This is a genomic window from Curtobacterium sp. RIT-PI-V, from assembly GCF_025642935.1.
Classification (GTDB): Bacteria; Actinomycetota; Actinomycetes; order Actinomycetales; family Microbacteriaceae; genus Curtobacterium.
Map to the genome: position 1 here is coordinate 1 of NZ_JANZKM010000022.1, position 56,973 is coordinate 56,973.

Genomic DNA, 56,973 nt, shown 5'->3' on the forward strand with positions numbered 1-56,973 from the left:
TGCTCGGCTCGGCCTCGGGGGCCTCTGCCTCGGCAGCGGCTTCGTTCGAGGACTCGTCGGACGAACCGGAGTCGGCGTCGGAGGAACCGGATTCGGACGAGCCGTCGCCGATCTTCACCAGCGCGGTGCCGACCTCCACGGTCTCGTCCTCCTGCACGAGGATCTCCTCGATGACGCCGGCGACGGGCGACGGGATCTCGGTGTCGACCTTGTCGGTCGAGACCTCGAGCAGCGGCTCGTCGACCTCGACCCGGTCACCGACGTTCTTCAGCCATCGGGTCACCGTGCCCTCGGTGACGCTCTCGCCGAGCGCCGGGAGGCTGACGGATTCGCTCATCGGGTGGACTCCTCTTCGCGGGGGGTTGCAGTTGTTGTTGATGTCATTGTCACAGGGCGCGGACTCGTGCGGGTCACAGCGCGTGCAGCGGCTTGCCCGCGAGGTGCAGGAACGCCTCGCCCAGGGCCTCGTTCTGCGTCGGGTGCGCGTGCACGAGCGGAGCGATGTCCTCCGGGTACGCCTCCCAGTTCACGGCGAGCTGCGCTTCACCGATGAGCTCACCGACGCGGGCGCCGATCATGCTCACGCCGACCACGGGGCCGTCGACGACGCGGACGACCTTGACCGAACCGGACGTGCCGATGATGTGGCTCTTGCCGTTGCCGGCCAGGTTGTACTCGTACGAGTCCACCTTGTCGGCGCCGTACTCGGCCTCGGCCTTGGCCTGCGACAGGCCGACGGACGCGACCTCGGGGTCGGAGTACGTGATCTTGGGGATGTTCTTGTCCTCGATGATCACCGGGTTCAGGCCGGCGATCTCCTCGGCGACGAAGATGCCCTGCTGGAAGCCGCGGTGTGCGAGCTGCAGCCCGGGGACGATGTCGCCGACCGCGTAGACGTTCGGCAGGTTGGTGGCGAGGCGCTCGTTCGTGGTGACGAAGCCGCGGTCCATGGCGACGCCGACCTCGTCGAAGCCGACGTTCTGCGTCACCGGGCCACGACCGACGGCGACCAGCAGGACGTCGCCGTCGAAGGTCTTGCCGTCCTCGAGCGTCACGACGACGCCGTTCTCGTGCTGCTCGACGCCCTGGAACCGGACACCGAGCGAGAACTCGATGCCGCGCTTGCGGAAGGCGCGCTCGAGCTGCTTCGACATGGACTCGTCCTCGGCCGGGACGAGGTGGGGGAGCGCCTCGACGATCGTGACCTCGGCACCGAAGGACTTCCAGACGCTGGCGAACTCGACGCCGATGACGCCGCCGCCCAGGATGACGACCTTGTTCGGCACGTAGTCCATGCGCAGTGCGGTCTCGGAGGTGATGACGCGGCCGCCGATCTCGAGCCCGGGGAGGGACTTCGAGTAGGAGCCGGTCGCGAGCACGACGTTCTTGCCGACGATGTTCTGGTCGCCGACCTGCACGGTGTTCTGCGAGGTGAGTCGACCCCAGCCCTCGACGACGGTGATGCCGCGGGCCTTGATGAGGCCCTGCAGGCCCTTGTACTTCGAGGTGATGACGCCCTGCTGGTACTCGATGACCTTCGGGACCTCGACACCGGCGAACTCCGCGATCACACCGTACTTCTCGGCGTCGCGCGTCGCGTCGGCGACCTCGGCCGCGTGCAGCAGCGCCTTGGTGGGGATGCAGCCACGGTGCAGGCACGTCCCTCCGAGCTTGTCGCCCTCGATGAGCGCGACGCTCATGCCGAGTTCGGCGGCCCGGAGCGCAGCGGCGTAGCCACCGCTCCCGCCACCGAGGACCACGACGTCGTAAGTCTGTTCCGTCACCTGGTGCAACTCCCTCGTGCGTGTCGGGCCGATCGGGCCCTACGTGGACACCGCGGAGGGCGGCGTCCGACGGTCGGACCGCGTGGTTCCGGTCCCGTCCCGTGCAGTACCGGTGGGAGGCGCGTCGATGCCCCGTCCCACCGGTACCAAACCTACTACTCGGACTGGAGGTCTTCTGCGAGCGCGATGAGCGTGCGGACCATCACACCCGTCGCGCCCTTGCCGAGCCACCCGTAGCCGCCGCCCTTGTGCTCGGACGGACCGGCGATGTCGAGGTGCGCCCACGGGATGCCCTCGCCGACGAAGCGCTCCAGGAACTTGCCCGCGAGCAGCATGCCGCCGGCCGGGTTGCCGACCGTGGCGTTGACCATGTCGGCGACGTCGCTGGCGAGCCGGGCGTCGAGTTCCTCGGGCAGGGGCATCGGCCAGATCGGCTCCGACACGCCCTCGGCCACGGTGCGGACCTTCGCGACGAGGTCGTCGCTGCCCATCAGGCCGGTGGTGCGGTCGCCGAGCGCGACGACCTGCGCGCCGGTCAGGGTGGCGACGTCGACGATCGCGTCGGGCTGCTCGAGCGAGGCGGCGGCCATGCCGTCGCCGAGCACCAGCCGGCCCTCGGCGTCGGTGTTCGTGACCTCGACGGTCTTGCCGTTCTTGAGCGTGAGGACGTCACCCGGGCGGGTCGCCGTGCCCGACGGCATGTTCTCAGCGAGCGCCAGCCAGGCGGTGACGCGCACGTCGAGGCCCAGGCGTGCGGCGGCGACGGTCGCGGCGAGCACCGTGGCGGCGCCGGTCATGTCGGTCTTCATGCCGAGCATCGACGCCGCCGGCTTGAGCGAGAGCCCGCCCGAGTCGAACGTGATGCCCTTGCCGACGAGGGCGAGGTGCTTCGTGGCGGACTCCGGTGCGTAGCGGACGACGACCAGGCGCGGGGGGCGTGCCGAACCACGGCCGACCCCGAGGATGCCGCCGAAGCCCTGCTCCTCGAGTGCCTGCTCGTCGAGGACCTCGACGGTGAGCGGGAGGTCCGAGGCAAGCCCGGTCGCCACGTCGGCGACGTCCTGTGGTCCCAGGTCGCCGGCCGCGGTGTTCACGAGGTCGCGGACGAGCGAGGCGGCGTCGGCCACGATCGCAGGCCGGACAGCGGCGTCCGTCGCGGCGGACGGCGCGAGGACCGTCACGCGCTGGTCGCCACGCGTCGGCCCGGTCGTGCCGGCCCCCTTGTGCCGCGTGAAGGCGTAGGCGCCGAGTGCAGCACCTTCGAGTGCGGCCTCGACGAGCGCGTCGGTGTCGGTCGGCAGCGCGAGGGCGATCGACGCGGCGTGCGGCAGCTGGCGGACGGCGCTGCCGGCAGCCGAGCGGTAGGCGGCGGCGTCGGTGCCGGAGCCGAGCCCGATGAGCGCGATGCTCGCGGCGTCGACGCCGACGGCCGGGATGCGAACGAGCTGGTCCTTGGCGCCCGTCGCGCCGATCGCCGCGAGGTCGAGGTCGTCGAGCGCGGAGAACGGTGTCGTGGCCGGCTGGGCGATCGTCGCGGGGGCACCGTCGGCACCGGGTCGGACGCCGACCACGAGGACGTCGGCGGAGATCGAGGAGGGGGCGGAGGAGTCGGTGGAGAGCGTCGGTCGGACCATGCTCCAACCCTATCCACGCACTGTTCGCTGTCGGCGTGGCCGTCCCGCGCGGGGGCGTCGGTGGCCCCGCCTAGCATGGGGACGGTGAACCACCCCGAGGAGCTCTACACGTTCGACGAGGCCGCCCCGACCGTCCCGGCCGGGCTGCACCTGGTCGCCGGGCTCACCGGCTTCGCGGACGCCGGTTCGGCCGTTGCCCAGGTCACGACGTCGGTGCTCGACGACCTCGACACCCAGCTCGTCGCCGAGTTCGACCCCGACGTGCTGCTCGACTGGCGTGCTCGCCGGCCCGTCATCACCTTCGAGCACGACCACATCGCCGCCGTCGAGCCGCCCCGGCTGGCGTTGCACCTGGTGCGCGACGAGATCGGCCAGCCGTTCCTGTTCCTGTCCGGGTACGAGCCGGACTTCCAGTGGAACCGGTTCGTGGACGCCGTCACCGGCCTCGCCGCCCGGCTCCAGGTCGCGGACACCACCTGGGTGCAGTCGATCCCGATGCCGGTCCCGCACACCCGCCCGATCAGCCTGACCGTCTCCGGCACCCGCGCCGACCTCGTGGAGCAGATGAGCGTCTGGAAGCCCGAGACCCAGGCGCCGGCGAACGTCCTGCACCTCGTCGAGCACCGGCTCACATCCACCGGCGCGCAGGTCACCGGGCTCGTCCTGCTCGTCCCGCACTACCTGTCGGACACCGAGTTCCCGGACGCGGCCGTCGCTGCCCTGTCCGGCATCGCTGCGGCCACCGGCCTCATCTTCCCGACGGACGCCCTGCGCGAAGCGGGTCGCGAGTTCCTCACCCGGGTCGAGGAGCAGGTCGCCGGCAACGCCGAGCTGCAGCGGCTCGTCGGTGTGCTCGAGGAACGGCACGACACGTACATGGAGGGCAACCCGGTCGCGTCGCCGCTCACGGACGTCGACGGCGAGGTGCCGACCGCGGACGCGATCGCGGCCGAGCTCGAGCGCTTCCTGGCCGACCGGCGCACCCAGGGTGACGGCGGCGAGTAGCCGGGTCGGGCCCTGAACGGTCCGGAACGGCCGACGGGAGGCCCGGAGCGGGCCCGCCCCGCGCCTCCCGTCGGTCGTCCGGTCGCGACCAGGACGTCACCCGGGTCGGCGACACACGTCGCGTATCCGGCTCCGCCGGATCGGTAGCCTGTCCGGGTGAACTCCCGTCGCGCCTACCTGATCTGGGGCATCGCGGTGCTCGCCTACGTCCTCGCGGTCGTGCAGCGGTCCTCGCTGGGGGTGTCCGGAGTGGACGCGCAGGACCGGTTCGCCGTCTCGGCGGCGGTGCTGTCCACGCTCGCGGTCGTGCAGATCGCCGTGTACGCCGGACTCCAGATCCCGGTGGGCGTCGCGCTCGACCGGGTGGGGCCGCGCAGGCTCGTCCTGCTCGGCGCCGCGCTGCTCGTGGTCGGCCAGGCCGTCGTGGCCTTCTCGCCGACGATCGGCCCGGCGATCGCGGGCCGGGTGCTCGTGGGTGCCGGCGACGCGATGACGTTCATCTCGGTGATCCGCCTGGTGCCGATGTGGTTCAGCGGCCGGATCCTGCCGCAGATCTCGCAGTGGACGGGCAACCTCGGGCAGATCGGCCAGATCCTGTCGGCGTTCCCGTTCGCGGTGCTCCTGCACGCCGCGGGGTGGACGCCCGCGTTCGGGGTCGCCGCCGCCGCGAGTGCCGTCGGGCTCGTCCTGGCGTTCGTCTTCGTCCGCAACGGCCCGGTGGTCGTGCGGACCGGAACGATCCCGCTGCCGCACTCGTGGGGCGCCGCGTTCCGGACGTTCGGGCACGCGTTGCGTCGACCGGGCACGCAGCTCGGGTTCTGGTCCCACTACGTGACGCAGTCGTCCGGCACGGTGTTCTCGCTGCTGTGGGGTGTCCCCATGCTCCGCGGGCTCGGGTACAGCCCCGCCGAGGCCGCCGGCTTCCTGACGATCATCGTCGCCGTGGGCTTCGTGGCCGGGCCGGTGCTCGGGCTGTTGTGCGCGCGGTTCCCGATGCGCCGCTCGAACCTCGTGCTCGGCGTGGTCGTGCTGCTCGCCGTGGTGTGGACCGCGATCCTGCTCTGGCCCGGCCACCCGCCGACCTGGCTGCTCGTGCTGCTCGTCGTGGCGATGGGCATCGGCGGCCCCGGTTCGCTGATCGGGTTCGACTTCGCCCGGACGTTCAACCCCGTCGGTTCCCTGGGGTCCGCGAACGGCGTCGTCAACGTCGGCGGCTTCCTGGCGGCGTTCGTGATGATGTACCTGATCGGGCTGCTGCTCGACGTGGTGTCCCGCGTCACCGGCGAGACCGTCTTCGCCTGGGACAACTTCCGGGTGGCCCTCACGGTGCAGTACCTGGTGGTCGGGTTCGGCGTCGCGATGCTCCTGCACGCTCGGCGCCGGACTCGGCGGGTGCTCCACGCTGAGGAGGGAATACGCGTCGGACCGTTCTGGGTTGCACTCGTTGCGCGCCTGCGGAAGCGGCACGTGCAATAATGATCACGGACCCACTCAGGACCCCCATCCTGTCGGTGCACTTCGGAGCGCCGATCAACACGGGGGACTTGACATGGGTCTTAGTGCTGCCCGGAACGGTAGGACTCGACGACGCGGGGGACTGCGGCTCGGGCCCTGGGCGGCGAGGGAGGCCACGACCCCACGAACGTGGCACGACGAGAGAGGTGATCGCATGGCTGCCCGGAGCACGACGATCGATCCCACGAAGGACACTCAGCCCGAGGGTGCTGTGGCAGAGGACGCCACGGACACCGAGGGAACCGCCGCGCCGAAGAAGCGCGCCACCAAGGCCCCCGCCAAGAAGGCCCCGGCCAAGAAGGCCGCCCCGAAGGCGAAGAAGGTCGACCCCGTCGACGAGGCGAACGAAGCCGCCGACGAGCCGACCGAGGACGTCGAGGACACCGACGACAAGGCGATCAAGCCCGACGCCGCCGCTGCGGTCGCCGCCGGCGCGCTCGTCATCTCGCAGACCGACGACGACGAAGCCCCGGTCTACTCCACGACCATCACGGGTGCGACCGCCGACCCGGTGAAGGACTACCTCAAGCAGATCGGCAAGGTCGCCCTGCTCAACGCCGAGCAGGAGGTCGAGCTCGCGATGCGCATCGAGGCCGGCCTGTTCGCCGAGGACAAGCTGCAGCACTCGACCGGGCTGACCAAGCCGGCCGAGCGTGAGTTGCGCTGGGTCGCCCGCGACGGTCAGCGCGCCAAGTCGCACCTGCTCGGCGCGAACCTCCGCCTCGTGGTGTCGCTCGCCAAGCGCTACACCGGCCGTGGCATGCAGTTCCTGGACCTCATCCAGGAGGGCAACCTGGGCCTCATCCGTGCGGTCGAGAAGTTCGACTACACCAAGGGCTTCAAGTTCTCCACCTACGCGACGTGGTGGATCCGCCAGGCGATCACCCGCGCCATGGCCGACCAGGCCCGCACCATCCGCATCCCGGTGCACATGGTCGAGGTCATCAACAAGCTCGCCCGCGTCCAGCGTCAGATGCTGCAGGACCTCGGTCGCGAACCCACTCCGGAAGAGCTCGCACGCGAGCTCGACATGACGCCGGAGAAGGTCGTCGAGGTGCAGAAGTACGGTCGCGAGCCGATCTCCCTGCACACGCCCCTGGGCGAGGACGGCGACTCCGAGTTCGGCGACCTCATCGAGGACACCGAGGCGGTCGTGCCGGCCGACGCCGTGGGCTTCACGATGCTGCAGAAGCAGCTCGAGAGCCTGCTCGACTCCCTGTCCGAGCGCGAGGCGGGCGTCATCCGCATGCGCTTCGGCCTCGGTGACGGCCAGCCGAAGACCCTCGACCAGATCGGTGACACGTTCGGCGTGACGCGTGAGCGCATCCGTCAGATCGAGTCCAAGACGATGGCGAAGCTCCGCCACCCGTCGCGGTCGCAGTCGCTGCGCGACTACCTCGAGTAGGCCGATGCGGTTCTTCATCCCGATCCTGATCGGGCGGATCCTCCGTGCCCTCGCGCGAGCGCGGGGCGGGGGGTCCGCGTACCCCGGCTACATCGTGCTCAAGCTCGTGCCGGACTTCCTGCAGCACGTGACGAAGCAGTTCCCGAACGGCGTCGTCTTCGTGCTCGGGTCGAACGGCAAGTCGACGACGACGCACATGATCTCGGACATCGTCCGGGCGCACGGGCTCCGCGTCTTCACGAACCCCTCGGGCGCCAACCTGCCGCAGGGCATCGCGTCGGCGCTGCTGTCCGAGGTCTCCCTGACCGGTCGCCTGAAGGCGGACATCGGCATCCTCGAGGTCGACGAGGCCTTCGCGGTCGAGCTCGCCGGCATCCTGTCGCCGTCCACGGTGACGATGCTCAACGTGCAGGTCGACCAGCTGTACCGGTTCTTCGAGACCGAGCGCGTCGCCGACATGATGCTCGACACCGCGGCACTGTCCACGGCGAACGTCATCACGAACCGCGACGACCAGTTCCTCGACGCCTACGTGGCGCGGACCGGCCAGCGGGTGTTGCGCTTCGGTGCGAGCGCCGAGGTCGTCGCCGCGGCACCGAACGGCCTGCAGAACGCCGACGACTTCGATCGGCAGGACGCCCAGCCGAACGCGGCTGAATCCGAGGTCGTCGTGAACACCGGTGACGGTGCGACGATCCGCTTCGACGGTGCCGACATCGCGGTGCGCCTGCCCGCACGCGGCCTGCACTACGCGGTCGACGCTGCTGCTGCCACCGCCACGGCCAGCGCGGCACTCGGCACGCAGTTCCGCGCCGACGCCGTCACGAAGGCCTTCGGCACGATGAAGCCGGCGTACGGCCGCGGCGAGCGACTCCCGATCGCCGGCGAGTCCGCCGAGTTCACGATGTTCAAGAACGCCGCGAGCCTCCAGCTCAACCTCGACGCACTGCCGGACCGCCCCGAGCAGGTCCTCATGGCGATCGACGAGGGCACGCCGGACATCTCGTGGATCTACGACATCGACTTCTCGAAGCTCGACCACGTCGACGTCGTGTCCGGTGACAAGGCATGGCAGATCGCGATCGCCCTCGAGCACGCCGGTGTCCGCATCGGTCGGGTCGAACCCGACGTCGAGGCCGCGATCAAGCACATGGAGCAGCTCGGGTCGACGACCAGCGGCACGAAGAACTTCATCGTCAACTACGAGATCATGATGATCGCCCGCAAGGCCCTCGGCCACCCGGACATGGAGAAGACCGCATGACAGCCGACCGGCTGACCATCCTGCACGTCTACCCCCGGCAGATGGGCGTCTCGGGGGACCGCGGCAACGTCGCTGCCCTCGTCCGCCGTGCCGCCGCAGCCGGCCTCGACACCGAGGTGCTCGAGTACGCGCCCGGCGACGACCTGCCCGCCGCGGCCGACGTCGTCGTCATCGGCAACGGACCGCTCAGCGCGATGCGCTCGCTCGGTGCCGACGTCGCCCGCATCGCCGCTCCGCTCCGTTCCTTCGCGAGCGACGGCGTGCCGGTCGTCGCGGTCGGTGGTGGGTTCGACCTGGCGACGAACGAGGTCGTCCCCACCGAGGGTGCTCCGCTCGCCGGGTTCGGCGTGTTCGACGCCCGAGCCGTTCGCGGTGCCGAACGGCGGGTCAACTACTTCGTCCTCGAGACCCGGTACCCGCTGCTCCCCGGGGCACCCAAGCGGCTCGCCGGCTTCGAGGACCACGCCACCACGATCGAGCTCGCGGCCGGGGCCACCCCGTTCGCCGACGTGGTGTCCGGCGGCGGTAACCAGGCTGGAGCCCCGGTCGAGGGTGCGATCGTCGGTACGTCGTTCGGCACGCACACGCAGGGTCCGATCCTGCCGCTCAACCCGCAGCTGACCGACGGTGTGCTCGCCGCGGCAGCCGCTCGGCTGGGCCGTGAGTACGCGCCGGATCCCGAGCAGACAGCGACCATCGACCGCTACGCGCGCGAAGCGCGCGCGACGGTCGACCGCTACGTCGACAAGGCGTTCAAGCGCATCGCGTGACGCTCACGAAGGCCGGGTCCCGATGGGACCCGGCCTTCGTCGTCTCCGATGGGTGGCAACAATTGCCAGGTCGGTCCGTTGGTGTGCAGGATGTGACATGTTGGAAGCCGACAAAGGAGGCTTCATGCTCACCAACAAATCCGTCCTCGCCCTGGTCGGCGCACTCGTCGTGACACTGACCACTGCCGGGGCCGTCGTCCAGACGGCTCCTGCTGAGGCCGCGACGCCCCGCATCAGTTCGGCCTGCAGTTCGGTGCCGACGACCACGACCGAGTTCGACGGGGTTCCGGGGACGATCTTCTACAAGCGGCTCCAGTGCCTCGGCAGCATGGCCGGGTACTCAGGTGATATCGACGGTCGCATGACTTCCCCCGCCTGGTTTTTCGTCGCGAAGCGCCTCGCGGTCGGCGGGTACTACCAGTCGGGCGACTTCTACGGATCCGAACACCCCCAGACCATCGCAGCATTGCAGCGATGGGCGGCCGCCCATGGCGGCTACAGCGGCCCCATCGACGGTGTCTGGGGGCCGAACAGCTACCGCGGCGCCGCCTGGGCGCTGAACCGCGCGTTCTGAGACGGGCAACAGACAGACGGGAGGCCCGGTGCCAGCTGGCACAGGGCCTCCCGTCTTGCTGTGCTCGCGCCTTCGCGCGCTACTTCGACTCGTGGAGTCGGCTGCTCTCGTCGTGCCACTCGATGGCGGTCGCCGCGAGCTTGTCCTTGAACTCGGCGCCGTGGTGCGCGCAGAAGAAGAGCTCGCCGCTCGACATGGTGGCTCGGATGTAAGCCTGCGCTCCGCAGCTGTCGCAACGGTCGGCGGCGGTCAGCTGGTGGTTGCTGACTTCGTCGATGGAGGGGTCCTGCACGGTCTGGGTCATTGCTGTGCTCCTCACGGATCGCAGGTGGTGCCGGGTGGTTGCACCATTTCAACACGTGATGCCTGAGAACGATGCATTGTGCAGCGCTGTTTCGCTGAGCGCGGATCGGTTGTCCCCAGTGCGAGTGTCCACGCCGAGGGTGTCGGTAGCGCTCGGTAGCATCGAACGGTGAGCTCCGACTACTCCGCACGCCATCTCTCCGTCCTCGAAGGGCTCGAGGCGGTCCGGAAGCGTCCAGGGATGTACATCGGCTCGACCGACTCCCGTGGGCTCATGCACTGCCTGTGGGAGATCATCGACAACTCCGTCGACGAAGCCCTGGCCGGGCACGGCGACGAGATCGGTGTCGTGCTGCACGCCGACGGGTCGGTCGAGGTTCGCGACACCGCCCGCGGCATCCCGGTGGACGTCGAACCGAAGACCGGGCTGACCGGGGTCGAGGTCGTGTTCACCAAGCTGCACGCCGGTGGCAAGTTCGGCTCCGGGTCCTACGCTGCCTCCGGTGGTCTGCACGGCGTCGGCGCTTCGGTGGTCAACGCCCTGTCCGAGCGCCTCGACGTCGAGGTCGACCGTGGCGGCAAGACCTACGCCATGTCCTTCCACCGCGGCGAGCCCGGCACGTTCGACGACACGAAGGGCATCGGTCCGGACGCCCCGTTCAGCCCCTTCACCTCGGGCAGCGAGCTGCGGGTCGTCGGCAAGGTGAAGAAGGGCGTCACGGGTTCCCGGATCCGGTACTGGGCGGACCGGCAGATCTTCACCGCCGATGCGCGGTTCAGCACCGACGACCTGGTCACCCGCGCACGGCAGACGGCGTTCCTGGTGCCCGGGCTCGGCATCACGATCACCGACGAGCGCGTGACCTCGATCGAGGCCGCCGTCGCGCGTGCCGAGGCGACGGGCACCGCCGTCGAGGCCGGCCCGGTCGTCGAACGCTTCCGCTACGAGGGCGGCATCGGCGAGTTCGTCGAGCACCTCGCGGCCGACACGGCCGTCACCGATGTCTGGCGCGTGCAGGGCACCGGGACCTTCACCGAGACCGTCCCGATGCTCGACGACAAGGGCCACATGGTCTCGACCTCGGTCGAGCGCGCCTGCGAGGTGGACCTCGCGCTGCGGTGGGGCGACGGGTACGAGACGGTGTTCCGCAGCTTCGTCAACATCATCGCGACGCCGAAGGGCGGCACGCACCAGGCCGGCTTCGAGTCCGGGTTGGTCAAAGCCGTCCGCGCGCAGGTCGAGGCGAACGCCCGCAAGCTCAAGGTCGGGCAGGACAAGCTCGACAAGGACGACGTGCTCGCCGGCATGACCGCCGTGCTGACCGTCCGACTGCCCGAGCCGCAGTTCGAGGGGCAGACGAAGGAGATCCTCGGCACGCCGGCGGTCCGCAAGATCGTCGACCAGGTCGTGTCGAAGCGCATCACCGAGATCCTGACGTCGACGCAGCGCACCGAGAAGGCCCAGGCCGCGACGCTGCTCGAGAAGGTCGTCGCGGAGATGAAGACCCGCATCTCGGCCCGCGCCCACAAGGAGACGCAGCGCCGGAAGAACGCGCTCGAGAACTCCTCGTTGCCGACGAAGCTCGCGGACTGCCGGTCGCAGGAGACCGAGGGCACCGAGCTCTTCATCGTCGAGGGAGACTCGGCCCTGGGGACCGCGAAGCTCGCACGCAACAGCGAGTATCAAGCGCTGCTGCCGATCCGCGGCAAGATCCTCAACGTGCAGAAGGCGTCCGTGTCGGACATGCTGTCGAACGTCGAGTGTGCGTCGATCATCCAGGTCATCGGCGCCGGTTCCGGCCGGACGTTCGAGATCGACCAGGCGCGCTACGGCAAGGTCATCATCATGTCGGACGCCGACGTCGACGGTGCCCACATCCGCACGCTGCTGCTCACCCTGTTCTTCCGCTACATGCGACCGATGATCGAGCAGGGCCGGGTGTTCGCCGCCGTGCCGCCGCTGCACCGGGTCGTCGTCGTGAACCGCGGCAAGCCGAACGACACGCTCTACACGTACTCCGAGCAGGAACTGCAGACCGTGCTGAAGAAGCTCGAGAAGACCGGCAAGAAGTACCAGGAGCCGATCCAGCGGTACAAGGGTCTGGGTGAGATGGACGCCGACCAGCTCGCCGAGACCACGATGGACCGCGCGCACCGGACCCTGCGGCGGGTGAACATCACGCACGCCGAGAGCGCGGCGAAGGTGTTCGAACTGCTCATGGGGAACGACGTGGCCCCGCGCAAGGAGTTCATCCTGGCAGGCGAGGGTCTGGACCGCGACCGCATCGACGCGTAGCGCGCCGGTCCCGCCCGGGTCTCGGCGGCGCTGGCCCGAGTCTCGTGGTGAGCGACTCGTCTCGGGCTGCGCGCTCCGAGTTCGGTCGCTCAGGCCGAGTCTCGGTGCCGCGGCGCGCCACCGTGCGCGGTCCGTGCCGCCAACGCGACGATGTGCCGCGAACTGTTGGCGGACTTCTGTCGCTTCCGCGTCGGCGGCTCGAGCGGTCCGGGCGGGGTTGCCCCGCGCCTCCCGGCCAGCGAGTCTCGCGATGGGCGACCGGGCTCGGGTGCCGGACCGCGAACGATGTCGTTCAGGCCGAGTCTCGGTGCCGCCAGAACGACACCGTGCCGTCACCGTGAGCGGTCCGTGCCGCCGACGCGACAGTGTCCCGCGAACTGTTCGCGGGACACTGTCGCTTTCGCGAGAACAGACGCCGGAGCGGAACCTCGCCGCGCGCTACGCGTCGCCAGCGGTCCCGTCGAGCGCCGCGGCACTGCCACCGATCGAGCCGATGACGGCCTCGAGCGGTGCACCGGACCCGTCACGCTTCGACAGCCAGTCGGGCAGGGTGCGCGCGGCGCCGTCCGTGCCGACCGCGTGCGGGGGAGCGATGCCCGCCCAGCCCACGGTGAGCCCGTCCTCGCCCTTCAGGAACGCGTGCGCCCGGACACCCTGGGTCGCCCGGCCCTTGGCGGGGAACTCGGACAGCGCGGAGACCTTGGCGCGACCAGAGTCCGTGCCGGGCAGTGCCGTCGAGGTCGTGGACACCGTGGCGACCACGGCGTCGTCGGACCGGGCGACGGACCCGAACCAGATCACCGAGGACCCGGATGCCAGCGCCATGCCCGCGACACCGCCGGCCGGCAACCCCTGGGCACGGACGCCTGACGCGGGGAAGCGCAGGAGCTGAGCGTTCGAGCTGATGAACACCAGGTCGTCGGACTCGGGCGCCTGAGCGGCGCCGACCACCGCGTCGCCGGGCTTCAGGCCGATCGCGATGAACTCGGGCTTGTCGGGCCAGGCTCCGGGCACGACGCGCTTCACGACGCCCTGTGCGGTGCCGATCGCCAGCGAGTCCTCGGAGGCGCCGGACAGGTCGACGAGCGCCACGACGGTCTCGCCCTTCGTCAGGGTGAGGAAGTCGGTGACCCGCACGCCGGCGTCGAGCCGGACCGCGGCCGGCGGCACCGCCGGGACGTCGACGGGGGAGAGCCGCAGCACCCGCCCGGTCGAGGTCAGCGCGCCGACCTGGCCCCGGACGGTGCTCACCACGGCGGAGCGGACGGCGTCGTGCTTGGAGCGCTTCGGCACGCGGACGATGCTGAGCTCCGACGTCGGGATGTCGACGCGGATGAGCCGTCCGGTGGTCGAGAGCAGCACGCGGCACGGCGAGTCGGCGACCTGGAGCGACTCCGGGTCGACCGCGGCCTTGCGACCGCCCTTGACGGGGGCGTCGGCCTCCGTGAGCAGCGTGCGGCGGGGGGTGGCGAACTTGTCGGAGACCTCGGTGAGCTCGAGCGCGACCTGGGCACGGAGCCGTTCGTCGGACGCCAGGAGTTCCTCGAGCGCGGCGATGTCGGCGAGCAGCTGGTCGCGCTCGGCCTCGAGCTCCATGCGCGAGAACTTCGTCAGGCGTCGGAGCCGCAGTTCGAGGATGTACTCGGCCTGGACCTCGGACAGGTCGAAGACGTCACGGAGCCGGCTCCGTGCCGCCTCGGAGTCGTCCGAGGTGCGGATGACCTGGATGACCTCGTCGATGTCGAGGATCGCGATGAGCAGTCCCTCGACCAGGTGCAGCCGCTCGCGACGACGCGCGAGCCGGTACTCCGACCGCCGGGTCACGACCGACAGCCGGTGCTGCACGTAGACGTCGAGCAGCTCACGCAGTCCGAGCGTGCGCGGGGACCCGCCGACCAGCGCGACGTTGTTGATGCCGAAGCCGTCCTCGAGCGGGGTGTGCTTGTACAGCTGCTCGAGCACCGCGGTGGGGTTGAAGCCGCTCTTGATGCCGATCACGAGCCGGAGCCCGTGGTTGCGGTCGGTCAGGTCGTTGACGTCCGAGATGCCGACGAGCTTCTTGGACTGGACGCCGTCCTTGATCTTCTCGATGACGCGCTCGGGGCCGACGAGGTACGGCAGTTCGGTGACGACGAGTCCGACCTTGCGCGGGGTGAGGTTCTCGACGCTCACCTTCGACCGGGTGCGGAACGTGCCGCGTCCGGTGGCGTAGGCGTCGCGGACGCCGGAGAGCCCGACGATGGTGCCACCGGAGGGCAGGTCCGGCCCCGGGACGAACTCCATGAGCTCCTCGAGGGTGGCCTGCGGGTTCATCAGCAGGTGCTTCGCGGCCTCGACCACCTCGCCCAGGTTGTGCGGCGCCATGTTCGTCGCCATGCCGACCGCGATGCCGGACGCGCCGTTGACGAGCAGGTTCGGGAACGCCGCGGGCAGGACGCCGGGCTGCATGATCTGGTTGTCGTAGTTCGGGACGAAGTCCACGACGTCCTCGCCGAGGCCCTCGGTCATCGCCATCGACGGTTCGGCCAGACGGGCTTCGGTGTACCGGGCCGCAGCGGGACCGTCGTCGAGCGACCCGAAGTTGCCGTGGCCGTCGATCAGCGGTACGCGCATCGTGAACGGCTGCGCCATCCGCACCAGGGCGTCGTAGATCGCGCCGTCGCCGTGCGGGTGCAGCTTGCCCATCACCTCGCCGGTGACGCGGGCGCTCTTGACGTGCCCGCGGTCGGGCCGCAGGCCCATCTCGGCCATCTGGTACAGGATGCGCCGTTGGACGGGCTTCAGGCCGTCGCGCGCATCGGGCAGCGCCCGCGAGTAGATGACGGAGTACGCGTACTCGAGGAAGGAGCCCTGCATCTCCTCGGAGACGTCGACGTCCTCGATGCGCTCACCGTCGGGCAGGCCGACTGCGTCCGTGCGTGCCATGGCACCTTTCTGGAAGACTCGTTGGAATGGGAACAAGCGTACCGACGGCCCCCGACGCCGCCGCCAACCTCGCCGACGTCTTCCCGAGTTGCCTCGTGGCACTCGGGGCTGCGGACGGCGCGTGGTCGCGTGACCACGGCCTGGAGGCCCGGATCGCCCTCCGTCCCGCCCGTTCCGCGATCGTCGTCCTGGTCGACGGACTCGGGAGCGCCGCGCTGTCGGCTCGCGCCGGGCACGCCCGCTGGCTCACGGCCGCGAAGGGGTCCGGCACCGCGAAGAGACTGCGCAGCGGGTTCCCGACCACGACGGCCGCGGCACTGAGCACCCTGACCACCGGACGGTCGCCCGGCACGCACGGCGTCGTCGGGTACAGCGGCTGGAACCCGGACACCGCTGCCGTGATGAACCTGCTCGGCGGGTGGGACACCGAGGTGCCCGCGGACTGGTTCCTCACCGAGACGCTCTTCACCCGCGCCGCGGAGCTCGGCGTCGACCCCGTCGTCGTCGGCCCCGACCGGTACCGGGCGTCGGGCATGACCGCGAACGTGCTCGGCGGCGCGCGGTACGTGTCGGCGGACACGATCCCGGAGCGCATCGACGCCGCCCTGGCCGAGACCGCCACCGGTCGGTCGCTCGTGTACCTGTACGTGCCGGAGCTCGACTCGATCGGCCACAAGTCCGGGTGGCAGTCCGACCGGTGGACGGCGACGCTCGAGCTGCTCGACGGCGAGCTCACCCGCCTCGACGCCCGCGGTGCGCCGGACGTGGGCGTCCTCGTCACCGCGGACCACGGTGTGCTCGACGTGCCCGACCACGCGAACATCGCCATCGACCCGCTCCTGCTGAAGGACGTCGTCGGGGTGGCCGGCGATCCGCGGTGCCGCCAGTTCACGGTGGCGCCGGGCACCGACGTGCGCGGGCTGGTCGGGGCGTTCCGGGCGCGCTACGGCAAGAAGGCGTACGTCGCCAGCCGCGACGAGGCGATCGCCGCCGGGTGGTTCGGTGCGGTCTCGCCGCAGGTGGTCCCGCGCATCGGCGACGTGATCGTCGTGGCACGCGGGTCGTGGGCGTTCAACGACGACCGCGAGCTGCGTGACGGCGAGGTGCCGAAGCGCATGATCGGTCAGCACGGTGCGATGACCGACGAGGAGACGTTCGTCCCGCTGCGGCTCGCCGGGGCATTCGCGCAGTAGCGGACGGTCGGCTCAGGCCGGGTCCTCCGGGCGCGTGCCGAAGACGATCTCGTCCCAGCTCGGCATCGACCGGCGGTTGCGCTTCTTGCGCTCCGCACGGCCCTCGGCTTCGGGCGCCGATGCCGGACGGGCGTCGGCGGACGGCGGGACGGTATCGCCCTGGGACTCGTCCTCGAACCCCTGCAGCGGGATGTCGACGACGCTGATCGAGGTGCCGCGGGCCGGCTCGTCGCGCTGCTCGCCGAACGAGGCGGCCTCGCGCTCCCCACGGCGGCGGCGGAGCGCCTCGAGCAGGTCGGCGGTCTCGTTGCCGGGTGCGCGCTCCTCGACGGCCGCCTGGCCGATGCGGGGCAGCGGTGCACGGAGTGGGGCGCGGTCGGAGACGTCGGGGTTCGTGACGGCCTCGTCCTCTTCCTCGACGCGGAAGGCACCGGAGTCGAAGCGGGTGCCGTCGTCGTCCTGCTGCTCGTACTCCACGGCGCGCAGGCGGGGCGCGATGCCCTCGTCGTCGGTGTGCGAGAGCCGGTGCGCGTCGCCGTTGTCCGGCACGAGCGTCGAGGTCTTCGGGTCGAAGCGCCACTGGGCGTCGTGCTCGACCTCGGCCGCGGTGTAGTGGACCCGGACCTGCCAGCCGCTCTCCGGGTGCTTCCACGAGCCCCAGCTGATCGCGGTGGCCTCGCCGGCCTCGAGCTTCGCGGTGATCGCTGCGCCGAAGGTGTCGGGGGCCTCGTCGTCGACCGGGGTCACCGGGACGCGGTGCGAGGCGTCGAGGACGAACGCACGCTCGGCGAGCACCGGGCCCTCGAAGCGTCGGACGTACTCGACGTCGACGTCGAGCGCGGCCGCGACGTCGGCGGCGTCGGCACCACCACGGATGCGTGCCTGGACGTCCTTGGGGGAGACCCGCTTCTGCGGACCGGCGTCGGGATTGGCCTGCCGGACCTGCCCCGGCAGCGAGGACGTGACGGGCAACCGGAACTCGGTACCGCCGTCGGTCGCCAGGAGGAGTGCGCCTGCCTCGACTCCGATGACTCTCACGTCTTGCATGGTCCAGCCTTCCCAGCGTCGCGTACGGTCGTGCGTCGTACCCCGTGAGTATGCAGTGGTCGCGGACGGTTTCCACGGAGGCGCACGGGCGTGCCGCGGAGTCTGCGCACCAGCGGCGACGGGTGTCGGGAATGTCCCGATCCGGTCACGGGTTGCAGCGCCGTGACGACCCGCCGCAGATCTCGGTTTGCACTCTGGCGGGACGTAGTGCAAACTGTCGCCGCCGATCACCCGGCGACGACCTCTCGATACGAGAAATGGATGGGCATGGCCACCGATTACGACGCCCCCCGGAAGACCGATGACAACTCCGATTCGGAGTCGATCGAGGCCCTCAAGGAGCGCGTTCCCGACAAGATGTCGGGGGTCGTCGACGATGATTCGGACAACCCCGGCAGCTTCGAACTCGCCGGGCAGGACCTGAGCGACGTCGACCTCGACGTCGTGGTGCTGCCCCCGCAGGTCGATGAGTTCACCTGCGTCGAGTGCTTCCTCGTGAAGCACCGCTCCCAGCTCGACCACGAGTCGAAGCTCGGGCCGGTCTGCGCGGAATGCGCAGCGCTGTAGCGAGCACTGTCGCAGCGCTGTAGACGCACCGATCACCGAAGGCCCCGCATCCTCCAGGATGCGGGGCCTTCGTCGTGCGGTGCGAGGCGGACGCGGGCCGGGCCTCCCGGTCGCCCGCCGTGGTCCGTCAGGACCGGAGCGCCTCGACCACCTTGGTGGGCTGCCGGACGCTGACCAGCCAGTAGGGCGTCGGGTCGGCGTCGTCACGGACCTCGACCTTGACGACCCCGCGCACGTAGCCCCGGAAGAGCGTCCACGCTCGGGCGTCCAGCTTCGGGCCGCGCTGCGTGGTCGCTTCGGCACCCTCGAACGCCTCGACGCTGCCGACGAGTGCGCGGGGGAGATGCGCCTTGCCGGCGCGGAACTCGCTGTCCGTGACCTCGATGGTGGGTGCGAGAGCCCACAGGAGCACGAGGACGCCGAGCTCCATGCCGATCGCCACGAGCACACCGGCGAGCACGCTGATGGGCAGGAACACGAGCAGGGTGGCGGGGATGACGAGCGCCGTCGCCAGGTACAGGGCGGGCGGGGCCCAGAGTCGTTCGCGGTACAGGGTCACGGGTCCATTCGACCACGACTCGGGGCAGGTCACGGTCGGGTCACGTCTCTGCACTACCCTCGACACGTGATGGAACCAGTCGACGTCCTCTGGACCGGGGAGAACCGCCCCGGACACGCCCACCCCGGTGACGCCGGTGCCGACCTCGTCTCGACCGAGGCCTTCGTGCTGCAGCCGGGCGAGCGCCACCTGGCCGCGACCGGGCTGCGGATCGCGCTCCCCGAGGGGTACGCCGCGTTCGTGGTCCCGCGTAGCGGGCTCGCCGCCAAGCACGGCATCACCATCGTCAACAGCCCGGGCACGGTCGACTCCGGGTACCGCGGCGAGATCAAGGTCTCGCTGCTCAACACCGACCGGTCCGAACCGTACGAGGTGCACGCGGGTGACCGCATCGCACAGCTGATCGTCATGCCCGTGCCGCGGGTGACGTACACGCGTGTCGAGGAACTCCCCGACAGCGTCCGGGGCCAGGGCGGCTTCGGCTCGTCCGGCTACGGTGACCGGAGCGGTGCCGTGACCGGCGCCGCCGATGATGTTCAGGAAGGAACGCGCGCATGAAGTTCGGTCGACGCAAGCGTGACGAGGTCGAGGCCGCCGAGGTCGAGGTGGCCGAGGCCGTCGCCGACGAGGTCGAGATCGCGGACACGACCCCCGAGGTCGACATCGCGACGGACGCCGACGCGGACCTCGACGAGGTCGACGGGGTCGCCCCGACGGACAAGTCCGCACCCGAGGACCGCGCCGAGAACGGCCCGCACGACGAGACCGAGGCGAACCTGGTCCGTCCGTACGTCGACCTGGGCGGCGTGAAGGTCCTGCCGCGCGAGGGCCTGCACCTGCGCCTCGAGGTCGAGGAGGGCTCGCAGCGCGTCGTCGCGGTCGGGCTCGACTACGACGACTCCACGCTGCAGGTCCAGCCGTTCGCCGCACCCCGCTCGACGGGTCTGTGGCACGAGATCCGCGCACAGATCGCCGAGCAGATCGAGCGCCAGGGCGGTGTCGTGACCGAGGTCGACGGCCCGTTCGGCCCCGAGCTCCGCGCGTCCGTGCCGGTCGCGGTCGACGGGGACGGTGGCACCGCCGGCGTCCGTCCGGCCCGCTTCGTCGGCGTCGACGGCCCGCGTTGGTTCCTGCGCGGCGTGATCGCCGGCAAGGCCGCCGAGCAGCCCGACGACGCGAGCGAGATCGAGGAGCTCTTCCGCAGCGTCGTCGTCGTGCGCGGCACGACGCCGATGCCGCCGCGCGACCTCATCCCGCTGCACATGCCGAAGTCGACGCAGACCGCGATCTGACGACCTGACCCGCCCTGGAGGCACGGTGCCGGAACACGACGACACCCACCGACCCGAGACGGCCGGGTCCGAAGCCGTGCCCGCGTCCGCTGGAACACCTGACGCAGCGTCGGCTGCGCCGTCGTTCTCCGCACAGTTCCGCGACGCGGTGCAGAACGCAGGCATCGCCCGCGTCGCCCCTGGCGAGGCGCCCTCCGGGCGCGCGCTGCTCGGAGCGGTCGGCGGGATCCGCGGCCTCGCCGAGTCGGTACTGCCCGGGTTCGCGTTCCTCGTCGTCTACGCGATCACGAAGGAGCTCGTGCCGAGTGTCGTGATCCCGGTCGTCGTCGGCCTGGTGTTCGTCGTCCTCCGCCTGGTGCAGCGACAGTCGCTGACGATGTCCTTCGCGGGCATCCTCGGCGTCGCGGTGTCGGCCGGCCTCGCACTCATCACCGGACGCGCCGAGAGCAACTTCATCCCGGGGATCATCATCAACTCGGTGTGGTTGGTCGGGCTCCTGGTCTCCCTCGCCGTCCGCTGGCCGCTCATCGGTCTGGTCGTCGGGTTCCTGCTGCCGGCGAACGAGGACGGCTCGCACGTCGACTGGCGCGCCGACCCGGTCAAGCGCCGCGTGCTGACGGTCGCCACCTGGATCTGGGTCGGGCTCTTCGCGCTCCGCCTGGCCGTCGAGGTGCCGCTGTACCTCACCGCGCAGGTCGAGCTGCTCGCCGGCCTCAAGCTCATCCTCGGCGTTCCGCTCTACGCCGCCGTGCTGTGGGTCACGTGGCTGCTGGTCCGCACCGTGTTCGTGCGGAGGGACGACGCCGCCACGGTGTAGAGTTGTCTCGACATCAAGAGACTTTCTCGTCCGGCGTTCCGACGTCAGCGGGATTAGGTTTGCCTTGCTGGTGGGACGGACCACGGCCCGCGATGATGAGGGCAAACCGATCAGTAGGGAGGCGGCACGGTGGCTGCAGTCAATAGCTTCGGCTCGAAGGACACACTGTCGGTTGGGGGTGTCGACTACGCGATCCACCGGATCGACACGGTGCCCGGGCACGAGAAGCTCCCGTACAGCCTGAAGGTGCTGCTCGAGAACCTCCTCCGCACCGAGGACGGCAAGAACGTCACCGAGGCGCAGATCCGCGCGCTCGGCTCCTGGCGACCCGACGCCGACCCGGACACCGAGATCCAGTTCTCGCCGGCGCGCGTCGTCATGCAGGACTTCACGGGTGTGCCGTGCATCGTCGACCTCGCCACCATGCGCGAGGCGATGGCGGACATCGGCGGCGACCCGAACAAGATCAACCCGCTCTCCCCGGCCGAGATGGTCATCGACCACTCGGTCATCGCCGACCTCTTCGGCAGCACGGACGCACTCCAGCGCAACACCGACCTCGAGTACGAGCGGAACGGGGAGCGCTACCAGTTCCTCCGCTGGGGCCAGACCGCGTTCGAGGACTTCAAGGTCGTCCCGCCGGGCACCGGCATCGTGCACCAGGTGAACATCGAGTACCTGGCGAAGGTCACCTACACGCGTGACCTCGACGGCGAGACCTACGCCTACCCCGACACCCTCGTCGGGACCGACTCGCACACCACGATGGTGAACGGGCTCGGTGTCCTCGGCTGGGGCGTCGGCGGCATCGAGGCCGAGGCAGCGATGCTCGGCCAGCCGGTGTCGATGCTCATCCCGAAGGTCGTCGGCTTCAAGCTCTCCGGTGAGATCCCCGCCGGCGTGACCGCGACCGACGTGGTGCTCACCATCACGCAGGAACTCCGCAAGCACGGTGTCGTCGGCAAGTTCGTCGAGTTCTACGGCGAGGGTGTCGGCGCCGTCCCGCTCGCCAACCGCGCCACCATCGGCAACATGTCGCCCGAGTTCGGCTCGACCGCTGCGATCTTCCCGGTCGACGACGTCACGCTCGACTACCTGCGTCTGACCGGTCGCGACGAGGCACAGATCGCCCTGGTCGAGGCGTACTCCAAGGCCCAGGGCCTGTGGCACGACGCCTCGGTCGAGCCGGCGTACTCCGAGTACATGGAGCTCGACCTCTCCACGGTCGTGCCGTCGATCTCGGGACCGAAGCGTCCGCAGGACCGCATCGAACTGTCCAAGGCGAAGGACCAGTTCGAGGTCGACCTGAACAACTACACGACCCCGAGCGAGCAGACCGACCTCGACGACGCGGTGGAGGAGACCTTCCCGGCCTCCGACCCGATCGCCGCGGGCTCGACCAACGAGGACACCGACCTGCACGAGCACGTCCACGTGTCGAGTGCCCCGTCGACGGCCTCGGCCCCGACGAAGGTCGCGATGGACGGGGCCGACCCGTTCACGATCGACCACGGTGCCGTCGCGATCGCCGCGATCACCTCGTGCACGAACACGTCGAACCCGTCCGTCATGATGGCGGCCGGCATCCTCGCGCGGAACGCCGCCGCCAAGGGCCTGACCTCGAAGCCGTGGGTCAAGACGACGCTCGCCCCCGGGTCCAAGGTCGTCACCGACTACTACGAGAAGGCCGGTCTCACGACCTCCCTCGAGCAGCTCGGCTTCTACACGGTCGGCTACGGCTGCACCACCTGCATCGGCAACTCGGGCCCGCTGCCCGACGAGATCTCGCAGGCGGTGCAGGACAACGACCTCGCCGTCACCGCGGTGCTCTCGGGCAACCGGAACTTCGAGGGGCGCATCAACCCCGACGTCAAGATGAACTACCTGGCGTCCCCGCCCCTGGTCATCGCGTACGCCCTCGCCGGGTCGATGCACTTCGACTTCGACAAGGACGCCCTCGGCACGGACCAGGACGGCAACGACGTCTACCTGCAGGACATCTGGCCCGACGCGGCCGAGGTGCAGCAGGTCATCGACGAGTCGATCGACACCGAGATGTTCACCCACGAGTACGGCTCCGTGTTCGAGGGCGACGACCGCTGGAAGAACCTGCCGACCCCCACGGGCGACACCTTCGAGTGGGACCAGGAGTCGACCTACGTGCGGAAGCCCCCGTACTTCGAGGGCATGACCATGCAGCCCGACGCGGTGTCGGACATCTCCGGTGCCCGCGTGCTCGCGAAGCTCGGTGACTCGGTCACGACCGACCACATCTCGCCCGCCGGCTCGATCAAGGCGGACAGCCCGGCCGGCAGGTACCTGGCCGAGCACGACGTCGACCGCAAGGACTTCAACTCCTACGGCTCGCGTCGCGGCAACCACGAGGTGATGATCCGCGGCACGTTCGCGAACATCCGGCTGCGCAACCAGCTGCTCGACGGCGTGGAGGGCGGCTACACCCGCGACTTCACGACCGCCGACGGCGAGCAGTCGTTCATCTACGACGCGTCGCAGCACTACCAGGAGCAGGGCATCCCGCTCGTCATCTTCGGTGGCAAGGAGTACGGCTCGGGCTCGTCGCGCGACTGGGCGGCCAAGGGCACGAACCTGCTCGGTGTCCGCGCCGTCATCACCGAGAGCTTCGAGCGGATCCACCGCTCGAACCTCATCGGCATGGGCGTCGTCCCGCTGCAGTTCCCGGCGGGCGAGACGGTCGAGTCCCTCGGGCTCGACGGCACCGAGGTCGTCTCGATCTCGGGCCTGACCGAGCTGAACGAGGGGCGCACCCCGAAGACCGTGCACGTCACCGCGACGCCGAGCGAGCACTCGCCCGCCGGCAAGCAGCCGGTCGAGTTCGACGCGGTCGTCCGCATCGACACCCCGGGCGAGGCCGACTACTACCGCAACGGCGGCATCCTGCAGTACGTGCTCCGGTCGCTCGTCTGACGCGACCCGGATACTGCCTGGAGGCGCGGTGCCAGCTGGCACCGCGCCTCCAGTCCGTTCTGTCCCCACGCGCATAGAGTGGGCCGACAGCCCCACGAAAGGAGCGCCCGTGAGCCTGCTCAGCAGCATCACGTCGCCGCGCGACCTGAAGCGTCTCTCCGACGTGCAGATGACCGAACTCGCCGCCGAGATCCGCCGGTTCCTGGTGGCCGAGGTCGCCAAGACCGGCGGCCACCTCGGGCCCAACCTCGGCGTGGTCGAGCTGACGCTCGCGATGCACCGGGTGTTCGACTCGCCGAACGACCCCTTCGTGTTCGACACCGGGCATCAGTCGTACGTGCACAAGCTCGTCACCGGGCGGCAGGACTTCTCGAAGCTCCGCGAGCGGGGCGGCATCGCCGGCTACCCGCAGCGGAGCGAGTCCGAGCACGACATCGTGGAGTCCTCGCACGCGTCGTCCTCCCTGTCCTGGGCCGACGGGATCTCCCGCGCGTTCGGGCAGACCGGGCAGACCGACCGCACCGTCGTCGCGGTGGTCGGAGACGGCGCCCTCACCGGTGGGATGACGTGGGAGGCGCTCAACAACATCTCGGACGACAACGACCGCCGCCTGGTCATCGTCGTCAACGACAACGGCCGCTCGTACGCCCCGACGATCGGCGGCATGGCGCGGTTCCTCAGCTCCATGCGCACACGGCGTGAGTACCGGGCGCTGTACGAGACCTCCCGGGCCGTGGCCGATCGCTTCGGTGCCCCCGGCCGGGCCGTCTACCGCGGGATGCGCGGCGGCCTGCACGGGTTCCTGTCGCGCTTCACGAACAACGAGGCGCTGTACTCGAACCTCGACATCAAGTACATCGGGCCGGTCAACGGACACGACCAGCGGGCCATGGAGGCGGCGCTCCGTCAGGCGAAGGCCTACGGCGCCCCGACGATCGTGCACGCGATCACCGAGAAGGGCCACGGGTTCGAGCCGGCCCTGCGTGACCAGGCCGACCAGTTCCACGCCGTCGGGCACATCGACCCGGAGACGGGGGAGTCGCTCGACGCCGCGTCGGGTCCGTCGTGGACCTCGGTGTTCGCGTCCTCGTTGGCCGACGCCGGCGCCGCGGATCCCCGGATCGTCGCGATCACGGCGGCGATGCTCCGTCCGACCGGACTGCACCTGTTCCAGGAGCAGCACCCCGACCGCGTGTACGACGTCGGCATCGCCGAGCAGCACGCCGTGACGACCGCCGCGGGCCTCGCCTACGGCGGCCTCCACCCCGTGGTGGCGCTGTACGCGACGTTCCTGAACCGGGCGTTCGACCAGGTGCTGATGGACGTCGCCCTGCACAAGGCCGGCGTGACGTTCGTGCTCGACCGTGCCGGGATCACCGGTCCGGACGGACCGTCGCACCACGGCATGTGGGACCTCGCGTTGCTGCAGGTCGTGCCCGGCATCCGGATCGCCGCACCGCGTGACGCAGCGACCCTGCGCGAGGAGTTCCGCGAGGCGATCGCCGTCGACGACGCCCCCACCGTGCTCCGGTGGTCGAAGGGCCAGGTCGGACCGGACATCCCCGCCGTCCGTCGTCTCCCCGACGGTGTGGACGTGCTGCACGCCGCCGCTGACGGCGTCGAGGACGTGCTCTTCGTGGCCGTCGGCTCGATGGTGCCGACGGCGCTCGAGGCCGCGGCGCTGCTCGAGGCGCAGGGCATCGGCGTCACCGTCGTCGACCCGCGCTGGGTGGTCCCGATCCCGGGCTCGCTCATCGAGCTGTCGCGGACGCACCGGCTCGTCATCACGATCGAGGACGGCGTGCGCGTCGGTGGTGTCGGGACCCGGCTCCGGCAGGACCTGCGGGCCGCCGGGGTCGACACGGGCGTGAACGAGCTGGGGCTGCCGGACGAGTTCATCGACCACGCGACCCGGTCGCAGATCCTCGCCGACGTCGGGCTGACCGCGCAGGCGATCGCCCGCGACGTCATCGACCAGGTCGTCGGGACGAAGCTGCCGCAGGCGAAGCCCGCGCGATCGCGGGAGTCCGCTGATCGATAGGCGGGTCGCGCGGAACCAGGTTCCGGACATGGCACCACGTACTTCCGCGGTGCTGTGTCCGGAACCTGGTTCCGCCGGAAGGTCACCCATGCCGTCAGGGGCATGTCCCTCGGGGACGTCTGGCAGGATCGCCCCATGCGACGGTGGTTCAGGACGACGGCGGTGGCGATCGGTCTCGCCGCGGTGGCGCTGTCCTCGGGGTGCGCAGCGATGAACGACGGTTCGGTCGCGCCGGAGCTCGGTGCCGATGCCCGGGTCGGCGCCAGACAGACGATGCACCGTGTGGTCGACTGGAAGGGCACCGCCGCAGTCCACCGGGTCGATGCCACCTGGACCGACTCGTGCGGCAACGCGAGCAACGCCGGGTTCTTCCAGCCCGCTTCGGGGACGACGTGCCGGATCGACGCCGGAGCGGTGTACACGATCGACGGTGCGACCACACCGGCCGACGCGGTGCGCATCGTCGGTCCGGCGCTGCGCGCGGGCGGCCTGACCGACGAGGACCTCGTGGCACAGGCGATCCAGCCGGACGGATCGACGCCGTCCCTGGTCGACATCGGTGGGCGGCAGTCGATCGCCCTCGGCAGCGACCGCGGGCAGGACCGGTTCGCGGTCGTGCGGGTCCGCGGTTGGGACGGGTCATTCGGACTGTGGCAGTCGGAGGGATCGTCCGTCGTGCAGTCCGCACCGGGTCTCGGCGTCGACCGACGCGATGACGCCGTCCGGGCGAGCAGGGCGGACTACGTGCTCGTCGTGACGCACAGCGCCGCGTACTTCACGTCGTACGACAACGAGCCGCCCGAGCCGTCGGCACCACGGCCGTCGGTCCCGCCGTGCTTCAGCGGCAGCAACGACTGCGTCGGCGGTTGACGAAGGTTGACGGCGGCGGTGGACAACACCGCAGCGGGCCGGCCACGCACAACCAAAGTCACCCCGAACCACGGCGATCCGCGATTCGGGGTGACTTCGGTTGTGCGGGACGGACTCGCGCCGGCTAGCGCGAAGCCGGGCCGACGATCAGCGGGTCGTGGAAGCTCCCGCCGAAGACGCGCTCGGACGCACCGCTGCGGTCGAGGTGCGGGCTGATCCCACCGGCCTGGAACGGGTAGCCCGCACCCAGGATCAGGCCGAGGTCGATCTCCTCGACATGCTGGACGACCTCGTCCTCGAGCATGCGGTGCAGCTCGTCGGCCAGGGCGTCCTCGAAGCGCTGCTGCATCGCTGCGGCGTCGACGGGCTCCGCGTCCTTCTTGGACGGCGCGACGAGCTTGACGGCGGCAGGGTCGTACCCGGTCGCGGTGCCCTTCTTGTCGCGGGTGAGGATCTTCCCGTGCTCGGCGATCTTCTTCAGCCCGTCACCGGGGTAGAAACGCTCCGGCCACGCGGCGTGGTGCGAGTCGAGCACGTGCGCCCCGACCGGCAGTCCGACGAGCTCGAGCAGCTCGAACGGCGACATCGGCAGTCCCAGCGGCGCGGCACCGGCCGCCACGACGTCGAACGAGGTGCCCTGCTCGACGCCACGCATCGCCTCACCGAGCACCCGAGCGAGCACGCGGTTCACGACGAAGCCCGGCTGGTCGGCCGTGATGATCGCCGTCTTCTTGAGGGTCTTCGCGACGGCGAGAGCCGTGACGAGGGTCTCGTCGGAGGTGTCGGCGGTGCGGACGACCTCGAGCAACGGCATCACGGCGACCGGGTTGAAGAAGTGGAACCCGACCAGGCGCGACGGGTCGGAGAGCACCGAACCCATCTCGGAGACGGACAACGACGAGGTGTTCGTGGCGAGGATGGCATCCGGCGCGATGACCTGCTCGATCTTCCGGAAGACCTCTTGCTTGACGCTCATCTCCTCGAAGACGGCCTCGATCACCCAGTCGGCGTCGACGAAGGCGTCGTACGACACCGACCCACTGACGAGTGCCGTGATGCGGTTGGCGTCGTCGGGGGAGATCCGCCCCTTCTCGAGCAGCTTGCCGACCTCACCGCGGATCCGCTCGACACCGGCGTCGACGCGGGACTGGTCGACGTCGGTGATCACGACGGGGACGCCGAGTCGTCGGGCGAACAGCAGCGCGAACTGCGAGGCCATCAGACCGGCGCCGAGGACGCCGACCTTCGTGATCTTCTTCGGCTCGACGCCTTGCGGTGCACCGACGGGCTTCTTCGCACGCTTCTGCACCAGGTCGAACGCGTACATCGACGCGGCGAACTGGTCGCCGGAGAGCAGGTCGGCGAGGGCGTCGTCCTCGTCGGCGAACCGCTCGTCCAGGGAACCGCCGCGAGCGGCGGCCACGAGGTCGAGCGCGCGGAACGGCGACTTCGGCACCGTCCCGATCTTCGACGCGACCTGCCCACGGGCGACCTTGACGACCGTGCCCCAGGCAGCCTTCTCGAGCATGCCGGGTTCGTTTGGCCGCTTGACCGACACACGACCGGCGATGACGCCGTCGGCCCAGGCGACTGCCGACGGCAGGAACGTCACCGACGGGATCAGCACGTCGCCGATGCCGATCTCGACCGCGGCCGGGCCGTCCATCAGGCGGTTGTTCTTGAGGGGGTTCTCGACGATGACCCGCAGCGCGCGCTCCGGACCGATCAGGCGGGGGAGCAGCGTCGCGCCGCCCCAGCCCGGGATGATGCCGAGGAAGACCTCGGGCAGGCCGATGCCCTGCGCCGCGGACGAGAACACCCGGTAGGTGCAGTGCAGCCCGATCTCGAGCCCGCCGCCGAGGGCGATGCCGTTGATGAACGCGAACGACGGCACACCGAGGTCGGACAGCTTGCGGAGGGTGGCGTGGCCGAGGGCCGCGAGGTCGTGCGCCACGTCCCGCGACGGCACGGACGCTGCCTGCGACAGGTCGGCACCGGCGGCGAAGCAGTACTCCTTGCCGGTGATCGCGACGCCCTGGATCGTGCCGGCCGTCGCCTCGGTCTTCAGGGTGTCGAGCACCCCGGAGAGTTCGCGCAGCGTACGCGGCCCGAGGGTGCTCGGACGCTTGTAGTCCTTGCCGTTGTCGAGCGTGATGAGCGCCAGGGTGCCACCGGAGGGCATCGTGACGTGCTTGACGAACGAGTGCGTGACGACCTCGTCCTCGCTGAGTTCGGACAGACGGTCGGTGTCGACAGTGGTCATGCTCATGCCCCCTTCCGAGCCGAACGTGCTGCGGACTTGCTGAAGCCGGGGTTCTCCCAGATGACGGTGCCGCCCTGGCCGAGTCCGATGCACATCGTGGTGATGCCGTACTGGACGTCCGGGCGCTCGGCGAACTGCGCGGCGAGCTGGGTCATCAGGCGGACACCGCTCGATGCCAGCGGGTGGCCGACGGCGATCGCGCCGCCCCACGCGTTGACGTTCGCGGAGTCCTGCGCGATGCCGTAGTTGTCGAGGAACGCGAGCACCTGCACCGCGAACGCCTCGTTGATCTCGAACAGGCCGATGTCGTCGATGGACAGGCCGGCCTTCGAGAGCGCCTTGTCGGTCGCGGGGACCGGGCCGACGCCCATGACCTCGGGCTCGACGCCGGCGAAGGCGAACGAGACCATGCGCATCTTCGTCGGCAGGCCGTGCTCCTTGGCACCCTCGGCCGAGGCGAGCAGGCTCATGGTCGCGCCGTCGTTGAGGCCGGCGGCGTTGCCGGCGGTCACCCGTCCGTGCGGGCGGAACGGCGTCTTCAGCGCGGCCAGCGCCTCGAGCGTCGTGCCCGGACGCGGCGGCTCGTCGGTGCTGACGACGTCCCAGCCGTCGCCCTTGTTCACCTCGACCGGGATCACGTCGGGTTGCAGCTTGCCGGCTGCCCACGCGGCGGCGTAGCGCTGCTGGGACTGGACGGCGTAGGCGTCCGTGCGGTCCTTCGTGATCGCGGGGAAGCGGTCGTGCAGGCGCTCGGCGGTGGACCCCATCACCAGCGCGTCGCTCGACACCATGCGCTCGGCGATGAACCGCGGGTTCGGGTCCGAGTTGAAGCCCATCGGGTGGCGCCCCATGTGCTCGACGCCACCGGCGATCGCGATGTCCGCGGCACCGAAGGCGATGGCACCCGCGAGCGTCGTGACGCTCGTCATGGCGCCGGCGCACATGCGGTCGATCGCGTACCCGGGGACCGACTTCGGCAGGCCGGCCAACATGCCGACGGTACGGCCGAGGGTCAGCCCCTGGTCACCCTGCTGCGTGGTCGCCGCGACGGCGACGTCGTCCACCGCTGCGGTGTCGAGCGAGGCGTTCCGGTCGAGCAGTCCGCGCATCGCGTGCACCGCGAGGTCGTCGGACCGGGTCTTCCAGAACACCCCCTTCTCGCCGGCTCGTCCGAACGGCGTCCGTACTCCGTCCACGAACACGACGTCTGATGCCTTTGGCAATCCGGGCCTCCCAGATCCTCATCGATCGGGCCGGAACGCTGGTCGCTCCGGCCGGCCGGGCCTCGCCCGGCGACGCTCCCGACGCTATGCCCCCAGGCTGGGCGGCCGCATGCCGGTTGGGCGGTTCCTACGACTCGACGTCATCCGCCGGCGCGGGCTGCTGTGCAGCAGCGACAAAGGCTGACGCGATGATCGAGGCGAGCTCCTCCACCTGCCAGGGGCGGGCCTCGTGTGCGGCGAGGGCGGCCCCGACCAGCTCGGTCGACGGTGGCGACGGCGGTGCCCACGAGACCACGCGCAGGGTCTCCGGGGTGAGGAGGTTCTCGAGCGGGATGTCGAGCTCCTCGGACCGCTTCGTCACCGCGGCCCGTGCGGCCTTGTACCGGCGGTCGGCCGCGGGATTGCGGTCGGCCCAGGCGCGGGGCGGCGGGAGCGTCGCTTCACCGGAGCCGCGGAGCTTCGGCAGGTCCTCGGTCGTGCGGCCCTCGTCGACCGCGGCCCACCAGCGGTCGAGCTCGGACCGGCTGGCGCGACCCGTGAACGCCTTCAGAGCGCCGAGTTCGGTGCGCGACGACGGTGCGGCGGCTGCCGCTGCGACGATCGCGGCATCGGGGATCGTGCGCCCCGGAGCGATGTCGGCCGCGCGGGCGTACTCGTCACGGGCGACCCAGAGCGACCGGGCGATCGCCAGCGCGCGGGCGCCACGGAGCGCGTGCATGCCGGACAGGCGACGCCACGGCTCGGCACGGACGGGCTTCGGGGCGCGGTGCAGCACCGCGTCGAACTCCTCTTCCGCGATGCGGGACTTGCCGGCCTCGTCGAGCTCCGCGGCGAGGGCGTCACGCAGGTCGGGCAGGAGTTCGACGTCGAGCGACGCGTAGACGAGCCACGACTGCGGCAACGGCCGGGTCGACCAGTCCGCTGCCGAGTGCGCCTTGGCGAGCGTGATCCCGAGCAGCTGCTCGACGACGGCGCCGAGACCGACCCGGGGGAACCCGGCGATGCGGGCTCCGAGTTCGGTGTCGAAGATGCGGGTCGGGACGAGACCCACCTCCTGCAGGCAGGGCAGGTCCTGCGAGGCGGCGTGGAACAGCCACTCCTCGTCGACGATGGCCGCCTGCAGCTCGGAGAAGTCGCCGATCGGGATCGGGTCGAACAGGAACGCGCCGGCACCACGCCGGAACACCTGGATCAGGTAGGCGCGCTGTGAGTAGCGGTAGCCGCTGGCGCGTTCGGCGTCGACGGCGACGGGCCCGTGACCTGCGGCGATCGCCGCGACGGCCTCGAGGTAGTCGTCGCGCGACTCGATGACCTTGACGGCCTCGTGCGAGTCCTCGAACGCGGGGTCCGGCGCACCGGGGGTCGAGCTGGCGGGGTCGGTCACTTGGCGAGCCTCCTCGGGGCCAGTAGGGTCACACCGTCCGAGGCGGGAGGCAGACCGGCGAGCATGGCGACGATGTCCTGCCATGCCTGGACGTGTGCGGTGAGGTCGTCGCCGCGGGGCGTCCACGACGCGCGGAGTTCCAGCTGGGCGCCGTCTCCCTGTGCGGCGAGGTCGCCGTACCCGCGCGAGATGATCTTGGTGGCCGTGCCCGAAGCGTGGTCGTACTCGGCACCGTGCGTCGCGAGCGCGTCGACGAGCCAGCTCCACGTGACGTCGGCGACGAACTCGTCGACACCGATCTCGGGTTCGAGTGGTGCTTGCGCGAACGAGACCACCCGGAACGCGCCGCCCCAGCCCTCGGGTTCTTCGGGGTCGTACAGGGCGATGAAGCGTCCGGTGCCGAGGTCGGACGGGGCGCCGTGCGCGGTGCCGGACACGTCCGCCGCCAGGGCGATCGAGGACGGTGCGATCCGCGTGGGCGAGGGGATCTCGGTGACGGTGGTCTCGGAGCGGCTGCTGCCGGACGACACGAACGCGCGGAGCCGCGCGAAAGCGTCGGGCTCTCGGGTTTCGGACACACATGCAGACTAGGCTCCGGGCCATGTCCCGATCCGCGCGACCCGCCGAGGACGCCGTCCAGGAGACCGCACGATCGGCCGGCTTCATCGCCCTCGGCGCCGGTCTGGCCGCAGCAGCCGTGGGGACGGCCGTCATCGGTGGCTTCGTCGCCGCCGTCGCCCGCGCCGTCGTCACCCCGGACCGCAAGCGCACCGAACGCGTCCCGATCCACGCCGTCGACCCGGTCCGGATGACCGTGACCATCGAGCGGACCGCCGACACCGAGTTGCAGGGCCGGTACTCCCTCTGGTTCGGCGCCGGCACCGGGCACATGCGCGTCGGTGAGGTCCTCGGAACCACCGACACCACGGTCACGCGCCGCATCATCGCGATCGACGCCGGCGACCCGACCGCTGCACGACGCGGTCGCTGGGGCGGTTGGTTCTACCTGACCCCCGGCGAGCTCGACGTGCCCGTCGAGGACATCGACATCCCGACCCCGAACGGGCCCGCACCCGCCTGGGTCGTCCGCGCCGACGACCCGGACGCCCCGTGGGCCGTCCTGGTGCACGGCCGCGGTGTCACCCGTGCCGAGACCATCCGCGCCGTCCCGGTCTTCCGCGCCGCCGGCTACTCGGTCGTGCTCGCGTCGTGGCGGAACGACGGCGTCGCTCCGCCGAGCGTCGACGGCCGCTACGGCCTGGGCAGCACCGAGTGGGAGGACATCGACTCCGTCCTCCGCTGGCTCAGCGCCCAGAACGCGCAGAGCGTCGTGCTCATGGGCTGGTCGATGGGCGGCGCCGTCGTGCTGCAGACCCTGCTGCGCTCACGGTTCGCCGAGCTCGTCGACGGTGTGGTGCTCGAGTCGCCCGTGGTCGACTGGCACGCGGTGCTCAAGTCGCAGAGCCAGCTCATGGGGCTGCCGCGGCCGGTCCGCAAGGTCGCCCAGCGTCTGCTCCGCACGCCGGTGCTGCACCGCCTGGCCGGCCTGCAGCAGCCGGTGGACCTGCGGGAGCTCGACATGGTCACCCGGTCCGCCGAGCTGACGGTGCCGATCCTCCTGCTGCACAGCGACGACGACGGGTTCGTGCCGTCCTCGGCCTCGCACGACCTGGCGCGCGCACGGCCCGACCTGGTCCGGCTCGAGGTCCAGACCACTGCCCGGCACACCAAGCTCTGGAACCACGACGCCGACTGGTTCGACGCCCGCATCCTCGCGTGGCTCACCGAGGTGGTCCAGCGTCGCGGGGCGGCCAGCGCGCGGTAGACGCGACCGAAGGGCGGACGGGAGGCGCGTAGCGACCCCGCCACGGGCCTCCCGTCCGACGCTGCGTCCATTTAGTCGCTTCGTGAGCAGAGATGATCGGGTCACCGTCGCGCACTCGACCCTTCCTGCTCACCAAGCGGGTGGTGCGGCAATCGTTCCGTTCGTCGTCTGCTGGCGTGGCCCGAACTTCTCGAGACGAGTTGCCGGTCGGCCGGGCTGCGCTGGTCCGTGCGTTCGGTCGAAGGCACCGCTCATCGTCGTTAGCGACGCGGACCGTCACGGTCCATTCGCCGCTGTTGAACGCGTCGATGCGAACGACCGGGTTCGTCTCGTCGGTCAGATCCGTGCCAGGAAGGTATCCGCGGAACTCGCTGTCGATGAGCAGCCAGATGCTGTCGGCGATGTCCGTCGCCTCGGCGTGGCTGAGGATGAGTGCCGGGCGGCCTGGTCTCCTGCGGAACGACAAGGTCCTCGTTCGCTCACTCGCTCTAACGGACGCCAGTGGTCCAACCGTTGCGCTGGCGGAGCGACCAAGCGGCGGAGCCCGGCCGGATGCCGTAGATGAAGTGCTTGTTCTCGCGACCGCGGCCGGACCGGTGAGTGTGGATGGCGTGGAAGGCGCGGAGAGCTTCGCCTCCGTGGTTGGCGTCGACGTCGAAGACCAGCTTGTCGTCCCCGAGGTTGCCGCCGATGTTCGCGGTCGGGAACTGTGTCCACCACCGACGGATCTGGTCCTCGTCCTAATTGCCGTCAAGCGCGCCCTTTGAGTCGCGCATTGGCACTTTCTTTCCCGGTTGGAGCGGGAAGACGTTCCACCCCACCGCGGCCCAACCGAGCGCGTGCTCGAGCATCGAGCCGGGCGAGTCCTGCTGGGGGGTCTCGAGCCGGGCGTAGTCGTAGGGGAGTCGTTCGGGGGTGGACCGCGGACTCAAGCGGCCATCGCCTGAGCGTGGTCACTGTTCGCCGAACAGTAGGACGAGCAGGCGCTCGAGGTCCTCGCTGGGCAGTGTGATGTGGTCGTAATTTGCAGTGGCGTACATGGCGCTTTCCCGAGGCGGGAGCGCGCCCGAACGGCAAAACGCACCCCGCGATCCAACCCGCTTGGTAGCGGGGACGGGAAGCGCTGGACGAAAAGTCCGGGGCCGGTCCGTTGTCGGACCTTCCACCCTCGTGGGATCTCGGCGTGCGCGAAGTGCTCACCGGCCGGGGCATTTGACCAGACCCTGACTTCTGTTCGGTTGTAGGGAGCAGCAAATCACGAAGATCGTCAGCAGTGCAAGTGCAGGGCACGGCTCGACCCCGGAGCCATGCCACTGGAACTCCGGGGCCAGTCACTGAGCCAAACAAGCGCCATGCTTGCCCTGAAGAGCGAAGCAGCTGTCCACTTGCGCCACAAGACCGCATAGCATGGCCGTATGGCCCGATTCTCTGAGCGCTACGGGTATGTCGAGCCCCGTACCCTCATTCAGCGCGACGATCTCGATGTAGAGACAAGGATGGACGTATGGAACGTCCTGGTACTCCTGCAGACTGCATTCTCGGATCATGAAGACGAGGAAGCAGAGGAGTTTATGCTCGAACTGCTGTGGGTCTCGCATTACCGAAGGGCCCGTGATGAAGCTCCGAGCACTGTCGGTATATGGCGAACTATCAAAAGTTCGATTCTCGAAAAATCATTCTTCCATTGCATGGACACCATTGAAGCGGTGCTTGAGCGCCTCAATGCGGTCGATCGTGCATGGGCGCCAAATTGGGAACACGTGATCGTGGAGGCCATCAACGGGCGTTTCGAACGAAATCTCGTGGGATACCGCCTAAGCGGTGGCCAGCTAGTGCCGTTCGACCGTCAAGAAGAGATGGCAGCAGTGGCCGATGCTTTAGACGCGGCTGGACCGGGATCAAGCGCTGCTCATGAGCATCTACGCCAGTCGCTCGCTCTACTTGCAAACCGAGAGAGGCCTGATTACCGGAACTCCATCAAGGAAGCTATTTCTGCCGTGGAGTCAGTGGCGCGTTCAATCACTGGAGCCTCGACTTTGGGCACTGCAATCAAAGCCCTACCCGGCGCAGGGATGCCCATGCACCGAGCTTTGCTGTCGGCATGGTCCTCAATGTACGGGTGGACATCGGACGCTGGCGGTCTCAGGCATGGCAACGAAGAGATCTCACATGCTGATCAAGCCTTGGCTAAATACGTATTGGTCACTTGCTCTGCATTTGTGACGCTTCTCCTCGACGCGAGTCGAAAGGGTGAAGCTCAGACGGCGTGAGGCCATCAAGCACTGAGGCGCTGTACTTTGTCAAGCTGTCACGAGGGCAGCATCGGGCTCACCGGAAGACGGTGACCGACTTGATGTCCTCAGCGTCTTCCGCGTCGATTTGCTCGAAAGGGTCGCCCCTGTCTACCGCGCTTTCCTCTGGCTCGATCGGCCGCGGCGCATTCTCGTCGAGGGTAAGTCGCTCGACCTGCTCAATGTAGCGAGGAGGGGCCAGTGCTACGGTCGCGAGGATCAGTCGATCGTGACGCGCCCCGACAAGATCGACCTCGAAGCCGTGGGTCTGGAACTCGGCGTATGCAGCCTTCCGGGTCTGAAGCCGAACCGAGAACTTTAGCGCTCCCGAGACCACGAGGCCCTCACCCTCCATCGCGAGTGCGACGAGCTACTCAAACGCTTCCGTTGAACCTCCCAGCAGCGAAGAAGTCGTCACGCTAGTGAAGGTTTCGACACTGCGGTGAATGCCACGCCGGCAGTCGACTGGGCGAGATGCACCATCCGACGCGTATTCGGGCGGAATGCGGCTGGCCGTATGACGCTCTTGCCGAGCGTTCCGGTGTGACGAGACGTACCCTGATCTCGATCGAGACTGGGTCCACACGGGGAGCGCTCGACTCCTGGTTCCGCATCGCCGAGGCGTTCGAGATGCCGCTCGGCGAACTGCTGTCGCCTCCAGGGACGGATGACTAGCTTCTGGTCTGCCGCCGGCCTGCCGGCTCGGCACCGGATCGTCTGAGTCTGTCGGTGAGGGCCGGTACCCTCCAGCCATGACCATTCCAATTGCCAGCGGCTTCTGGTCTTACGTGCACAAAGATGACGACGCGTCCCATGGCCGAATCGCTCAGCTTGCACGCGACATCGTCGCTGAGTACGAAATGCAGACCGCCGAGAGCATCCAGCTCTTTCTCGATCGTGACGACTTGGATTGGGGGGATGCTTGGCGTGAAGTCATTGATGAAGCGCTCGCGTCAGTCGCGTTCTTCGTGCCCGTGGTCACTCCGCGCTTTTTCAAGAGCGTCGAGTGCAGACGTGAGCTGACTCAATTCGCGAAGCGAGCGTCTGCCCTCGGAGTCAAAGAACTCATCATGCCTATCCTTTGGATCGACGTGCCTGACCTCGCGGATTCCGACAAGCGCGATGATGTGATGGACATGATCGTTGACTTCCAGTGGGAGCCGTGGATCGAATTGCGGCACGCCCCTCGGGAGTCGTCGGAGTATACGAGAGCAGTAGCGAAGCTCGTGGCCCGGCTCGTGAAGGCGAACGCGGCGGCCGACCAAGTTGACCTTGCGCAGGCAGCGGTGTCCGAGGAGGACGCCGATGGGGACGAGGACCTCGGGATCATCGAGCAGCTCGCCGAGATGGAATTGTCGATGCCGGTATGGACCCAAGCTGTCGAGTCGATTTCCGCCGATATCGAAGCCCTTGGTGCTGTAGCGGTGGATGGCACGACGGAGCTCAACGCGGGGGGCCCTCAGACGAAGTCGTTTGCGGGCCGCTTGACTCTGCTTAGAAACATCGCAAAGCGCCTGCAGGAGCCCGCCGACTCCCTGGAGTCTCACGGCGAGGAGTTCACGACGAATCTCGCAGCGGTCGATCGAGGCGTCCGTCTAATCATCGCTAGGGCTGACGAAGAAGTCGAAGATGATCCCGAGACACGAGAAGCGTTCGAGGACTACTTCGACAGCCTACGCCGGCTTGACACTGAATCCCAGCAGACAGCGACGACTACAGAGGGATTCATCGAGTCAGTATTGCCGCTTCGCAAGCTGTCGCGAGACATGAAGCGGCCTGTTCAGACCATTCAGAACGGCCTAGTTCACACGCGGGAAGGAGTCGACGTCATTCACGGATGGGTCGAGCAGATCGACGCCTTGGGCTGGGAACGATCCGAGCAGGCGGGTGACGACGAGACCGGATAGGGGATCTTCGCCCGTGCCACGGCCGCAATGTCCATGCGACGATCGTTCTTGCGCGGCCTGTCGGAACCCATCCCCCGAATCGGTCGAACGCGGCTCACCGCCAACGCCACTCGGCAGGTTCGGCGGGTTGCTCGTACCGGTCCCGAGGCTTTGCCGGCAGGTGAGCAGTCTCAAGCGAGCTGTCCCAAGGCGTCCTGGCGGATCCGTTGCCGCCGCGGTCACACGTCGAGTTCTGGCCGGCGTTCGGAGGTGAGCCGTTCGGCGGAGTCCCGCCGGAGTGCATGGAATCGCACCACCCGCGGGTCCATTCGCAACAGCCTTCGAAGCCCTCGCCGACGACCATTGGGCCGGTCGGTTGCGGAGATTCCGGACCGTTCGATCCCCAGCCGGTTGAGGCCACCACTGCCTGCAGGTCGATCTGGGGGCGGCCGAGCATCGATACTGCCTGGTCTTGTTCCGTGGTTTCCGGGCCGTCGATCATAGCGATGTTGCCCTACGCCTGGGCGCGGGCGTCGAGACCCCTGCCGCGGCCTGAAACCCTCTCGCCTGCGGCTCCTTCGACAGTCGGAGGCGGGCTTCCTCGAGGGTGCCCAGCATCCGTGCTCCAAGAGCCTGCCTTCGCGCTTTCGCATCGGTCGCTTGCGCCACTGCAGCAGCCACGGTCTGCTGGCGGTCGAATCTGAGTCCGGCTTGCTTGGCGACGTTGGAGACGGTGAACGCAGCCACCCCTACGGACCGGGCAATTCCGTTCCGTCCAACACCCTCTTCGACCATCGCGACGATGCTGCGGCGCTTGGCCTCATCGAGTGCCACCGAACGCTCCTGCCGCGGTCTCGTAGGGCGTCCCGCCGAAGTCCAGGTTGGCCCCGACCTCGCGGACCGCCTGCTCAATGGGGTAGTCGTCGTGCGGCGTCTCGGCCAGGGTGGCCCTCCACTCATCTGGATCGGCGTTGTGGAGCAGCGCTGAGGCGTCAGCGATGATCGGTGGCGAGTCGACGCCCGTCCCACGAACGAGCCCCATGCGTTGGCGAGCGCGGCGGTCTGCTGCGCGGCGACCGCCGAGAGGGCGATCTTTCGCGCAGCGCGGCCAGACGGCGCACGGCCAGCGCTCCGATCTCGGCGATGGCGTCTTCCGGCTCCGGCGAGGTGGTGACGAGGCGCGTCGGCATCTGGTCGACAATGGCGGCCAAGGTCTCGCGGTCGGCTGATTCGATCAACTTGGCGAGGTTCTGGCCAGCGTTGAGACGTACTTCGACCTTTGCCCACTCGTTGCTGGTCACCGCTACGGCGTCGGCGTTGGCCGGACGGAGGCTCCGGAGGGCGTCCGCGGCCTTTTCCTCAACCGCCGATCGGTCGGTGACTGCGGGACCAGGCATCGCCTGCGCGAGGGTCTCCCGCGCGGACTCGAACAGCTTGGCGCGTTCGTCGTGGACCGCCCGGCGGTGCCAGTCAGTGTTGTCTCACGCGACGGCTGCGCGTTCGGCTGTTCGGAACGCGAGGTGGGCATCGGCGTACGTACTCATTAATGTGTTTCCTGCCGTTGTCAGGCTGCAAGGTGGAAGTCCAAACGGGGAAACTTTGTGACGGGGGACCGTTGCCGCAGGAGCGTACTCATGACACGACTCAATGACCCCGCGGTAGCCCGAGAGGCGAAGGTGCGTCGTCCCCGATCTTGCTCACAGCGGTCGGCAGGTGAACCTTCGACATGGTGCCGCCGGTGGTCGCCGACGTCGCCGTACCCTCGGCAGCGTTCCGGAGCAGACCACCGGGGTTCACCGGCTGGCCACTCACCGCGTAGTTCGCGACATTCTCGGCCGCACCTTCTGCTGCGTTCTTGACCAGCTGCTTGCCGATCAGGGCTCCGGCGCCACCGCCGACGGCACCGAAGGCCCCGCCCACGGCGACTTGCCCCCAGTTCACCTCGCCGGCGGTGGCCTTCTGGATGATGGTGCCGGCACCGGCTCTGATGAGCATCGCGCCGACTGGACCGCAGCGTGAAATGCCAGAGGACGGCATGCGTGCCGAGGGGAGACGGACGGGAGGCCCGTGGCGGATCCGCCGTGGGCCTCCCGTCCGCCTTCCGGTTGGGTCTATGACACCGCAGCCTGCACCTGACGCTGCACGCGACCGAGCATGCCCACCATGCCGCGGATCCGCAGCGGACTGACCGCCTCGGACAGCCCGATCGTCAGCGGGTAGTCCGCCGGCACGGCGAGCACCTGCGCTGCCGTCAGGCCGCTCAGGCCCTGCGCGAGGATCGACGCGAAGCCGCGCGTGGTCGGCGCCTCGCGCGGGGCGGTCGCGTGCATGCGGACGACGTCGGGGGCGTCGCCGTCCTCGCCCACGGTCACCGTGATGAACACGGGGGACTGGCACTCCTCGACCCGTTCGAGTTCGTCCTCGTGCCCCTGCAGCCGTTCGGGCAACGCGGGCAGCTCGTTCGAGAACTCGAGGAGGAGCTGCAGACGGTCCTTCTGGCCCAGGGCGAGGAAGTCGTCGCGGATCTCGGCGAGGGTGGCGGGGAGGGTGGCCTCGGTGCTGTCGTTCATCGGTTCGGAACTGTACCCGGCTCCGCGCCCTGCACGATCGGGACGCGGACGGCGCTGCCCCACTCGGTCCACGAGCCGTCGTAGTTGCGGACGCTGTCGTAGCCGAGCAGGTGCTGCAGGACGAACCAGGTGTGGCTCGACCGCTCGCCGATGCGGCAGTACGCGATGACCTCGTCGGCGTCGCCGATGCCGGCGCCCTCGCGGTAGATGGCGTCGAGTTCCGAGCGCGGCTTGAAGGTGCCGTCCGGTGCGGCGGCGGTCGCCCACGGGATGTTCACCGCGGTGGGGACGTGGCCGCCGCGCAGCGCTCCTTCTTCCGGGTAGTCGGGCGCGGTGGTGCGGGAACCGTCGTACTCGCCCGGGCTGCGCACGTCGATGAGGGGCTTGCCGAGGTGGGCCAGCACGTCGTCCTTGTATGCACGGATCTCGGTGTCGATCCGGTCCACGACCGGGTACTCGGCCGGCGTGACGACGGTCTCGTCGGTGGTGAGGGCGCGCTCCTCGGCGATCCACTTCGCACGGCCGCCGTCGAGCAGGCGGACGTCCTCGTGGCCGAACAGCGAGAAGACCCAGAGGGCGTACGCGGCCCACCAGTTGTTCTTGTCGCCGTAGAGCACGACGGTGGTCTCGCGGCCGATGCCCTTGCCGCCGAGCAGTTCGGCGAACGCCTCGCCGTCGATGTAGTCGCGCTGCACCGGGTCGTTGAGGTCGGTGTGCCAGTCGATCTTGACGGCGCCGGGGACGTGGCCCGTCTCGTAGAGCAGGACGTCCTCGTCGGACTCGACGACGACCAGGTCGGGGGTGTGGGCGTCCAGCTGTTCCTGCAGCCACTCGGTGGAGACGAGACGCTCCGGGTGGGCGTAGGCGGTGAACTTCTCGGACGGGTCGACCGGTGCGGTCATGGTGGGCTACCTCCAGGTGGTCATCCGGCACCGGACTAGGATCGGTCGTCGGTGCCTGTGGGCAACGGTACGCGGACGTCCCGTGCCCCAGTCGCAACGTGACACCGCACGACTTGCTTCCCGGAAGGCCCACTCGATTGCCAGCGCACCTCGTCGACCGTGACCCCCAGGTGACCCCGCAGCAGATGGCCGCGGCACTCGTGCCACCGCCCCAGTTCGCGGACGCCTCGTTCGACTCGTACCGCCCGGACCCGGACTACGCCTCGCAGGCCGATGTGCGCGACGCCGTCGCCGCGTTCGTCGCGGCCGGTCCGACCGAGGCGCCACGTCGCGGGCTGTTCGGCCGCCGCAAGCAGTCGGTCGAGCCCGCTGCGAAGTCGGGCGTCTACCTGGACGGCGGGTTCGGTGTCGGCAAGACCCACCTGCTCGCCGCTGCGTACCACGCGGCCTCCGGGCGGAAGACGTTCGGCACGTTCATCGAGTACACGGCCCTGGTCGGCGCGCTCGGGTTCCAGGGCACGGTCGACCTGCTGCGCGGGACCGCGCTGGTCTGCATCGACGAGTTCGAGCTCGACGACCCGGGCGACACCATGGTCATGACCCGTCTGATCAAGGAGCTGACCGAGACCGGCACCCGGTTCGCCGCCACCTCGAACACGCCTCCGGGCGCGCTCGGCGAGGGACGGTTCGCGGCGCAGGACTTCCTGCGCGAGATCCAGGCGATGTCCGACCGGTTCGACACCATGCGGATCGACGGGCTCGACTACCGCCGCCGAGCGGTCGACGAGTCGGCGGGTGTGGTGTCCGACGTGGCCGCGGCGCTGCCGGCCGGCACCGTCACGCTCGACGACTTCTCGGCCGTGGTCGCGCACCTCGGCTCGGTGCACCCGTCGAAGTACGTCGCGCTCGTCGAGGACCTCGACGCCGTGGGGCTCACCGACGTCCGCGCGTTCACGGACCAGACCGACGCGCTGCGGTGGGTGGCGCTGGTCGACCGGCTGTACGACGCCCAGGTCCGGATCGTGGCCTCGGGCACGCCGCTCGACCAGGTGTACCCCGACGCCATGCTCGACGGCGGCTACCGCAAGAAGTACCTGCGCGCAGCGAGCCGTGTCGTGGCCCTGAGCCGCGCCCAGGACTGACGCCCACCACCAGGGCCATCCGCTGACCGGTCGGTGCACCCCCTGTCCAGGGGGCATCGGTCCGCGCGAAACACGACGTTTACAAACCGCGCCGTCGCGTTACATCCGCGAAACACATCGTGCCCCCTCGTGAAACGTCACCTCGCCAGACTCGGTGACACCCGAGGCGGTCCAAGAGCCGCTCGTGCAATCGAGAGGTGAACAGATGCTTGATCAGGGCAACACGACGTTCGTGTTGGTCATGGCGGCGCTGGTGTTGTTCATGACACCCGGCCTGGCCTTCTTCTACGGCGGCTTGGTGAAGGCCAAGTCCGTCATCAGCATGATGATGATGTCGTTCGGTGCGATCGCACTCGTGAGCGTCCTGTGGGTGCTCTACGGCTACGCGATCGCCTTCGCCAACCACGGTGACGGCACGGCGGTCTCCGGTGTCGTCGGGTTCTTCAGCATCGACTGGAACCAGATCGGTCTCGGCCAGGCCTTCGAGGAGGCGCAGTCCTCGAACATCCAGGCGGCGTACCCGTCGATGGCGTTCGTCGGCTTCCAGGCCACCTTCGCGATCATCACCGTCGCGCTCATCTCCGGCGCCATCGCCGACCGCGCCAAGTTCGGCGCCTGGATGGTCTTCGCGGGCATCTGGGTCACCGTCGTCTACTTCCCGGTCGCCTCGTGGGTCTTCAACCTGACCTCGGGTTGGGCCGCCACGTGGGGCGTCATCGACTTCGCCGGTGGCACCGCGGTGCACATCAACGCCGGTGCAGCAGGTCTCGCCCTGGCGCTCGTCCTCGGCAAGCGCGTCGGCTTCGCCAAGGGCGCGCACAAGCCGCACAACCCGCCCTTCGTCCTGCTCGGTGCCGCCATCCTGTGGTTCGGATGGTTCGGCTTCAACGCCGGCTCCGAGGGCGCCGCTGACGGCATCGCCGCGATCGCCTGGGTCAACACCCTCGCTGCACCGGCCGCTGCCATCCTCGGCTGGCTGCTCGTCGAGAAGCTCAAGGACGGCAAGGCCACGTCGGTCGGCGCCGCCTCGGGTGCCGTCACCGGTCTCGTCGCGATCACCCCGGCCTGTGCCAACCTGACCCCGGGCTGGGGCATCCTGCTCGGCTTCGTCGCCGGCATCATCTGCTGCTTCGCCATCGACTGGAAGTACCGTCTCGGCTTCGACGACTCGCTCGACGTCGTCGGCGTCCACCTGGTCGGCGGCATCGTCGGCACGCTGTACCTCGGCTTCTTCGCCAACGACACCGGCCTGATCTACTCCGGTTCGTTCGAGCAGCTCGGCAAGCAGGCCACCGCGGCCCTGGCCGTCGGCGTCTACTCCTTCGTCCTGGCGTTCGTCATCGGCTTCCTCATCGAGAAGACGATCGGCTTCCGCGTCAAGACCGAGGACGAGGTCGCCGGCATCGACACCGCGGTCCACGGTGAAGAGGGCTACGTCCTCTACGAGCAGACCGACGACTCGCCGGTCTCGGTCCGCTAGCCAGCGGACACCAGCACCGCCAGCACCACCCGCACGACGACGGGCCCCGCGCACACAGCAAGCGCGGGGCCCGTCGTCGTGCGGTCCTGCGTCCGTCGGCTGTCGGCTGTCGGCTGTCGTCTGTCGGCTGTCGTCTGGCGTCTGGCAGGGTTGCGGGCATGACGACGACGTCCGCACTGACCAACCTGCGCGCGGTCGGGGGACCGGGCCTGCAGGACGCCCGACCCCGCACCGTGTACCGCGCGAACACCGAACGCGTCGGTGCCGACGCCTACCCGCAAGGTCTCGCGGCCGTGGTCGACCTGCGTCGTGACGACGAGGTCGCCCGCGTCCCGCACCCGCTCGGCACCGCCGACGGCTACCGGCTCGTCCCGCTGTTCGACCCGTCGACCGTCGAGTCCGGCGCCCAGGCCGTGCAGCTCGAGGAGCAGTACACCGACTGGCTCGAGCGCCACCGCACCGGGATCGCCGCAGCGTTCCGCGCCATCGCCCGGTCCGACGGTGACGTACTCGTCTGCTGCTCCGCCGGCAAGGACCGCACCGGCGTCGTCAGCGGACTGCTCACCCGACTCTGGGGCGCGTCGATCGAGGCCGTCGGCGACGACTACGCCGCCAGCGCTGCCGGGCTGGCGGACCGGTTCGCCGCGGAGCGTGCGGTCAGCACCGACCCCGAGGCCACCGCCGTCGCGCAGCGGTGCGTGCCGGAGACCATGACCACCGTGGTCCGGCACGTCGAGGCGCGCTGGGGCAGCGTCGCCGCGTACCTGCGCTGGGCGGGACTGACGGACGCGGAGATCGCGGCGCTCTGACGGGCGGGCGTCGTCCTGTCGGCTCACCACGTGCGGTGGTCGCAACGGCGGACGGGAGGCACGGTGCGCGTCCGACGCGCACCGTGCCTCCCGTCCGTGGCCCTGATCGCGGGCCGTGGTTCCGGCCCGTTCCGTCAGCTCACCAGGCGTAGTCCTCCGGTGAGGTCTGGTGCCCCGGGAAGATCTCGTCGAGCCGGTCCAGCGCACGCTGGTCGAGGCGGATGTCGACGGCGCGGACCGCGGACTCCCACTGCTCCATCGTGCGGGGGCCGGTGATCGGCGCGGTCACACCGGGCTGGTGGAGGAGCCACGCGAGGGCGAGCTCGCCCGGCGTGTGGCCGAGCTCCTGGGCGAACGACTCGTAGGCCGTGAGCTGGTCACGGTGCCCCTCGACGTACTCGGCGCTCCGACCCGACAGACGGCGGGAGCCGTTCTCGGTCTTCTCGATGACACCACCGAGCAGACCGCCCTGCAGCGGCGACCACGGGATGACACCGAGGCCGTACTCGCGGGCGGCGGGCAGGACCTCGCGCTCGATGTCACGCACCACGAGGTTGTAGATCGACTGCTCGCTCACCAGGCCGAAGGTGTGGCGGCGCTTCGCGGCCTCCTGCGCCTGGGCGATGTGCCAGCCGGCGAAGTTCGACGACCCGACGTACAGGACCTTGCCCTGCTGCACGGCGACGTCGATCGCCTGCCAGATCTCGTCCCACGGGGTCGCACGGTCGACGTGGTGGAACTGGTACAGGTCGATGTGGTCCGTCTGCAGACGCTGCAGGCTGGCATCGAGCGACTGGCGGATGTTGAACGCGCTGAGCTTGCCGCCGTTCGGCCAGTCGATCATGTCGCCGTAGACCTTGGTCGCCAGGACCGTCTTCTCGCGACGGCCGCCGCCCTTCGCGAACCAGCGGCCGATGATCTCCTCGGTGGCACCCTTGCCCACCGAGCCGCCGTAGCCGTTGGCGGTGTCGAAGAAGTTGACGCCGAGCTCGTGGGCCCGGTCCATGATGGCGTGCGAGTCGTCTTCAGTGGTCTCCGGGCCGAAGTTCATCGTGCCGAGCACTGCTCGTGAAACCGACAGCCCTGTCCGTCCGAGGTGTGTGTAGTCCATGGGTCCGGTCTACGCGCTCCGAGGGGCACCCTGCCAGGCCCTGGGAGTACCGGTTCTGCATGCTGGGTCGTTGTGGTGCTGCATGCCTTCGGGGGCATGTTCTGGTTCGGGGGAGGAGTACCGTGACGACGGTGAACACCCCAGCACTCCGTGGCAGCCGGATCCTCGGGTTCGGTCACCACCAGCCCGAACGCATCCTGACCAACGACGAACTCTCGATCATGGTCGACACCAACGACGAGTGGATCCGCACCCGGACCGGGATCCAGACCCGCCACATCGCCGGTCCGGACGACAGCGTCACGTCGATGGCGATCGAAGCGGGCAGCAACGCCCTCGCCGACGCCGGCGTGTCGCCCTCGGCCGTCGGACTCGTCATCGTCGCCTCCACCACGCACCAGGACCGTGCGCCCTACACCGCCGGTCGGGTCGCCGCCGCGCTCGGGATGACGAACGGCCCAGCGCCCATCGACATCAACACCGCGTGCAGCGGGTTCGAGTACGCACTCGCCCTCGCCGACCAGTCGATCCGCGTCGGGTCAACCGACGTCGCGCTCGTCATCGGGTCCGAGACCCTCTCCGCCATCGCCGACTGGACCGACCGGTCGACGTGCGTGCTCGTCGGCGACGGGGCCGGAGCCGCCGTGCTCGGCGCCACTGACGTCCCCGAGATCGGGCCCGTTTCGTGGGGCAGCGTGCCACACCTGCTCGACGCGGTGCGGGTCGAGGGGTCTCCCGGCCGGTTCAACCAGGAGGGCCGATCGATCTACCGCTGGGCCATCACCGAGGCCGAGGGGCACGCCCGCAAGGTCGTCGAGGCCGCCGGGCTCACCATGGACGACATCGAGGTGTTCGCGTTCCACCAGGCGAACCTGCGGATCATCGAGCCGCTCGTCACCGCACTCGGCGGGGAGTCGAAGTTCGTCATCCGCGACGTCGTCGAGTCCGGCAACACCTCGGCCGCCAGCGTTCCGCTCGGGTTGTCGAAGGCGTGGGCGCGTGGCGACCTGCCCGAGGGCGTCCCCGCGTTGCTGTTCGGCTTCGGCGGCGGGTTCGCGCACGCCGGGCAGGTCGTCAGGACGCCGGTGCGGTCGTTCTGATCGGGCCTCGGTCGTTCTGATCGGGCCTGCTGCCCGGCTCAGCGCTCGGGCGTCTCCGACCAGAGGTCCTCGTCCTTTGCCGAGCCTCGGCGCCAGCCGAGATGCTTGGGCTGCTTGGGCTCCTTCGGCTGCTTGTCCTTTGGCTGCTTGTCCTTCGGCTGTTTCTCCGGCTTCGCGGGCTTGGGCTCGAGCACGATCGGGAAGTGGGCCGACGGCGGCCCGAACCCGGTCCGCGAGGCCTGGATGACCTTCCGCCCGAGCGCGTGGTTGCCGAGCCCGCCGACGGCGGCGCCGATCCCGAACGGCAGTGCACGGCCGAGCACCGACGTCCCCTGACGCACTGCGAACCGCTTGATGAACTGGTCGCGGACTTGCCCGCCGAGGCCGTTCACGACCTGCTTCGGCAGGGACGAGGTCACCATCTCGCCCCAGAACGCCGTGCGCGCTTGACCGCCGGCGATCTGCCCGCCGAGTTGCTTGATGAGCTGTGTGCCCGGAGCGCCGAGGATCATCGCCATCACCAGGGTCCGTGCCCGTTCGGGGTCGTCCAGGGCGATGCCGTGGACCTCGGTCACCGACTGGGCGAACAGCGCGGTCGTCTCGAGGAAACCGACCGTCTCCGCGCCGCTCAGTCCGAGGGCGGCCACCATCCCGACGCCGGGGATGACCGCACTTGCACCGACCGCTGCGCCACCGGTGGTGACCGCGGCGAGGTACTGCCGCTCGAGGATCTGGATGACCTCGGCGGGGGTGGCGTCCGGCTTGCGTCGGCGGATCGCGTTGACGTGCGCCACGACCACCGGGCGCTGGACGCTGATGGCACGGTCGAGCCACTTGACCCACCCGCCGGGTTGTTGCGGCTGCGGGGTTCGGGAGTCGTCGGGCATGGGGGAGACCTGGGCGTTCGGCAGCGGCACGATCGCCTGGTCCTTCGGGGAGCGGGCCATGCGCTCACCGTACGCCGGACATGTGGGAGGCTCGCTGGATGGACATCGACGGCGCGCCCGGTCCGGCTGACGACGCTCGGCGGGCCTCCGGGTTCCTGACGGTCGCCGAGGTGCTCGACCTGCTGCCCGAGGTCGTGGTGCTCGACCCCCGCTCCGTGCTCGTCGGCGCGGACGTCACCCTTGCAGCCGGGGTGGTCCTCTACCCCGGAGCCGTGCTCGACACGCGTGCCGGGGGTTCGATCACCGTCGCATCCGGCGCGCGGCTCGGTCCGGGCCCGGTCACCGTCGTCGCTACAGCGGCCCGGGTGACCATCGGTTCCGGTGCCGAACTGGGCCCGGGGCCCGTCACGATCACGGCGACCGGGGCGGACGTGCTCGTGGGGGACGGCGCTCGGTTGTCTGGCGGCTGCCTCGTCGAGGGCCCCACCGAGCTCGGCGCCGGTGCCCAGGTGCTCGGGACGGTCGCCGTCCGTGACGCCGAACTCGCAGCCGGGGGCGACCACCGCGAGCCCGACCCCGATCGTCGTGCCGGTGTGGTGAAGGGTGTCGGGCGGGTCCACGGGGTGCGGGTCGGCACCGGCGAAGTGATCGTCGGCGGTGGCGTGCCGAGTGCACCGCTCGTGGTCGAACGGCAGCGTGCACACCACCCGGAGGCGCCGAGCCGCTGATCCCGGCCGGGCCCTCGGCTCCGCTCGCCTGTTCGTCACCGGCACGGCACACCTGCCCGGCGGAGTGCTGCACGCACGCGGTCGGGCTGCATGAGATCGGCCCACGACAACCGGACGACGAACCGGACCTCGGGGAACGACCGGACGAAGTCCTCGCGACGCTTCTCCTGCCAGTGCGCCTCGGCGGTGCTCCGCCCCTCGAGCATCGTCGGGTCCTCGTACTTCGCGCGGCCGTCGACCTCAACCACGACTCCCTGATCTGGAAACCAGAAGTCGACGACGGCCCTCCCACCACCGGCCCGTCGGAACTCGTGCTGCTGCACCGGCTCCGGCGCCCCGACCTGCCGGAAGCGCACCCGGCACACGGACTCCGCCGGCGACCCCGACAGTGCCGACCCCATCGCGATCGCCACCCCCGCCTTCGCCTGCCCCGAGCCCCGCAGTTCGAGATCAGCAGCCAGTGCCTCGGGCGTGGTCCGCCGATCGGCGAGCAGCTCGTCCACGACCGGCAGCGACTCGAGCAACGGACGCGTCGCAGCGACGTCCACCGCGCTCCGCGCCCACCCGGTGGTCCGCAGTCCGCCGGACTCGATGTACGCGGTCGGTGGCCGTGCGGCAGTGCCGTGCCGGACGAACCAGGCGGTCACCCGCGTGTGGGTGGTCGTCGGGTCGGACACGTGGACCTTCATCGGAGCTTCGCCGACGAGCGGCAGCCCGAGCACGGCGCACGCGGACTGGTGCGACACGAGGTCGGTGGCGCGGATGCAATGGAGCGATGCTCGGACGAGGACGTGGTGTCGTTCACCAGGGTGGAGCTGTTCGAGCGCCCCGGGCCGGATCAGGACGCCGGGCCGGATCCGTTCGAGGACCCCGCGGTGGACATCACGTTCGAGCGCCCGGCGTTCGGGATCCGGAAGCCCGGTCGTGCGGATGAGTTCGATGTCGTTCGCTCTGCCCATGCCCACAGGCTGGTGGAAGCGAGTCGGAGCGAGAGACCTACCGCGACGATCTGTGGACAGTCGAGCGCAAGCGCCCTGTGTGGAGGAACGAGGGCGCTCCATTCGTGTGCACCTTGCGACGATGCACGTGTTGATCACCTCGTGCTTTGTCGACTCATGCACACGCAACAGTTGCGTGCGCATGTTCCGACGAACCACGCGCCGATCGACTCGTGGATTGTCGCAAAACGGGTGGGGCCGACCAGCCCCCGCGGCACCTACGCCCGCGCGAGCTCCGCCCGCAGCGGGAGGTCCTGGTCCTCCAGGATGAGCTGCGCGCCCACGGCGGTCCGGGCGTTCACGACGATCGGCGCGAGCAGGTTGACGGTCGTGGGAGCACCGCCGGACGCGCCGGGGTTCGCCACCACGAGCAGCATCGCGTCGGCGGGGTCGCTCAGCTCGAGCCCAGCGGCCTGCTCGTCGGTGAGCTCCGGCGCGTAGGACGGCAGGTGCACCGCGGCGTCGAGCACGAACAAGCGCGAGGAACCCCCGACGAGGGTGAACAGGCCCTCGGCGCCGTCCACCGGGGTCAGCGTGAAGACCGGTGCGGGGGAGAGGCCGAACGGCGGGACGGCGAAGGTCAGGGAGATGCTCATCGGAGGTAGTCCATCAGGGTCGGCTGCAGGACCTTCGCGGTGACGGCGAGGGCTGCCTGGTAGTTGGTCTGCTGCACCTGCAGGTCGAGGACGGCCTTGGCGAGGTCGACGTCCTCGATGCCGGCGCGGCGGTTCTCGAGCGAGACGGCCGCGGTCTTCAGCGAGTCCTGGGCGGCGAGGGCGGTCGCGTGCCGGACACCGACGTCGGCCTGGGCGCCGCGGACGGCCCCGAGCGCGCCGTCGACGTCGTTGATCCGCGCGTTCACGTTCACCCCGTTCTGCAGGTCGCTGACGATGGAGTCGAGCACGCCGAACACCGACGACGCGCCGGTGCCGAAGACGTCGGCCCCGGCGGTGTCGACGCGCACGGTCGTGCCGTCGCCGATCCGGCGGGAGACGTCCGTGCCGGAGGCCGCCCACCCGGTCGTCGGGTCGTACGCGGCGGCGGCGGTCGAGGCGCCCGCGAAGACCGAGCGGGTGCCGTAGGTCGTGTTGGCCCGTGCCTCGAGGTCGGACTTGAGCGACTGGAACTGCGTGATGAAGGCGTCGCGGTCGGTGTCGCTCATGGTGCCGGAGTTCGCCGCCTGCACGGTCAGGTCCCGCACGCTGTTCAGCACCGAGTAGACGCTCGACAGGGCGCTGTCGGTGGTCGCGAGCCAGGCGACGGCGTCGTTCGCGTTGCGCGTGTACTGCGCGGCGGCGGCCTGTTCCTTGCGCACCTGCATCGACGACGCGGTGCCGACGGGGTCGTCGGACGGCTTCTGGATCGCCTGCAGCGTGGTGGCCTGCTCGGTCAGCTGCGCCACGCGCGCCGCACCGGTCTGCAGGCGGGCCGACGCCGCGGCCATCGACATCTGGGTGGTCACCCGGGTGATCACGATCAGCCCCTCCCGACGAGTCCTGTGCGGTTGATGATGGTGTCGAGCATCTCGTCGACGGCGGTCAGGACGCGTGCCGCGCCCTGGTACGCGTGCTGGTAGCTCAGCAGGTTCACGTTCTCCTCGTCGAGGTCGACGCCGGCGCTCGACTGCTGCTGGGTGCGCGCGTTGGTCAGGGCGAGTCCGGTGAGCGTCGACTCCGTCGCGGCCGACCGGGAGGCGGTGCCCACCCCCGCAACGAACGTCGCCCAGGTCGTGTCGGCGGCTCCAGGGCCCGTGCCGAGCCGCGAGAGCGCGTCGGCGAACGAGTCGTCGAGCTGCCCCGCCGCGTTCCGCGTCGCCAGGCCGCTGCCGTCCGTCGGGACGACCGACAGGCCCTGCGCTGCGGGGACGCCCGCCGCGAGGGCGAAGAACGCGGTGCCGGTGGTGCCGGACGGGGTGGTGCCGGTGGCGTGGACGGCGTTGACCGTCGCTGCGAGCTGGGTCGCGACGGCGTCGTAGGACGCGGCGGCCTGGGCGAGCGCCCCGCCCGTGCCGTTCCCGTTCGCCGGCGCGAGGACGGCGAGGGCGCCACCGATCGACCCACCGCTGAGGGACACCGCGCCGGCGCTGCCGGAGGTCCAGGTCAGGGTGACCGCGGCGCCGTCGGCGAGGCGTTCGCCACCGCCGAGGGCGACGGTGCGGGCGTCGGTGCCCTGCACGAGCGGGTTGCCGCCGAGCAGCACGTCGACCGTGCCGTCCGCGTTGGTGCGGGTCGTCCCGCCGGCGAGCGTCGCGATCTGCTCGGTGAGCTGGTCGCGTTGGTCGAGGAGTTCGTTGGCGTTGCCGCCGGAGGCCAGTGCGGTGCGGATCCGCCCGTTCAGGTCGGCCACCTGCTTCGCTGCGTCGTTCAGCTGGGTGACCTGGCCGGCCGCGGTGCCCCGGACCGAGGACCACTGCGCGTCGACGGCCTTCGACCCGGCAGCCAGGGCCGAGGCGACGGTGCCCGCTGCGCCGAGGACGGCGCTGGCGGCACCCGGGTCGTCGGGGTGACTGGCGAGTTCGCTCCACGACGACCAGAAGGCATCGAGCTTGGCGCTCAGGCCGTCCTTGCCGGGCTCGTGCAGGCCGGTCTCGAGGGCGGACAGTGCCGTCGCACGGGCGTCGGCGTAGGCGGAGGACCCCGCGGCGACCCGGACGCCGACGTCGAGCGTCAGCGATGCCAGTCGGGCGATGCCGTCGACGGAGACGCCCTGACCGGCGAGGGCGGCGGTGCCGCGCATGAACCCGGTCTGGGTCGCGGGGATCGAGTTCTGCGTGACGCGCTGCCGCGTGTACCCGGCGGTGCCGGCGTTCGCGATGTTCTGGCCGGTGACGTCGATGCCGGCGCGGGCTGCGGCGAGGCCGGAGTACGCGGTGGCGAGGGAGCCGAAGGTGCTGACCACGGGGTTACAGGGTCCCCTCGAACAGGCGGGCGCCGTCGGAGCCGGAACCGGAGGTGCCCGAGGCGTCGTAGGTCGCTGCGGTCGTCACGGTGCCGGCGAGGGTCTCCTCGGTGGCCTGGGCAGCGGTGCGCAGGAAGCGGTCGTTCTCGTCGCGCAGGGCACCGATCTGGGTGGTGAGCTCGACCATCGCGGTCAGGTGCGCGGCGAGGATCTCGCCCCACGGGCCGTTCGGCGCGGCGGCGACGACGTCACGCAGGGGAGCATCGGCGGGGACGCCCCACTCCTCGGCGACCTCGGCACTCGACGCAGCTCGCTCGAGTCCGGTGCTGCGGAGTCGTTCGAGGACCTGCTCGACCTCGCGGCTGGCGTGCGACACCCAGCGGGAACGGCCCGCGGTGAGCAGGAGCTGCTCCTCCTCGAGCTTGAAGGTGAGCAGCTCGAGCAGTTCGCGTTCGCGCCAGAGCACGGCGGACAGGTCGTTCACGCTCATCAGCTCCTCCCGTTTGGGTCGTCGTCGGGTGTTCGGGTCTTCGTGTCCACCATCCGGCGGACACCGAGACCTATCGACCCGACGGCGGTGGTCGTAAGCGGCCGGGGACGTGACAAACGAGGCGGACGTCACCCGGGCCTCCCGGAACGAACGAAGCGCACCCCGTCCGGGGGACGGGAACGGGCGTTCTACCGGTCGGGTCCCCCCAAAGGTGGACCACGAAACACCGGAAATGCCCCCGCACTGGGGACGGATGAACCCCTGTTCAGGACTTTGCCAGCCGATACATTCAGAACGCACCACGAGGGCGACCTCGAACCGCGCGAACGAGGCGCGGGGTGCGCCGCTCGGAGGGAACCGGGCGGGTCTTCGGCGTACGCACCGGCCATCCGAGGCCGGCGTTCGCCGTGCCCACGGACGGGTGAGTCAGGACGTTCACCTCAGGTCGATCAAGGGATCAGCATGGACCGCACCGCACGCAACGCGATGATCGTGGAGCACCTCCCGCTCGTCGGCTACATCGTCGCCGACGTCCGCTCCCGCGCCACGCACCTCGACCGCGACGACCTCGCAGCCGTCGGGTCCCTCGCACTCGTCGCCGCTGCCGACGCGTTCGACCCGACCCTCGGCGTCCCCTTCGGGGCCTACGCCCGGACCCGGATCGCCGGAGCCCTCGCCGATGACATGCGCTCGGCCGACTGGGCGTCTCGTGGCACCCGGAAGCGGATCCGCGAGACCCTCGCCACGCAGGAGGCCCTGTCCGCCCGACTCGGCCGGAGCGTCGGCGTGCAGGAGGTCGCGGACGCGATGGGGGTCGACCGGCAGACCGCCTCGGACGCCATGAGCGACGCGGCCCGCATCGTCGCGCCCCTCGACGAGACCGTGCACGACCTCGTCGCCGCCGACCTGCCGTTGCCCGGCGACGACCTGCTCGAGACTGAGAAGCGCCGCTACCTGCGCGCAGCCGTCGAGGCGCTGCCCGAGCGGATGCGCTTCGTCGTCGAGGCCGTCTACTTCGGGGACCGCTCGGTGACCGAGGTCGCCGCGGAACTCGGCATCACGCACTCCGCCGTCTCGCAGCAGCGATCCGAGGCGATGCGCCTGCTCCGCGATGGCTTGGCCGCCCACTACGGGGACGGCAGTGCCCCCGCCGAACCCGCCTCGCGCACCACCGCGGCCCGCCGGAGCGCCTACCTCGCACGCGTCGCGTCGAACGCCGCCGCCGGCGTCGCACGTGCCGTCCACGACGCGACCGCGCCGGTCGCCGTGGCGGCGAGCTGAACCGTCGACGGGTATTTCCGTCGATTCCCTAACGGCTCCCGGCACCCGGTCGAGAGTCATCCACGTCAGCCCACGGACGGGCTGTAGTACGACCCAGCATTCACGGAGGAAACCACCATGGGTATGTCCATCAACACCAACCTCTCGGCACTCAACACGTACCGGAACCTCAACTCGACGCAGAACGACCTGTCGAAGTCCCTCGAGAAGCTCTCGTCGGGTCTCCGCATCAACCGTGCTGCCGACGACGCGGCCGGTCTGTCGATCTCCGAGGGGCTGAAGTCCCAGGTCGGTGGCCTCACGGTCGCCGCCCGCAACGCGCAGGACGGCATCTCCGTCGTGCAGACCGCTGAAGGTGGCCTCACCGAGACCCACTCGATCCTCCAGCGCATGCGCGACCTGGCCGTCCAGGCCGGTAACGACTCGAACAACGAGGACTCGCGCAAGGCGATCACCACCGAGGTCGGCGAGCTCACCAAGGAGCTCACCCGCATCTCGCAGTCGACCAACTTCAACGGCATCAACCTGCTCGACGGCTCCGCCGGCACCGCAGGCGTCCTGAAGTTCCAGGTCGGCGCCAACGGCGACGCGGCGAGCCAGATCGACGTCGACCTGTCGAAGTCCAACGTGGAGTCCGTGTCGACCGCTGTCGGCGCCCTCACCTTCGACAGCGCGACGAACGCTCAAGCCGCCATCACCGCGATCGACGAGCAGATCAAGTACGTGTCCTCGGCACGTTCGAGCATCGGTGCTGTCCAGAACCGCTTCGACCACGCCATCAACGTGACGAACGTGGCCAAGGAGAACCTCACCGCTGCCGGTTCGCGCATCACCGACGTCGACATGGCGGAGGAGATGGTCAAGTACACGCGCGACAACATCCTCAGCCAGGCCGGCACGTCGATGCTCGCGCAGGCGAACCAGAGCACGCAGGGCGTGCTCTCGCTCCTGCGCTAGCACCCACGACGCCGCCTTCCGGGATCGTTCAGGCTTCCCGGGAGGCGGCGTCGCCCTCCTGACCATCCCCACGACGCCAGGGAGTGTCGACGATGTCATCGTCCGTGTCCTCGAGCACCAGCCTCGCGATCGACGGGCTCGTCAGCGGGCTCAAGACGACCGACCTCATCAACTCGTTGATGAGCGTCGAGGGCGTGCCGCAGACCCTGCTCAAGAACAAGCTCACGAGCACCAACTCGTTCATCTCGTCACTGCAGACGATCAACGGGTTGGTGCAGGCCCTCGCGACGAAGGCGAAGGACGCCGCCAAGGCGACCTCGCTCGACCTGTTCACGGCCACGAGCTCGTCGTCGGGCGTCACCGCCGTCACCGGCACGAACGCGAGCGCCGGGTCGCTGACGTTCAGCGTCGGCTCGACCGCGTCCGCCCAGGTCGGGGTCACCGCCGCGATGTCCACGTGGTCGGCCGCTGCCGAACCGATCACCCTGGTGGGCGCCGACGGCACGAAGACCACCGTCACGCCCTCGTCCGGCTCCCTCGACGACACGGTCTCGGCGATCAACAAGTCCGCGGCCGGCGTCACCGCCACGAAGGTCGCCGCGGGTGCGGCCGCCGACGGCACCAAGCTCTACCGGTTGCAGCTGACGTCTGCCAAGACCGGGGCCGCGGGTGGTTTCGAGGTCCACCGGGGCACCGCCGACCAGGTCGCTGCGGGGACCTCGACGAACGTGCTGACCGAGGTCGGCGCCGCGGTCGTCGCCCAGGCGAAGGACGCCAGCGTCACGCTGTGGGCCGGCACCGCCGCCGAGCAGACGATCACGAGTGCGACGAACACGTTCACCGACCTGGTGCCGGGACTGTCGGTCACGGTGTCGAAGACGAGTACGGAGCCGGTCACGGTCGGCGTCGCGCAGGACACCACGAAGGCCCAGTCCGTGGCGTCCGGACTCGTCGACGCGATGAACGCGGTCTCGGCCTACTACAAGACGAACACCGCGGTGACGAGCACCACGAGTGCCACCAGCGGGTCGACGACCACGACCGCCGGGGTCCTGATGGGCGACGGCACCTCGCGCGACGCCGTGCAGCGCCTGGGCAGCACCATGTCGGCGCCCGTCGGCGGGAAGTCGCCGTCGTCGATCGGCATCTCGATCACCAAGGACGGCAGCTTCACCTTCGACGCCGACGTCTTCCAGAAGTCCCTCGCCACCGACCCCGAGGGCACGCAGGCGATGCTGTCCGGTGTCGCCGCGAACGTCGGTGCCGCCGCCACCGCGGCGTCCGACAAGTACGACGGGTCCATCACCACGACGATCACCGGCCAGCAGGCGGTCGCCAAGGACCTCAACACCCAGATCGACAGCTGGACCGACCGACTCACGATGCGCCGCGTATCGCTCCAGACGCTGTACTCGTCGCTCGAGACCAGCCTCAGCAAGCTCCAGTCCCAGTCGAGCTGGCTCGCCAGCCAGCTCGCGGCGACCACGAGCTGACGGGATCACCATGACCTTCGACCTCCAGGCCGCCGCCTTCCGCCAGGCCGCGCAGCCCCGCACCGTGACCGACCAGCGTCGCGCCCAGTACACGAACGAGGCCGTCCTGTCGGCCACCCCGGCGCAGCTCGTCACGATGCTCTACGACCGGCTGCTGCTCGACCTGCACCGCGCCGAGGCCGCACAGACCAGGGCCGACTGGGACGCCGCCCGCGAACAGCTGCTGCACGCGCAGGCCATCGTCGGCGAGCTGTCGTCCACGCTGCGGATCGACGTCTGGGACGGTGGTGAGGGCCTGCTCGCCGTCTACAACTACGCGTCGACGTCCCTCATCACCGCGAACGTGCACCGTGACGTGCAGGCCACACGCGACTGCATCCGGATCCTCGAACCCCTGCGGCAGTCGTGGCACGACGCCGCCGCGTCGCTGCCGGCGACGCCGGCACGC

The 56,973-nt window shown here is 69.8% G+C and carries 53 protein-coding genes (1 of these 53 only partly in view); 29 read left to right on the top strand and 24 right to left on the bottom strand.

The window, feature by feature from the left end:
• From OGL88_RS13210 to OGL88_RS13220, 3 genes are all read right to left on the bottom strand, one after another.
• The coding region (locus OGL88_RS13210) for a biotin/lipoyl-containing protein (protein ID WP_308202627.1) at nt 1-337 on the bottom strand (337 nt) is incomplete at its 3' end.
• Nucleotides 338-410: 73 nt separating this feature from the next.
• Nucleotides 411-1,784: a dihydrolipoyl dehydrogenase gene (gene lpdA, locus OGL88_RS13215; RefSeq protein ID WP_263091674.1), complete on the bottom strand. Its 1,374-nt coding sequence runs from the start codon at nt 1,782-1,784 to the stop codon at nt 411-413.
• Nucleotides 1,785-1,939: 155 nt separating this feature from the next.
• Entirely contained in the window at nt 1,940-3,418 is a 1,479-nt protein-coding gene (locus OGL88_RS13220; protein WP_263091675.1) for a leucyl aminopeptidase, read from the bottom strand.
• Between the two features lie 75 nt (nt 3,419-3,493).
• Between OGL88_RS13220 and OGL88_RS13225 the strand changes: the two genes are divergently transcribed.
• The 6 genes from OGL88_RS13225 to OGL88_RS13250 all read left to right on the top strand — a co-directional run bounded on the left by OGL88_RS13225 (nt 3,494) and on the right by OGL88_RS13250 (nt 9,951).
• Nucleotides 3,494-4,423 (top strand): proteasome assembly chaperone family protein, encoded by a 930-nt coding sequence (locus OGL88_RS13225; protein WP_263091676.1) that lies wholly within the window; start codon nt 3,494-3,496, stop codon nt 4,421-4,423.
• A gap of 156 nt (nt 4,424-4,579) precedes the next feature.
• On the top strand, nt 4,580-5,899 hold the full coding sequence (locus OGL88_RS13230) for an MFS transporter (protein WP_263091677.1): 1,320 nt from the start codon (nt 4,580-4,582) through the stop codon (nt 5,897-5,899).
• 193 nt (nt 5,900-6,092) lie between these two features.
• Entirely contained in the window at nt 6,093-7,343 is a 1,251-nt protein-coding gene (locus tag OGL88_RS13235; RefSeq protein WP_263091678.1) for an RNA polymerase sigma factor, read from the top strand.
• Between the two features lie 4 nt (nt 7,344-7,347).
• Nucleotides 7,348-8,607 (top strand): MurT ligase domain-containing protein, encoded by a 1,260-nt coding sequence (locus OGL88_RS13240; protein ID WP_263091679.1) that lies wholly within the window; start codon nt 7,348-7,350, stop codon nt 8,605-8,607.
• A complete protein-coding gene (locus OGL88_RS13245; RefSeq protein ID WP_263091680.1) occupies nt 8,604-9,377 on the top strand; it encodes a hypothetical protein in 774 nt (257 codons plus the stop codon). Before OGL88_RS13240 ends, OGL88_RS13245 begins: the two co-directional genes overlap by 4 nt.
• Nucleotides 9,378-9,474: 97 nt before the next feature.
• A complete protein-coding gene (locus OGL88_RS13250; protein ID WP_263091681.1) occupies nt 9,475-9,951 on the top strand; it encodes a hypothetical protein in 477 nt (158 codons plus the stop codon).
• Between the two features lie 79 nt (nt 9,952-10,030).
• On the opposite strand, the gene OGL88_RS13255 is transcribed toward OGL88_RS13250, so the two are convergent.
• Nucleotides 10,031-10,255, bottom strand: coding sequence for a DUF7455 domain-containing protein (locus OGL88_RS13255; RefSeq protein ID WP_263091682.1), 225 nt, complete (start codon nt 10,253-10,255; stop codon nt 10,031-10,033).
• 168 nt (nt 10,256-10,423) lie between these two features.
• On the opposite strand from OGL88_RS13255, the gene OGL88_RS13260 reads away from it, so the two are divergent.
• The gene (locus OGL88_RS13260; protein WP_263091683.1) at nt 10,424-12,550 is read left to right on the top strand and encodes a DNA gyrase/topoisomerase IV subunit B; all 2,127 of its coding nucleotides are present in this window, start codon (nt 10,424-10,426) and stop codon (nt 12,548-12,550) included.
• Between the two features lie 438 nt (nt 12,551-12,988).
• Here OGL88_RS13260 and OGL88_RS13265 read toward each other — a convergent pair whose 3' ends face one another.
• Nucleotides 12,989-15,475: a DNA gyrase/topoisomerase IV subunit A gene (locus OGL88_RS13265; RefSeq protein WP_263091684.1), complete on the bottom strand. Its 2,487-nt coding sequence runs from the start codon at nt 15,473-15,475 to the stop codon at nt 12,989-12,991.
• Between the two features lie 26 nt (nt 15,476-15,501).
• Here OGL88_RS13265 and OGL88_RS13270 point away from each other — a divergent pair, with 26 nt between their 5' ends.
• Complete coding sequence (locus OGL88_RS13270) at nt 15,502-16,668, top strand: alkaline phosphatase family protein (RefSeq protein WP_263091685.1); 1,167 nt, start codon at nt 15,502-15,504, stop codon at nt 16,666-16,668.
• A 12-nt stretch (nt 16,669-16,680) separates the two neighbouring features.
• On the opposite strand, the gene sepH is transcribed toward OGL88_RS13270, so the two are convergent.
• Nucleotides 16,681-17,706: a septation protein SepH gene (gene sepH, locus OGL88_RS13275; RefSeq protein ID WP_263091686.1), complete on the bottom strand. Its 1,026-nt coding sequence runs from the start codon at nt 17,704-17,706 to the stop codon at nt 16,681-16,683.
• A 276-nt stretch (nt 17,707-17,982) separates the two neighbouring features.
• On the opposite strand from sepH, the gene OGL88_RS13280 reads away from it, so the two are divergent.
• A complete protein-coding gene (locus OGL88_RS13280; RefSeq protein ID WP_031263038.1) occupies nt 17,983-18,282 on the top strand; it encodes a DUF4193 domain-containing protein in 300 nt (99 codons plus the stop codon).
• Nucleotides 18,283-18,409: 127 nt separating this feature from the next.
• On the opposite strand, the gene OGL88_RS13285 is transcribed toward OGL88_RS13280, so the two are convergent.
• Nucleotides 18,410-18,841, bottom strand: a complete 432-nt coding sequence (locus tag OGL88_RS13285; protein ID WP_111086383.1) for a DUF3093 domain-containing protein — start codon at nt 18,839-18,841, stop codon at nt 18,410-18,412.
• Between the two features lie 69 nt (nt 18,842-18,910).
• Here OGL88_RS13285 and dut point away from each other — a divergent pair, with 69 nt between their 5' ends.
• The 6 genes from dut to OGL88_RS13315 all read left to right on the top strand — a co-directional run bounded on the left by dut (nt 18,911) and on the right by OGL88_RS13315 (nt 26,807).
• Nucleotides 18,911-19,399 (top strand): dUTP diphosphatase, encoded by a 489-nt coding sequence (gene dut, locus OGL88_RS13290; protein WP_263091719.1) that lies wholly within the window; start codon nt 18,911-18,913, stop codon nt 19,397-19,399.
• The gene (locus OGL88_RS13295; RefSeq protein ID WP_240347288.1) at nt 19,396-20,133 is read left to right on the top strand and encodes a DUF3710 domain-containing protein; all 738 of its coding nucleotides are present in this window, start codon (nt 19,396-19,398) and stop codon (nt 20,131-20,133) included. The genes dut and OGL88_RS13295 overlap by 4 nt, the downstream gene beginning before the upstream one ends.
• A gap of 148 nt (nt 20,134-20,281) precedes the next feature.
• Nucleotides 20,282-20,950, top strand: coding sequence for a DUF3159 domain-containing protein (locus OGL88_RS13300; RefSeq protein WP_263091687.1), 669 nt, complete (start codon nt 20,282-20,284; stop codon nt 20,948-20,950).
• Between the two features lie 129 nt (nt 20,951-21,079).
• A complete protein-coding gene (acnA, locus tag OGL88_RS13305; RefSeq protein ID WP_263091688.1) occupies nt 21,080-23,896 on the top strand; it encodes an aconitate hydratase AcnA in 2,817 nt (938 codons plus the stop codon).
• A 109-nt stretch (nt 23,897-24,005) separates the two neighbouring features.
• Nucleotides 24,006-25,937, top strand: coding sequence for a 1-deoxy-D-xylulose-5-phosphate synthase (gene dxs / locus OGL88_RS13310; protein ID WP_263091689.1), 1,932 nt, complete (start codon nt 24,006-24,008; stop codon nt 25,935-25,937).
• A 135-nt stretch (nt 25,938-26,072) separates the two neighbouring features.
• Complete coding sequence (locus OGL88_RS13315; RefSeq protein ID WP_263091690.1) at nt 26,073-26,807, top strand: hypothetical protein; 735 nt, start codon at nt 26,073-26,075, stop codon at nt 26,805-26,807.
• Nucleotides 26,808-26,931: 124 nt separating this feature from the next.
• On the opposite strand, the gene OGL88_RS13320 is transcribed toward OGL88_RS13315, so the two are convergent.
• The 4 genes from OGL88_RS13320 to OGL88_RS13335 all read right to left on the bottom strand — a co-directional run bounded on the left by OGL88_RS13320 (nt 26,932) and on the right by OGL88_RS13335 (nt 32,255).
• Entirely contained in the window at nt 26,932-29,076 is a 2,145-nt protein-coding gene (locus OGL88_RS13320) for a 3-hydroxyacyl-CoA dehydrogenase NAD-binding domain-containing protein (RefSeq protein WP_263091691.1), read from the bottom strand.
• Nucleotides 29,073-30,293 carry a thiolase family protein gene (locus OGL88_RS13325; RefSeq protein ID WP_222661027.1) on the bottom strand — a complete coding sequence of 407 codons (1,221 nt, stop codon included), beginning with the start codon at nt 30,291-30,293 and terminating at the stop codon, nt 29,073-29,075. The genes OGL88_RS13320 and OGL88_RS13325 overlap by 4 nt, the downstream gene beginning before the upstream one ends.
• Before the next feature lie 127 nt (nt 30,294-30,420).
• Nucleotides 30,421-31,677 carry an HRDC domain-containing protein gene (locus tag OGL88_RS13330; protein ID WP_374114448.1) on the bottom strand — a complete coding sequence of 419 codons (1,257 nt, stop codon included), beginning with the start codon at nt 31,675-31,677 and terminating at the stop codon, nt 30,421-30,423.
• Entirely contained in the window at nt 31,674-32,255 is a 582-nt protein-coding gene (locus OGL88_RS13335) for a DUF3000 domain-containing protein (protein ID WP_263091692.1), read from the bottom strand. The genes OGL88_RS13330 and OGL88_RS13335 overlap by 4 nt, the downstream gene beginning before the upstream one ends.
• Before the next feature lie 23 nt (nt 32,256-32,278).
• Between OGL88_RS13335 and OGL88_RS13340 the strand changes: the two genes are divergently transcribed.
• The 3 genes from OGL88_RS13340 to OGL88_RS13350 all read left to right on the top strand — a co-directional run bounded on the left by OGL88_RS13340 (nt 32,279) and on the right by OGL88_RS13350 (nt 35,772).
• Entirely contained in the window at nt 32,279-33,502 is a 1,224-nt protein-coding gene (locus OGL88_RS13340) for an alpha/beta fold hydrolase (RefSeq protein ID WP_205462341.1), read from the top strand.
• 308 nt (nt 33,503-33,810) lie between these two features.
• Nucleotides 33,811-34,269: a hypothetical protein gene (locus OGL88_RS18175; protein WP_263091693.1), complete on the top strand. Its 459-nt coding sequence runs from the start codon at nt 33,811-33,813 to the stop codon at nt 34,267-34,269.
• 648 nt (nt 34,270-34,917) lie between these two features.
• Nucleotides 34,918-35,772 (top strand): AbiJ-NTD4 domain-containing protein, encoded by an 855-nt coding sequence (locus OGL88_RS13350; protein ID WP_263091694.1) that lies wholly within the window; start codon nt 34,918-34,920, stop codon nt 35,770-35,772.
• Nucleotides 35,773-35,830: 58 nt separating this feature from the next.
• Here the strand turns inward: OGL88_RS13350 and OGL88_RS13355 are convergent, their stop codons facing one another.
• Nucleotides 35,831-36,130, bottom strand: coding sequence for a hypothetical protein (locus OGL88_RS13355; RefSeq protein ID WP_263091695.1), 300 nt, complete (start codon nt 36,128-36,130; stop codon nt 35,831-35,833).
• Between the two features lie 137 nt (nt 36,131-36,267).
• On the opposite strand from OGL88_RS13355, the gene OGL88_RS13360 reads away from it, so the two are divergent.
• Both OGL88_RS13360 and OGL88_RS13365 read left to right on the top strand, forming a co-directional pair.
• Nucleotides 36,268-36,468: a helix-turn-helix transcriptional regulator gene (locus tag OGL88_RS13360; protein WP_263091696.1), complete on the top strand. Its 201-nt coding sequence runs from the start codon at nt 36,268-36,270 to the stop codon at nt 36,466-36,468.
• Between the two features lie 77 nt (nt 36,469-36,545).
• Nucleotides 36,546-37,700: a toll/interleukin-1 receptor domain-containing protein gene (locus OGL88_RS13365; protein WP_263091697.1), complete on the top strand. Its 1,155-nt coding sequence runs from the start codon at nt 36,546-36,548 to the stop codon at nt 37,698-37,700.
• Nucleotides 37,701-38,177: 477 nt separating this feature from the next.
• On the opposite strand, the gene OGL88_RS13370 is transcribed toward OGL88_RS13365, so the two are convergent.
• The 5 genes from OGL88_RS13370 to OGL88_RS13390 form a co-directional block, all read right to left on the bottom strand.
• Nucleotides 38,178-38,513, bottom strand: a complete 336-nt coding sequence (locus tag OGL88_RS13370; protein ID WP_263091698.1) for a hypothetical protein — start codon at nt 38,511-38,513, stop codon at nt 38,178-38,180.
• Nucleotides 38,514-38,671: 158 nt separating this feature from the next.
• Nucleotides 38,672-38,980, bottom strand: a complete 309-nt coding sequence (locus OGL88_RS13375; protein WP_263091699.1) for a hypothetical protein — start codon at nt 38,978-38,980, stop codon at nt 38,672-38,674.
• A gap of 343 nt (nt 38,981-39,323) precedes the next feature.
• Nucleotides 39,324-39,674, bottom strand: a complete 351-nt coding sequence (locus OGL88_RS13380) for a hypothetical protein (RefSeq protein WP_263091700.1) — start codon at nt 39,672-39,674, stop codon at nt 39,324-39,326.
• Nucleotides 39,675-39,790: 116 nt separating this feature from the next.
• A complete protein-coding gene (locus tag OGL88_RS13385; RefSeq protein WP_111086363.1) occupies nt 39,791-40,249 on the bottom strand; it encodes a SufE family protein in 459 nt (152 codons plus the stop codon).
• Entirely contained in the window at nt 40,246-41,151 is a 906-nt protein-coding gene (locus tag OGL88_RS13390) for a sulfurtransferase (RefSeq protein ID WP_263091701.1), read from the bottom strand. Before OGL88_RS13390 ends, OGL88_RS13385 begins: the two co-directional genes overlap by 4 nt.
• A gap of 185 nt (nt 41,152-41,336) precedes the next feature.
• Here OGL88_RS13390 and zapE point away from each other — a divergent pair, with 185 nt between their 5' ends.
• From zapE to OGL88_RS13405, 3 genes are all read left to right on the top strand, one after another.
• Nucleotides 41,337-42,293: a cell division protein ZapE gene (zapE, locus tag OGL88_RS13395; protein WP_263091721.1), complete on the top strand. Its 957-nt coding sequence runs from the start codon at nt 41,337-41,339 to the stop codon at nt 42,291-42,293.
• 205 nt (nt 42,294-42,498) lie between these two features.
• On the top strand, nt 42,499-43,773 hold the full coding sequence (locus tag OGL88_RS13400; protein WP_263091702.1) for an ammonium transporter: 1,275 nt from the start codon (nt 42,499-42,501) through the stop codon (nt 43,771-43,773).
• A gap of 158 nt (nt 43,774-43,931) precedes the next feature.
• Nucleotides 43,932-44,582, top strand: a complete 651-nt coding sequence (locus OGL88_RS13405) for a tyrosine-protein phosphatase (protein WP_263091703.1) — start codon at nt 43,932-43,934, stop codon at nt 44,580-44,582.
• Nucleotides 44,583-44,721: 139 nt separating this feature from the next.
• Here the strand turns inward: OGL88_RS13405 and OGL88_RS13410 are convergent, their stop codons facing one another.
• The gene (locus tag OGL88_RS13410; RefSeq protein ID WP_263091704.1) at nt 44,722-45,693 is read right to left on the bottom strand and encodes an aldo/keto reductase; all 972 of its coding nucleotides are present in this window, start codon (nt 45,691-45,693) and stop codon (nt 44,722-44,724) included.
• A 131-nt stretch (nt 45,694-45,824) separates the two neighbouring features.
• Here OGL88_RS13410 and OGL88_RS13415 point away from each other — a divergent pair, with 131 nt between their 5' ends.
• Nucleotides 45,825-46,793: a beta-ketoacyl-ACP synthase 3 gene (locus OGL88_RS13415; RefSeq protein ID WP_263091705.1), complete on the top strand. Its 969-nt coding sequence runs from the start codon at nt 45,825-45,827 to the stop codon at nt 46,791-46,793.
• Nucleotides 46,794-46,831: 38 nt separating this feature from the next.
• On the opposite strand, the gene OGL88_RS13420 is transcribed toward OGL88_RS13415, so the two are convergent.
• Complete coding sequence (locus OGL88_RS13420; RefSeq protein WP_263091706.1) at nt 46,832-47,740, bottom strand: hypothetical protein; 909 nt, start codon at nt 47,738-47,740, stop codon at nt 46,832-46,834.
• A 38-nt stretch (nt 47,741-47,778) separates the two neighbouring features.
• On the opposite strand from OGL88_RS13420, the gene OGL88_RS13425 reads away from it, so the two are divergent.
• Entirely contained in the window at nt 47,779-48,408 is a 630-nt protein-coding gene (locus OGL88_RS13425) for a hypothetical protein (RefSeq protein ID WP_263091707.1), read from the top strand.
• 35 nt (nt 48,409-48,443) lie between these two features.
• Here OGL88_RS13425 and OGL88_RS13430 read toward each other — a convergent pair whose 3' ends face one another.
• The 5 genes from OGL88_RS13430 to OGL88_RS13450 all read right to left on the bottom strand — a co-directional run bounded on the left by OGL88_RS13430 (nt 48,444) and on the right by OGL88_RS13450 (nt 52,794).
• Entirely contained in the window at nt 48,444-49,367 is a 924-nt protein-coding gene (locus tag OGL88_RS13430) for a hypothetical protein (protein ID WP_263091708.1), read from the bottom strand.
• Between the two features lie 257 nt (nt 49,368-49,624).
• On the bottom strand, nt 49,625-50,002 hold the full coding sequence (fliW, locus tag OGL88_RS13435; protein ID WP_205462349.1) for a flagellar assembly protein FliW: 378 nt from the start codon (nt 50,000-50,002) through the stop codon (nt 49,625-49,627).
• On the bottom strand, nt 49,999-50,880 hold the full coding sequence (flgL, locus tag OGL88_RS13440) for a flagellar hook-associated protein FlgL (RefSeq protein ID WP_194647659.1): 882 nt from the start codon (nt 50,878-50,880) through the stop codon (nt 49,999-50,001). Before flgL ends, fliW begins: the two co-directional genes overlap by 4 nt.
• A 2-nt stretch (nt 50,881-50,882) precedes the next feature.
• Complete coding sequence (gene flgK / locus OGL88_RS13445) at nt 50,883-52,304, bottom strand: flagellar hook-associated protein FlgK (protein WP_263091709.1); 1,422 nt, start codon at nt 52,302-52,304, stop codon at nt 50,883-50,885.
• A gap of 4 nt (nt 52,305-52,308) precedes the next feature.
• Nucleotides 52,309-52,794 (bottom strand): flagellar protein FlgN, encoded by a 486-nt coding sequence (locus OGL88_RS13450; RefSeq protein ID WP_111086397.1) that lies wholly within the window; start codon nt 52,792-52,794, stop codon nt 52,309-52,311.
• A 462-nt stretch (nt 52,795-53,256) separates the two neighbouring features.
• Between OGL88_RS13450 and OGL88_RS13455 the strand changes: the two genes are divergently transcribed.
• From OGL88_RS13455 to OGL88_RS13470, 4 genes are all read left to right on the top strand, one after another.
• Nucleotides 53,257-54,075 carry a sigma-70 family RNA polymerase sigma factor gene (locus OGL88_RS13455; protein ID WP_263091710.1) on the top strand — a complete coding sequence of 273 codons (819 nt, stop codon included), beginning with the start codon at nt 53,257-53,259 and terminating at the stop codon, nt 54,073-54,075.
• A gap of 117 nt (nt 54,076-54,192) precedes the next feature.
• A complete protein-coding gene (locus tag OGL88_RS13460; RefSeq protein ID WP_181437623.1) occupies nt 54,193-55,032 on the top strand; it encodes a flagellin N-terminal helical domain-containing protein in 840 nt (279 codons plus the stop codon).
• 104 nt (nt 55,033-55,136) lie between these two features.
• Nucleotides 55,137-56,525, top strand: coding sequence for a flagellar filament capping protein FliD (gene fliD, locus OGL88_RS13465; RefSeq protein ID WP_263091711.1), 1,389 nt, complete (start codon nt 55,137-55,139; stop codon nt 56,523-56,525).
• A gap of 10 nt (nt 56,526-56,535) precedes the next feature.
• Nucleotides 56,536-56,973, top strand: partial view of a flagellar export chaperone FliS gene (locus OGL88_RS13470; protein ID WP_263091712.1) — the 5' portion only. It continues 36 nt past the right edge of the window; only the first 438 of its 474 coding nucleotides appear in the window; it begins with the start codon at nt 56,536-56,538; its stop codon lies off the right edge, out of view.

What these genes read in the sequence shown, in the direction of transcription:
- OGL88_RS13220 (WP_263091675.1), bottom strand. Translation starts at nt 3,418, where the DNA reads ATGGTCCGACCGACGCTCTCCACCGACTCCTCCGCCCCCTCCTCGATC.
- OGL88_RS13225 (WP_263091676.1), top strand. Translation starts at nt 3,494, where the DNA reads ATGGGGACGGTGAACCACCCCGAGGAGCTCTACACGTTCGACGAGGCC.
- OGL88_RS13235 (WP_263091678.1), top strand. Translation starts at nt 6,093, where the DNA reads ATGGCTGCCCGGAGCACGACGATCGATCCCACGAAGGACACTCAGCCC.
- OGL88_RS13240 (WP_263091679.1), top strand. Translation starts at nt 7,348, where the DNA reads ATGCGGTTCTTCATCCCGATCCTGATCGGGCGGATCCTCCGTGCCCTC.
- OGL88_RS13245 (WP_263091680.1), top strand. Translation starts at nt 8,604, where the DNA reads ATGACAGCCGACCGGCTGACCATCCTGCACGTCTACCCCCGGCAGATG.
- OGL88_RS13250 (WP_263091681.1), top strand. Translation starts at nt 9,475, where the DNA reads ATGTTGGAAGCCGACAAAGGAGGCTTCATGCTCACCAACAAATCCGTC.
- OGL88_RS13255 (WP_263091682.1), bottom strand. Translation starts at nt 10,255, where the DNA reads ATGACCCAGACCGTGCAGGACCCCTCCATCGACGAAGTCAGCAACCAC.
- OGL88_RS13265 (WP_263091684.1), bottom strand. Translation starts at nt 15,475, where the DNA reads ATGGCACGCACGGACGCAGTCGGCCTGCCCGACGGTGAGCGCATCGAG.
- OGL88_RS13270 (WP_263091685.1), top strand. Translation starts at nt 15,502, where the DNA reads ATGGGAACAAGCGTACCGACGGCCCCCGACGCCGCCGCCAACCTCGCC.
- OGL88_RS13280 (WP_031263038.1), top strand. Translation starts at nt 17,983, where the DNA reads ATGGCCACCGATTACGACGCCCCCCGGAAGACCGATGACAACTCCGAT.
- dut (WP_263091719.1), top strand. Translation starts at nt 18,911, where the DNA reads ATGGAACCAGTCGACGTCCTCTGGACCGGGGAGAACCGCCCCGGACAC.
- OGL88_RS13295 (WP_240347288.1), top strand. Translation starts at nt 19,396, where the DNA reads ATGAAGTTCGGTCGACGCAAGCGTGACGAGGTCGAGGCCGCCGAGGTC.
- OGL88_RS13315 (WP_263091690.1), top strand. Translation starts at nt 26,073, where the DNA reads ATGCGACGGTGGTTCAGGACGACGGCGGTGGCGATCGGTCTCGCCGCG.
- OGL88_RS13320 (WP_263091691.1), bottom strand. Translation starts at nt 29,076, where the DNA reads ATGAGCATGACCACTGTCGACACCGACCGTCTGTCCGAACTCAGCGAG.
- OGL88_RS13340 (WP_205462341.1), top strand. Translation starts at nt 32,279, where the DNA reads ATGTCCCGATCCGCGCGACCCGCCGAGGACGCCGTCCAGGAGACCGCA.
- OGL88_RS18175 (WP_263091693.1), top strand. Translation starts at nt 33,811, where the DNA reads ATGCGAACGACCGGGTTCGTCTCGTCGGTCAGATCCGTGCCAGGAAGG.
- OGL88_RS13350 (WP_263091694.1), top strand. Translation starts at nt 34,918, where the DNA reads ATGGCCCGATTCTCTGAGCGCTACGGGTATGTCGAGCCCCGTACCCTC.
- OGL88_RS13360 (WP_263091696.1), top strand. Translation starts at nt 36,268, where the DNA reads ATGCACCATCCGACGCGTATTCGGGCGGAATGCGGCTGGCCGTATGAC.
- OGL88_RS13365 (WP_263091697.1), top strand. Translation starts at nt 36,546, where the DNA reads ATGACCATTCCAATTGCCAGCGGCTTCTGGTCTTACGTGCACAAAGAT.
- OGL88_RS13380 (WP_263091700.1), bottom strand. Translation starts at nt 39,674, where the DNA reads ATGCTCATCAGAGCCGGTGCCGGCACCATCATCCAGAAGGCCACCGCC.
- OGL88_RS13385 (WP_111086363.1), bottom strand. Translation starts at nt 40,249, where the DNA reads ATGAACGACAGCACCGAGGCCACCCTCCCCGCCACCCTCGCCGAGATC.
- OGL88_RS13390 (WP_263091701.1), bottom strand. Translation starts at nt 41,151, where the DNA reads ATGACCGCACCGGTCGACCCGTCCGAGAAGTTCACCGCCTACGCCCAC.
- zapE (WP_263091721.1), top strand. Translation starts at nt 41,337, where the DNA reads ATGGCCGCGGCACTCGTGCCACCGCCCCAGTTCGCGGACGCCTCGTTC.
- OGL88_RS13400 (WP_263091702.1), top strand. Translation starts at nt 42,499, where the DNA reads ATGCTTGATCAGGGCAACACGACGTTCGTGTTGGTCATGGCGGCGCTG.
- OGL88_RS13405 (WP_263091703.1), top strand. Translation starts at nt 43,932, where the DNA reads ATGACGACGACGTCCGCACTGACCAACCTGCGCGCGGTCGGGGGACCG.
- OGL88_RS13410 (WP_263091704.1), bottom strand. Translation starts at nt 45,693, where the DNA reads ATGGACTACACACACCTCGGACGGACAGGGCTGTCGGTTTCACGAGCA.
- OGL88_RS13420 (WP_263091706.1), bottom strand. Translation starts at nt 47,740, where the DNA reads ATGGCCCGCTCCCCGAAGGACCAGGCGATCGTGCCGCTGCCGAACGCC.
- OGL88_RS13425 (WP_263091707.1), top strand. Translation starts at nt 47,779, where the DNA reads ATGGACATCGACGGCGCGCCCGGTCCGGCTGACGACGCTCGGCGGGCC.
- OGL88_RS13430 (WP_263091708.1), bottom strand. Translation starts at nt 49,367, where the DNA reads ATGGGCAGAGCGAACGACATCGAACTCATCCGCACGACCGGGCTTCCG.
- fliW (WP_205462349.1), bottom strand. Translation starts at nt 50,002, where the DNA reads ATGAGCATCTCCCTGACCTTCGCCGTCCCGCCGTTCGGCCTCTCCCCC.
- OGL88_RS13450 (WP_111086397.1), bottom strand. Translation starts at nt 52,794, where the DNA reads ATGAGCGTGAACGACCTGTCCGCCGTGCTCTGGCGCGAACGCGAACTG.
- OGL88_RS13455 (WP_263091710.1), top strand. Translation starts at nt 53,257, where the DNA reads ATGGACCGCACCGCACGCAACGCGATGATCGTGGAGCACCTCCCGCTC.
- OGL88_RS13460 (WP_181437623.1), top strand. Translation starts at nt 54,193, where the DNA reads ATGGGTATGTCCATCAACACCAACCTCTCGGCACTCAACACGTACCGG.